This window comes from Chitinimonas lacunae (assembly GCF_042650885.1).
Classification (GTDB): Bacteria; Pseudomonadota; Gammaproteobacteria; order Burkholderiales; family Chitinimonadaceae; genus Chitinimonas_A; species Chitinimonas_A lacunae.
On sequence record NZ_JBHSBU010000001.1, the window covers coordinates 2,296,784 to 2,354,454 of the forward strand.

Below are 57,671 nucleotides of genomic sequence, written 5' to 3' on the forward strand. Positions count from 1 at the left end.
CGCCCTCCACGCTGCCGAGCACTGTCCCGGGTGGCAGTTGCGACAATAGTTCCTCGACCTGTAGGCCATCGGCCTGACGCTGGTCGGTCACCTCAACTGCTTGAATTTCCTGCGTATCCGCATTGATGGCCAGATGCACTTTGCGCCAGCCGCGTCGGTAAGCCGGCCCGTGCTGCTTGACCTTCCATTCACCCTCGCCGTGAATCTTGATGCCGGTGCTGTCCACCAGCAGATGCAGGGGCTCGGCACGGCGTCGCACCGGAATCTGCACTGCCAGGGTGGCCTGCCGCCGGCTGACCGTGCTGAAACACGGCACCGCCCAGTCCAGATTCATCATGCGCACCAGGCTGCACGTGAGCCCGCGGACTTGGCGCAGTCCCTGCTGGAACAGCACCTTCAACGTCAGCATGATTTGAATGGCTTGATCGCTGTAGCGCGTCGGGGCGCCCGCCTGATCTGGACGCTCATTGCTATGCCAGGCAAGGTCCGGCGAAAACCAGATCATGAGATCGCCCCTCGCTTGCAGGCTTCGGTTGTAGGTGGACCAATTCGTCGTGCGGTAGCGGGGCTTGGCTGGCTTCATGCTGCTAGCTTACAACCGGCGTCAACCCTGGAGTCGGGGGGGTTATGCAACAAGGCAAAAAATACAGAACAACCGACCAACAATCGAAAATATAAATAATTGGATTTACAAATCAACATCGCATGGAAATCCTCTATCGCGCAGTCTACAGTGCTCTCTATTGCTCCTGACTAGCCGAGTCTATGGAAGACTTAAAACCCTCTGACCTCAAATCTATCCTTCACTCCAAGCGAGCGAATATTTATTATCTTGAGCAATGTCGGGTTCTGGTCAATGGGGGGCGGGTTGAGTATGTAACAGATGAAGGCAAGAAATCTTTATATTGGAATATCCCCATAGCCAACACGACCACGCTCCTGCTTGGCACCGGCACATCAATTACCCAGGCAGCAATGAGAGAATTGGCCAAAGCAGGCGTATTGGTCGGTTTTGCGGGAGGTGGAGGAACACCTTTATTCAGCGCTAATGAAGTCGATATCGAAGTCGCTTGGTTTTCCCCGCAGAGTGAATACCGCCCGACCGAATACCTGCAACGCTGGGTTCGTTTTTGGTTCGATGACAAACGTCGCCTCGACGCAGCAAAAAAGTTTCAACAGGCTCGACTGCAACGTATCCGACAGCACTGGCTTGATTATCGTCCATTCAAAGAAGCTGGATTTTCCATTTCGCCTCAGGCATTAGATGCTGCGCTCGATGGTTCGCGACAGATTCTACAGAATGCTCCGGATCACGAATTCCTGCTGACTGAAGAAGCCCGCCTGACCAAGAAGCTATTTCAACTTGCAGTCCAGTCAACCGCCTATGGTGACTTTACCCGAGCCAAGCGCGGCACTGGAACCGATCCGGCTAATCGCTTTCTCGATCATGGCAATTATCTGGCTTATGGATTGGGAGCAACCGCGACTTGGGTATTAGGCATTCCGCATGGGTTGGCGGTCCTGCATGGGAAGACCCGGCGAGGGGGCTTGGTATTTGATGTGGCGGACCTGGTCAAGGATGCCTTGATCCTGCCCCAAGCGTTTATCTCAGCCATGCGTGGTGACGATGAACAGGTATTTCGTAGTGCCTGTGTCGATAGCCTCACCCGCACCGAAGCGCTCGACTTCATGATCGACACCCTCAAGACCACTGCCGAACAGGTAGGGGTGGGAACTGTATGAATGTCCTGTTGATCAGTCAGTGCAACAAGAAAGCACTGCTTGAAACTCGACGCATTCTCGATCAGTTCGGGGAACGGGTGGGCGATCGTACCTGGCAGACCCCCATCACCGCCCAGGGTCTGCAAACCCTGCGGCAAATGCTGAAGAAAAATGCCAGACGCAATACTGCGGTGGCCTGCCATTGGATACGCGGTCGCGACCATACCGAACTACTCTGGATTGTCGGCGATGCCTCCCGCTTCAATGCCTACGGTGCCGTGCCCACCAATACCACGGCCCGGGACATTCTTCGTCGTGACGACGAAAACGATTGGCATACCGGAGAAGTCATTCGTTTATTGTCCGGACTCGCCGCGCTATTCCACGACTTCGGCAAGGCCAGTAAGACTTTTCAGCAGAAATTGGCAAAGCAGCAAGCCATTGCCGACCCCTACCGGCATGAATGGGTATCCCTACGCTTGTTTCAGGCTTTTGTCGGCGATGATAGCGACGACCTTCCCTGGCTCAGACGCCTCGCCGCGCTACGAGATCAGCCATTGGCCAATCAGGATTGGCTCAAGAAACTGATCAAGGATGCGCCGGCTGATCCCGCCAGCCCTCAAGCGCCACCAAACCGCCCTTTCAAATCGCTGCCCCCTCTCGCTCGCGCCCTCGGATGGCTGATTCTCAGCCATCACTTTCTGCCTACCCAGTCCTATCAAGCCTGCACGCCCGCTCCCGAGGCGCTGAAAATACTCTGCCGGTCGTTTTCGCCTGCTTGGAACAATGCCAAACCCGATCTCGACGCCAAACTGCGTAATGCTTGCTGGCAATTTCCGCATGGCTTGCCCACCGATAGCCGCCATTGGTGCCGACATGCGGCCAATCTGGCGCAACAGATCCTGAATCACCCCGATCTTTTGCAGCAGGACTGGCTCGACAACCACTATGTCGCCCATCTGTCACGGCTGGCTTTGATGCTGGCCGATCATCATTACTCCAGCGGCCCCACCCTCGCCCGCTACGGCGACCCCGGCTATCCGCTCCATGCCAATACTGATCCGACCACCCGCACCGTCAAGCAAAGACTCGACGAGCATCTGATCGGGGTAGAAGTCACCAGTAAACGCGTCGTTCGCAGTCTGCCGCTGCTGGAACGCCAACTGCCGCGCATCGCACGCCACAAGAAGTTTAAGGAACGCAATACCGATCCCCGCTTCCGTTGGCAGGACAAAGCCTTCGACCTGGCGCGCTCCTTAGAGACTCGCTCGGCGCAGCAGGGCTTTTTCGGCATCAATATGGCTTCTACGGGCTACGGCAAAACCCTGGCCAACGCAAGAATCCTCTACGGTTTGGCCGACGTGCAGCGCGGCGCCCGCTTCTGCATCGCCTTGGGCTTGCGGACCCTCACCTTGCAGACCGGACAAGCCTATCGGGAACGGCTGAAACTCGAGGAAGACGATTTGGCCGTCATGGTGGGCGGCGCCGCAGTAAAGGAATTGTTCGAGCGGGCTCAGACATTTCAGGCAAAAACGACGGAAGAATCCGAAGCCGCACGCGCCGGCTCGGAGTCGATAGAAGCGCTCAGCGACGATAGCTATGTGCACTATGAGGGTAGTCTGCCTGATGGCCCGTTCAAGACCTGGCTGGAAGCCAATCCGCAAATCGAACGCCTGTTATCGGCACCGATTCTGGTCAGCACCATCGACCATCTCATCCCCGCGACCGAAGGCACACGCGGCGGCCGGCAAATCGCGCCGATGCTGCGTCTGTTATCGAGCGATCTGGTTCTCGACGAGCCTGACGATTTCGATCTCGGCGATCTGCCGGCATTGAGTCGCCTAGTGCACTGGGCAGGCCTGCTTGGCAGTCGGGTATTGTTATCGTCGGCGACTCTGCCGCCCGCACTGGTGCAAGGTCTGTTCACGGCTTATCTGGAGGGACGCCGTTGTTTCCAAGTCAACCGGGGCGTCCCGAACCAGCCGGTGGCGATCTGTTGCGCCTGGTTCGACGAACACGGTGCGACCACCAGCGATCATGGCGACGAGCAGACTTTGGCGGCGGCGCATCGGGAATTCGTCGAAAAAAGAGTCAAGAAGCTAAGCCAAAGCGAAGATATTCGACGCGTGGCGCGAATCGAGCGCTTCTCGCTCTCGGCGAGCAAGCCACAGGCGATACGCGCCGAACTGGCCGTTCACCTCCAGCGCATGGCACATGAGCTTCACCGCGACCATGTCAGTACCGATCCCCACAGCGGCAAGCGCGTCAGCTTTGGCCTGATCCGGTTCGCCAATATCGATCCGCTGATCGATATCGGCCAAGCGCTATTGAAACTCGGCGCGGAGACCGGGCATCGAATCCACCTCTGCTGCTATCACTCCCGCCACCTGCTATTGATGCGCTCGGCCATCGAACGCCGACTGGACAGATTGCTGAAGCGCCACGATCCCGAGGCGGTTTTCTCCGATCCGGAAATGCGCCAGTGGCTGGATCAATATCCGGAAAACGACCATCTCTTCATCGTTTTAGGCTCGCCGGTCACAGAGGTCGGGCGTGATCACGACTACGACTGGAGCATCGTAGAGCCCTCGTCGATGCGCTCGATCATCCAGCTGGCGGGACGGATTCGGCGCCATCGCAAGGGCGCTTGCCAGAAACCGAATCTTTATCTGTTGCAGTGGAATATCAAAGCGCTGGAAAAGGCTGAACAGGCTTTCTGTAAACCCGGTTTCGAGAATGCCGACTTTCGACTCGCCAGCCATGACCTCGCCAACCTGCTCAGCGCGGAACAACTCGCGGTCATCGACGCTCGCCCCCGCATCCAAGAACGAGAAACACTCGATCCCGAAGGCAATCTTGCCGATCTGGAACATCGGCGACTGAGCGCTTTGATGCTAGGCGACGAGCGTTACAGGACGGCGCAGGTGCCGTGGTGGTGGACCACCCAAGCCGCCTTATCAGGCGAGCTGCAACGGACGCAGCGCTTCCGCCACGATCCGGAGGGACGCGAACGTTATGTTTATGAACCGGACGTGGATGACGATCGCCTACGTTTCAAATTGCTATGCCCTCAAGCGCCGCCGGTCAGCGTGGATTATCTGAGCCGTCCCCTACCTGTGGAGTTGGGACCGAGAATCGATTTCTGGGGCACGGTGAGCTATATCGATGAACTGCGCCAGCTGGCCATTGAAAAGAACATGAGCCTACAGGCGGCAGCTTTGCGGTTCGGCGTAATCGACTTGCCAAAGCAGCGAGAAGGAAATCAGGGATGGATGTACCACGAAGCGTTGGGGTTTCGGCGTTTCAAAGGGTAAGAAACACCTCGCAATTTGTATTTTCTTCGGAGGAGAAAAACCATGAGCGCAGCCTTGGAGCGCCCTGATGAATCTACCGCGTTAAAGTCTTTGATTCATGGCTTCATCGCGGAAAGCCTACAAGCAAAACTCGATGACTTGTCAGCAGGCAACGATGAAAAAAGACGAAAGCTACTAGACGAGCATCTCCCCTCCAATTGGCTACAGAGTGCCGCTCGACGCTCAAGTCAAATCAAGATTATCCATTTTGGATTGAAATTTACACACGGAGACGCTAAAGGAAGCAGCCTTTATATAGAACAGACTACAGAATTTCCATTGCTACTTGGAACACATAGTCTTGGTGACGACCGCATAGAGGATGTAGATGGCAACGCCGCAGCTCTCGACGTCTACAGGTTTCTCTGCCTTAGTTATGAAGAGAAGAACCTTCTAAAACGTGCCGCAGAGCAAGATCCATCTTTTCTTTTAGCTTTATCGGATGACTTAGAAAAGGCTAAAGATTGGGCAGCATCTTTTGCCTCGCTCACCACGCCTAAAGGGCTTATTTCCCATCAACTTGCCAAACAGATTTATTTTCCCATAGCAGATAGCAGTCATCACTTATTGAGCCCTATGTATCCGGCCTCCTTGGCTCATCATCTGTATCATCGCATTCATAGCGACCGTTTTTCCGAAAAGTCGCAAGAGGCTAGAAAAGCAATGCGTGAAGGGCAAGCCAGCGAACATGGTTTCTGCGAATATCCCAATCTAGCCATTCAGAAATTCGGCGGCTCCAACACACAAAACATCAGCTTATTGAATAGCCAAAGACGGGGAGTAGCCTATTTACTGCCATCACTCCCTCCTACGTGGCAGCTCCAACCCGATCCACCACCCAAGTACGTCAACTCTGTGTTCAGTGGCCGTTTCGGCCGCCGCCGCCGCGTTTATGAACTCACCACAGCGTTGCGAAATTTCCTCGCCCAAACCGACTACAACAACATTGACATCCGCAATACCCGCCGCGACCTAATTGCCCGTATTTGTGACGAAGCCCTGCAATTCGCTACCGAAATCCAGCAGATGAAATCCGGCTGGAGCAGCGAGGAAGATTGCAAGCTCGATCGTGCTGAACAGTTATGGCTCGATCCGGAACGAGCGCTAGCCGATGAGGATTTCGCCAACGACTGGAATCAAGGCGATTGGCGCGACGATATCTGTTCGCGCTTCGGCAAATGGCTTAATCGCGCGATCAGCAGTGAAAAGAAAATTATGGGTGATTCTGAACACCTCGAATGGGCCAGCGAATTGAGCGAAGAAATCAGCCTGCTGCGTGTGGAGCTGGACCATGTTTAAACGTCCTGATGCGCTACTGCGCCTACCCCATCTTTATGTCCAAAATGCAAATGCCATTTCCAGTCCCTTGACCTGGGGTTTTCCGGCACCCTCGGCTTTTACCGGCTTTGTCCATGCTCTTAGTCGCCAGACCGAAAAAGAACTAGGCATCCGATTAGACGGCACAGGTATTGTTAGCCACGGTTTTTCCCCGCAAGCTTCCTCTCCACCGGGCAAAAGAACCCAAGTCTTCCATCTCACCCGAAATCCAATTAAAAAAAATGGCAACACAGCTTCCATTGTCGAAGAAGGTCGCATCCACCTCGACCTGTCTTTGCTGATCGGCGTTTATAGCGCCGAGCCGCTGTTCGAAGATGAAGACGAATTACAGACCCTCGCTCATCAAATCAGCCAAAGGGCGAACGCCATGCGGCTCGCCGGAGGCAGCCTGCTTCCTCATCCTCATCGACGTCCTGACCCACCGGAACTCCACTTCTGGCCTCACAACGCCGACGAAGCTCGACAGAAATCGCGCCAAATCCGCCGTCGTCTATTGCCTGGCTTCGCCCTGGTCGAGCGGCAGGACAAGCTGGAAAGACATCTGACCGACCTGAAAACCGACTCGGTCCTGGAAGCCTTGCTCGACCTGTCACGCCTCAACTACGAGCCACCGACCGATATCAAGGAAGGCGAACCGGCACGCTGGACGGTACGCAGCAAGCCTGGCTGGCTCGTACCCCTACCGCTGGGCTACGGGGCCATTTCACCGCTCTATCCGCCCGGCGAAGTCGAAAACAGCCGTGATCCCGAAACGCCGTTCCGTTTCGTGGAAACCTTGCTCGGGCTCGGTGAATGGATCAGCCCGCACCGTATCGACGATATGGAAAAACTGCTCTGGTACCACGACGCCGACCCTGAAAACGGCCTGTACCGCTGCCGCAACGATTTTGCCGCTTCGCCCTCCACCGCTCAGACAACGATGAACAAGGATTAAGACATGGCCACCGCAGATACCAACAAAACCGCATCCGTCCTGGCTTTCGAGCGCAAACTCGATCCTTCCGACGCTCTCTTCAGCGCGGGCAAATGGGAGTCTCTGTTCAGCCAGGACAAGGAAGGTAAAAACCAGTGGGACCCGAACAAGGCAGCGACCGAATGGCCAGCAGTAACTATCCGGGAAAAATCGATACGGGGGACGATCTCCAACCGTTTGGAATCCAGCCAGCAAAACCCGGCCAAGCTCGATGCCGATATCCAGAAACCCAACCTTCAGCGGGTAGATGTCGCTACGCTTCCCAACGATGCCGATACGCTGAAAGTCCGTTTTACCCTGCGGGTGCTGGGCGGTGCGGGACAACCTTCCGCCTGTAATAACGCGGAATATCGCCAAAAGCTGCAAGCCACCGTCGACGGCTATATCCGCGCTCACGGTTTCAGGGAGCTGGCTCGCCGCTATGCCCACAATCTCGCCAATGCCCGCTTTCTATGGCGCAATCGAGTCGGCGCGGAAATGATTTCCGTCCAGATCCAGCACCGTGAGCAAGGCAAGGATGCCAACTATTGGCTATTCGACGCGACCAGCCTGCCTTGGCAGGATTTCTCCAGTGAAAATCCCCAGTTGCAACAGCTCGCGACCGTAATCGAAGAAGGTTTGGCCGGAAAAAGCTATGTACTGCTCGACATCACGGCTTTCGTCCGCATCGGCGATGGCCAGGAAGTCTTTCCTTCGCAGGAGCTGATTCTCGACAAGGGCGACAGCAAGAAGGGGCAAAAAAGCAAAACGCTTTACAGCGTCGGTGACCATGCGGCCATTCACTCGCAGAAACTCGGCAATGCGCTGCGTACTATCGATACTTGGTATCCCGGTGCTGCCGGGCAAGGCCCCATCGCGGTCGAACCATATGGTTCGGTGACATCCGAAGGCAAGGCCTGGCGCCAACCTAGGGAAAAAGCGGACTTCTATACCCTGCTCGACAATTGGGTACTGAAAGGACAAGCGCCCGATACCGACCAGCAGCATTTCGTGATGGCGACTCTGATTCGTGGCGGCGTGTTCGGCGAGAAGGAATAGCGATGGATCACTATGTAGAGATCCGCCTCCTACGCGATCCGGAAATCCCTGCCACGCAGTTGTTGAACATCTTGTTCGGCAAGCTCCATCTGGCACTGGTGGAGGGAAAGCACGATGACATCGGCGTCAGCTTCCCCGATCTCGCAGAAGAACCGCCTTCGTTGGGGACTCGTCTGCGGCTCCACGGCAGCGTCACCGGTCTAGGAAGACTGCTGGAAGGATCTTGGTTGCGTGGCATGCGGGACTATATCGAGCTGCACAGCCCACAGCCTGTGCCTCAAGGCACCCAGCACCGCTGTGTCAGCCGGGTACAGTCCAAAAGCAGTGTGGACCGCTTGCGCCGTCGCCATATGCGCAGACATGGCGTGTCGGAACAAGAAGCCATCGCGCGGATTCCCGATCAGGCTCGCCGCCTTCTCGATCTGCCTTATATCGTTCTTGACAGCCACAGCACCGACCAGCGTTTCCGCCTGTTTATCGAACACCGGCCCCTACAAGCAACGCCTTGCGCTGGAAAATTTAATAGCTATGGCCTGAGCGGTGAAGCCACAGTACCTTGGTTCTGAATCGGATGCCACAAAAGGAAAAGGTAGCTATTTTTCATTATTAAATGAAAACAGCTACCTTTATCGCAACTATTGTTCTCAAATTTTTCTATTTGCCGAGACGGCCTCTCTCAGTCGCTCCCTCTTCTTAGCAATACAGCATCTCCGATACCAGCTTCTTGCCATCGAATCTCCACCAACTCAAAGGTATCAAGCCGCGCGCTGGCCATAAAAATTTGAGGGGATGTCTGTCGGAGACGTTGCCATCGTGGCGGAAAGCGCACTTGTTGCCCCAAGGCCAAGCTGATCGCCCCCTCGTCTTTGCCGGACACCTGCGACCTCAGTAAAGCAATGTGGATGAGTTCACTGCCGGATAGGCAGCTCAGAAAAACCACATGATTGCGTTGGATATGGCACAGCAAAGCCGCCACTACGGTGCCGGCATGAGTGATCTACCTGAAAGACAAAGGCTCCTGTCCAAGCACAACACAGGAGCCTTCTGTTTAGCATTTATTGCTTTTTCTTATCTATTGCGCTGTAAATCTTGCAAAGATTTTTCCTAAAATTTTCCATTTTAGGAAAACTGGAAGACTCGGACCACGCTCAGGCCCGTGCCATCGCGCTCTGGCGTCTGGCCGGGGTAACGGGCCGCAGTGCCTCGACCCGGGCCAGGGCGCCCAGCAGGTCTGACCAATGGCGGCCAGCATCGATAAAGCGGGCCAGCGGTTCGGGGAACGGATCGGCAGACAGGGCAGCCAGCGTGAAGCGGCCGGCCAGCAGTACTTCATAGCTTTCCGGCTCGCAGCATAGGGTGAAGCCATCGCCGCCCAGCCATTCGTAATTGGCTTCGGCCAGCCAGCGCAAGCCGCGCAAGGCCGCCTCGCCCTGACCGCCATGCGGCAAGGTGCCGACACAGGCCAGCAGCACCAGGCTCTGCTCGTCGTCGCCGCGCTGGAAATGCACCTCCAGGCCACCGTCCACGATCAGCGACGGGCTGCCGTCCTGGTCGATGCCAAGGCCGTGGCTACCCGAACTCAGGGCCAGTTTCAAGATCAGCGATTGCAGGTCGGCGGACACAGTGACGTCACTCCAGAAAAACGGCCCGACCGTCCGTACCGCCCAGCGGACACGGCCTCGGTCGAAGGCAAGGCATAGGCCAGGGAAAACCAGGAAGACCGCCCAGTAGCGAACGGTAGGGATGACGACGCGCCAGGCGCGTTGGGCCAGGCAGGATGATAAAACGAATGGGCAGAAGAATTCATGACATTTAGGTAACGGTACGGTCGTTTAGGTTCCAACTCTTGCCGCTACAAACCCATTTGGCAACATGGGAAATCCCTAGAGCGAACAGGGTGAATTTGTACTATCGCCCAAAAATCCAGATCTGTGGCCATCTCTGGCCATTTCGGCAGCTCCTCACTTACCATAGTTGCTTCCGCCAATTATGGTAGTTGCATTTCCATTTAGCATTATTCTTGCCCACGTCGTTGTGCCGCCGTTGTGGCGAAAACGACCTGTGGCTTCGCGCAACCTGTCTGCTGCTCGTCTTTCCCTGCTTCGACTTCAGAAGCCGTGATTGCCGACTATCATGCAAGAAAGGTCCGGCGCTTCCGGCAGATCAGCCAGGGTCAGTGCGACATAAAAATTCTTTGCCAAATGTTTTAAAAAATCCAACCAAAATCAGACAAGAAATTATGTTTTTGCGCCCAACCTCGGGGATCATCCCTGCTGATGTGACAAGACATGACACAGAAATCGACCTCGAAGCGTCGGCATAGCCTTTATTACAACGAACGGATACTTACTGGAAAAACTGCCGCGCTGCCCCCCATAATGGATAGCTAGGCATCTGTGGCACCCCAGTCACGGTTTGCAAGGGCAGGCTGGCTGGTTTCACGGAGCAGACACGCCCACAACAGCGGTTTTTCAGCGACCTTGACCCACTATGTGTACCCATTTCCGACCTTCTTCGGCTGCGCAGATCCTGGACCGCTTCGGGCTGGCCGTGCCTGCCCAACATTTCAAGACCGATGTCTATCCGGGCTATCTGGCGCCCATCGTGCGGCTCGACGGCGACCGTTCCCGGCAGGAGTGTGTCGGCGCCAATTTCGGGCTGATCCCACCTTGGGCGCGCGATAACACCATCGGTCGCAAGACCTACAACGCTCGCAGCGAAACCGTAGCGGAAAAACCCAGCTATCGGGCTGCCTGGAAACGCCGTCAGTTCTGTCTGGTACCGATGCAGGGCTTTTTTGAACCGAACTACGAAAGCGGTCGCGCCGTTTCCTGGTGTATCGCCCGACGCGATCAGGCCGACTTTGCCGTGGCCGGGATCTGGGAGCGCTGGGTGCAAAGCGGCGGCGAACCGGTATTGTCGTTCTCGCTGCTGACCATCAATGCCGACGGCCATCCGTTGATGGGTCGTTTCCATAAGCCTGGCGACGAAAAGCGTTCGCTGGTGGTGGTGTCGCCCGATCAATACGAGGCTTGGCTCGAATCCGACACCGAAGTGGCCCGCAGCTTCTTCGGGCTCGATGCGCTCAAGGACTTCGACGGTGCCCCTGCTTCGTCGGGTCCCTACACCCCTTCCCTGATCTGAACCGGTGCGGCCGTCAACGGCCGCCGCAGCCCCCGCCGCTCAAGCCAGAGTAGGTACAGGGTCTCCAGTCGCAGCACCAGCCAGCCACCCAGCAGCGCGCTCAGCCCCCAATGCGGCACGTCGTGCCAGCCGATCAGCCAACTTAGCGGCACCGATAGCAAGATCCAGCCAAGTAGTAGCCGACGCAGACGGCGGCCGGGGTGGTGACGGTAGGGCATGGCAGACATCGATCTACTCCTTTGAGTGCGGCTATCGGACCACCCGCACCGGCCTTTGGAGCTGCCCTGGCGTCTCCGTATCGGGCCATGCTGAAGGAAGCAGCCACAGCACCAGCCCGGTCAAGGTCGCCAGACCGAACACGATCACCAGTTGGCTCAGCAGCAGAACCCCACGCCCGCGCGGCAACGGACGAGAAGCCACGGTCCGCACCGTCCGCCGCCGCTGTGGTCGGGGTCTGGCTGACCATTCACCGCGTCCTGGCCGTCGGCACCCCGCCCACACTGCTGGACGGCTGCGGGCCAGACTGTCGGCCCGCGCCATCTGACGTGGATAAGCCGGCCAAGTCGTCCGGCGAACACTGAACCAGTGGCCGGTCGAAGTGAATGATCCATATCGAGGCAAACGCGGCTGAGCAATTTTGCTATCCCCCTGGCAGTGGCAAGAGCTTGATCCGACTGGACCGACCGCCACACGCTATCACGGCAGGACCCAACCTTCTGCCCGCCAGATCGCCTGAAAACCCTTTACGGTCAGACAAAGCAAATCGCAGCTTTAGCGGTATTTCCAAAATAGAAAATAATATGCAAACTTTTTTCAAGACGAATGGCCAGGATTAATTAGAAATGCATATATTTATCCATAAGCAGCGCCAATGCATCCGGAGAATATCGCACCCCAGCGTCACCTGGACAGGTCTCCCACCTGGCTATCCCGGCTTATCGATTCGCTTTCGATCTGTCTTCCAACCATTACCACTGCACTGAGCGGCACCAGGCCATAAGCCCCCTCCATCAGTGTGTCCGGGACCAGCAATCATCAGAAAAGATAGCAAAAGCGCATTACGCCATCTTGCAGTTGGCGCAGTCTGCGGCTCGATGAAATTGAACGCTATTTCTAAGGAGAATCAGAACAATGAGCAGGCTGAAGCCGGCAGACTTCAGCACACGGGATTTATCCAGGGAATCGCTTTACGCCGCCGGCCGGAGCGGCCGACGGCGGATCAGCGTGGCAGCAGAAGCAGATCAGGATCTCACCGCCGCTAGCCGCTCGCTGACGTCAAGCGGCTTGTCAACTTGATCTTCCTTATAGCCCGTCGACGTCACGGTGATCTGCTGGCCGCTCAGGAAGTGGGTAAAACGCAGATTAACGCCATCGGCGCCGATGATTTCGGCGGCATTGGCCGGCGGCACGAATACCCGGACCACGCCGTTTTCGCCATCGACACAGCGGAAGCGACCATGGCCGCTGATCTGGGAAATGGCAAAACGGACCCGGTGGGTAGGTGAGGAGCAGCGTCCCGGCACCTCACGCGCAAAATGGATGCGCTTGAGGCCGGCCTGGAGACGCAAGGTCTTGGCGTATTCGCCTTTGGGGCCGATACAGCGGCCCATATCGGCGCCGGTCGGAATCACGATCAGGCCGACGCCGCCGGCGATATCGACCCGGCAGTCCATCGGCACCATGCGATAGAAAAGTTTTTTCAGAAACAGGGCATCGAGCCGGCTGGCAAGCCAAGGTGCCTGGGTGGTATGCCACGACTCCTTGCCGACCACCGCTAGCGGGCGTGGCCGCAGCAGGGCATAGAAGTTGGCACCGACCTGAAGCACCTGTTCTCGATCGAGCGCGGCCAGATGGCTATACGGCAGGATGGCGGTCTCACCGTCGGCGAACTGTTCCGATTCGAGCACCTTGAGCAGCAGATGATCCTCGTGGCGCGCCAGCACCTCGACCACGGCCAGCGGCCAGCCGGCGCGTTCGGCCTCGCTGTCGAGGTATTCCTCGATCCGGTGGCGCAGCCAGGCCAGCCGGGGCTGCAACAGATCGTTGAGGCGTACTTCGCCGCCGGGCCGTTGCTCAAGGCCGTAGAGGCTGGGTTCGGCATCGGGATCGAAGACGCAGCGGACCCGCCTTCCCTGTTGCAGATAGAGCTTTTCCACGCTGTCCTGAAGCAGTTTGAGTGCAGTGTTCCAGGACAGGGAATAGGCATCGGCAAGCGCCGCCAGCCCGGCCAGAATCTCCGCCGGACGGGCGCCCGCCGCGCCACGCACGGCGTTAACAGAAGTGACCATAGAATCCTCCTTGTGCTTTTTTAGCGCTGGCTTTACGTCGAGCGGCCGGTGCGTCCGCCCGTCCCGACGCCGTGAGCAAACCCCGTCGGCGCTGCTCCGGTTCCCCAGTGTCTACCCATGCTACCGATTTTGACCGGTAGGCCAAGCTGATAAGGCCAACAGGTCAGGCAGCGACGGAAAGCGTTTACGCCGGCTTATCGGGTAGCGCGAAGGCCGGTACGGCTTACGCTGTCTTTCCCTTTATCGTTGGAAAAGCCGTCATGACCAAACTGCTCGAAGCCCTGCCGCCGCCCGCCGTCTATCTCGACTATCTGCGTCAACGCAACACTCTGGCGCTCGGGTCCGACGAGGCGCGGCATGACTGGACCGGCCTGCTCGATAAATACCGCGCTGCCCGCGGTTATCGTTGCCATTGGGGAGTGGTGCAGCAGAGGCAATGGGAAGGAACGCTGCACTGGGATGTGGTCTGGTCGGAAACCACCCGGCTCGGTCTGCGACTGGGCCTGGCGCTCGACGAGATCAGCGAGCTGTGCACCCTGTGCAGCCGCGAGCTATGTCCCGAGGCACACGGACTGGTCGAGCTGGTGGCGACGGTCGAGTGGAGCAATTGCAGCCTGCAAGCGCTGCCAGGCGAAGAGAAGGTGGCCGAGGATTGGCTGCTCGCCCGTTTTCTGCCGGAAGTGGCGCCGACGGTCGAGCGGCTGGTGCGCAATCATCTGTATGAGGAACGCCGGCATGGCCGCCTGAACGAGCGCCGTGGACCACCTTTTTGTGTCTGAGCAAGACGGGATTGTCAGCGAAGCCATGGGCATTCCCTGCGGGTCCGGCTCGGACCCGATAGCGCAAAGGCAATCATCTCGGCTTCACTGAAAAGGACGATTTTCGGCTTATCGGCCAGGCTCAAGTGGCCATCATGGCCCCGTCCGGAGCCCATCCGGGCGGGCCGTGCTTTCGGCCGATCGTGGCAAAAGTAACTGCTAAGATTAAGCGATACCTTTTCCCTGCGTCCGTGATTATGTCCTCTTCGCACTCGCCCTCCATGCGTGAATTCAAGTTCACCCAACAGGACTTCGAACGCATCAAGAAGCTGATCTACGACTACGCAGGTATTGCGCTCAACGACAGCAAGCACGATATGGTCTACGGTCGGCTGGCCAAACGGCTGCGTGCCCATGGCTTTACCACATTCCAGGAATATCTGAGCCTGCTTGAGCGCGGCAATGACACCGAGTGGGAAGCGTTCATCAATTCGCTGACCACCAATCTGACCTCGTTCTTTCGCGAGGCCCATCATTTTCCGGTGCTGTTGGAGCATCTGCGGGCCAATCGCCCGCTGGGCACGCTCAATATCTGGTGCTCGGCCTCATCGACCGGCGAAGAGCCGTATTCGATCGCCATTACCGCCGCCGAAGCCTTCGACAGTACCAGGCCACCGGTGCGCATTATCGCCACCGACCTCGATACCAATGTGCTCAGGACCGCCCAGGACGGCATCTATGGCGCCGATAAGGTCGATAAGCTGACTCCGCTGCAACTGCAACGCCATTTCAACCGGCGCGGCGACGGCCATTACGAGGTCAAGCAGGAGCTCAAAGACCTGATCACCTTCCGCCGTCTCAATCTGATCGACCCGGTGTGGCCGCTGCGAGGGCCGTTCGATGCGATCTTCTGCCGCAATGTGATGATCTACTTCGACCGCCCGACCCAACTGCGCATTCTGGAGCGTTTCGTACCGTTGCTGCGCCCCAATGGCCTGCTATTTGTGGGGCATTCCGAAAATCTCTACCACGCTACCCATCTATTCAAGCTGCGCGGCAAGACCGTCTACGAGATCGAAAAGCGCTGATTAGCCATCAGCAAAAAAACAGCCAGTGGATTGCTCCACTAGCTGTTCTGTTTAAACGGTTTGGCTCGAATTAGGCCAGAATTCGTTTAAGGCTTCTCTTGGTTGGCCTTGATGTTCATCAGTACCGGATAGCGTTCGCGCAAAGCCTTCAGATTGGCCTCGATCTCCTGCTGGGTCAGTACTTGCCGCATCGAATCGGCCAGACCTTGCTTGATGGCCGGGTCGAGCGGCTGATTGGCGGTCTTGCTGACCTTGTAGAGGATAAAGCCGCTGCCGCTCGGGTTGGCCAGGCCGGTATAGCCCGGAGCCTCTTTCAGCGGCACGGCGAAGACCGCATCGACTGCCTTCTCGGCCAGACCAGCCGGGTTGAGGCGGCTGACCGGACGGGCAGCCTGCCATTGCAGATTCAGCGTCTCGCCTTTGCGCAGGGCTTCGAGTTGCTTCTTGCCTTCGGCCAGCACCAGTTCCTGGGCTTTTTGCGCCTTGAGCTTGGCGGTGATATCGGCACGCACCGTATCGAGCGCTTGCTGCTGAGCCGGCTCGTAGGCGGCAGCGCGAGCGACCAGTACAAAGCCCGGACGAACCTCGATGGCTTCGCTGTTCTGTTGTTTCTTGGTGACTTCTTCGCTGAAGATCGCTTCGAGCAGTTGCGGGTCATCAAGCATCGGGTCGCCGCTGCCGCCATCGCGCCGCACCCATTCGGTCTGGCGCACGGTCAGCTTGAACTGGTCAGCCAGCGGCTTGATGCTGGTGGGCTGCTGGTAGGCCAACTCGGCGAACTTGTCCTTGGTGTCATTCCAGGACTGGGTGATGGCCTGCTGTTGCAGTTGGTTGACGATCTGCGGCTTCAGGTCTTCGAAAGTCTTCTGCTGGACATCTTCGAGCCGGATGATGTGATAGCCGAACTGGGTCTCGACCACTGCACTGGTTTCGCCCTTGTTGAGCTTGAACAGCGCGTCCTCGAAAGGTTTGACGAAGCCGCCGTTGCGACCCACGGCAGGCAGCAGACCACCTTGGACGGCCGAGCCCGGGTCTTGCGAATGCTGTTTGGCCAACTCGGCGAACTTGGCCGGGTCCTTTTGCAGTTCGGCCAGCAACTGCTCGGCCTTCTGCTTGGCCGCGGCCTTGTCGGCAGCCGAAGCCTGCGGCTCGACCTTGATCAGGATATGGCGGGCGGTGCGCTGTTCCTGGTTGTCGGCCAAGGTGGCGCGATTGTCCTCGAAATACTTGCGGGCCTTGGCATCGTCGATGGTAATGGCCTTGGCCAGTTCTTCGCGCGACAGCACCACGTATTCGAGCTTGATCCGCTCAGGCTGCTTGAAACTCGCCGCGTTGGCGGCGTAGAACTTCTTGATTTCGTCTTCTTCGACCTTGACCTGAGCCAGGAAGGGTTCGACTTCGATGGCAACCATGGCGACTTCGCGCTGATCGGCCATCCGCTCCAGCAGGCGCTCCATCGCCAGCTTGGAGACGAAGTTGCCTTCGGCCGAACCGGCCACCACACTGCGGATGCGGAGCTGGTCACGCAGTTCGCGTTCGAACTGGTCGACCGTCTTGCCCTGCTGGGACAACACCTGTTTGTACAGTGCAGGATCGAATTTGCCGTCTTTTTTGAAAGCGTCGATGGTCAGGATGGTCTGGCGCAACTGGATGTCGACGGCACGCAGATTGAGGCGGTCAGCCTCGTTGAGCAGCAGTTGCTTCTGCACCAGTTCTTCGATCACCTGGGGCTTGACCGAATCGGGCACATTGCGTTGCCCGATGGCCAAGGCCAAGTCGCGTTCGGTGATCTTTTTGCCGCCTACTTCAGCAAGCAGGCCCTGTTCAGACGGCCCGTTGTTGGCAAACATCTCACTGCCGGTAAACACGATGCCCAGGCCGGCCAGGCCCAGGGCGACCACCACCACGCTGCGGTTCTTGCTGACGAAATCGAACATCGGGCTCCTCGGACAGGGCTCAGGACAAAATAAAAAAGGGTGAACTAAGTTCACCCTTTTGTTTGGCGGAGCGGACGGGGCTCGAACCCGCGACCCCCGGCGTGACAGGCCGGTATTCTAACCAACTGAACTACCGCTCCAGAAATCTGCTGCGTGCTGGTGGGTGGTGACGGGATCGAACCGCCGACATTCTGCTTGTAAGGCAGACGCTCTACCAACTGAGCTAACCACCCCCACCGCTATTACTTAGGCCCAAACTGTCTTAAGGGCAACGAAGCTAGCTATTGTACGGCATCTTTCAGAGATTTGCCAGCACGAAATTTCGGTTGCTTGGCGGCCTTGATCATGATGGCTTCGCCGGTACGCGGATTGTGGCCACTGCGCTCTTCGCGCTGGCCCACATAGAAAGTACCAAAGCCGACCAGGGTCACGGTGTCGCCGGCTTGCAGCGCGTTGGTGACGGCAGCGATGGTGGCGTCCAGCGCTTTGCCAGCAGCAGCCTTGGAAATCTCGGCCTGCGCGGCAATTTCATCAATCAGTTCCGACTTGTTCATTACGTCCCCTTTCGAGTTGGTGGGATAAGTCAACGGGAGGTCAATCGCACGAGCTTTATAGCAAGCGCATTTTTCCCGTGTCAAGCGCAAAGCCGCGCCCGTACTGGATTTCCGGGCGATCGGCCAATATGACATATTAGTGTTTGGTCGGTGCAGGCGCTACTACAGGTGCGGGATTAGGTGCCGGTTCCGGTACAGTTTCACCATTGGCAGGAGCCTGAGGGATTGGCTGTCGCTCCAGGGCCAGGGTCAGTACCTGATCGATCCATTTCACCGGATGAATCTCCAGCTTTTGCTTGATGTTGTCGGGAATTTCCACCAGATCCTTGGTATTCCCTTCCGGAATCAGTACCTGTTTGATACCACCACGGTGGGCCGCCAGCAGCTTTTCCTTCAGGCCGCCGATAGGCAGCACTTCACCGCGCAGCGTGATTTCACCGGTCATTGCCACATCGGCACGCACCGGGATACCGGTCAGGATGGATACCATGGCGGTGGAAATCGCGATACCGGCCGACGGGCCATCCTTGGGCGTAGCGCCTTCGGGAAGGTGGATATGGATATCGTGCTTCTGGTAGAAATCCTGCTCGATACCCAGCGCTTCGGCCCGGCTGCGGACCACCGAGAGTGCGGCTTGGATCGACTCCTGCATCACATCGCCGAGCTTACCGGTGGTAATCATCTTGCCCTTGCCCGGCAATACTACCGCTTCGATGGTCAGCAATTCGCCGCCGACTTCGGTCCAGGCCAGACCAGTCACTTGACCGACCTGGTTGTTTTCCTCAGCCAGACCGTAGGTGTATTTGCGAACACCCAGGTATTTATCGAGATTCTTGGCGCTCACCGTTACCCGCTTCTCGCTGGGCTTGAGCAATAGCGACTTCACCACCTTGCGGCAGATCTTGGCGATTTCCCGGTCCAGACTACGCACCCCAGCTTCGCGGGTGTAGTAGCGCACGATATCGCGCAGCGCCGATTCCTGGATGGCGACCTCGTTCTCCTTGAGGCCATTGGCCTTCATCTGCTTCGGCACCAGGTACTTCTCGGCGATATTGATCTTCTCGTCTTCGGTGTAACCGGACAGGCGGATCACCTCCATCCGGTCAAGCAGCGGCGCCGGAATGTTGAGGGTGTTGGCCGTGGCCACGAACATCACGTCGGACAGATCGTATTCGACTTCCAAATAGTGATCGACAAAACTGCTGTTCTGCTCCGGATCAAGCACTTCGAGCAGCGCCGAGCTGGGGTCGCCGCGGAAGTCCATCCCCATCTTGTCGACTTCGTCGAGCAGGAACAGCGGGTTCTTGACACCGACCTTATTCATGGATTGCAGGATCTTGCCCGGCATCGAGCCGATATAGGTGCGACGGTGGCCACGAATCTCAGCCTCGTCGCGCACACCGCCCAGGGCCATACGCACGAATTTGCGGTTGGTGGCACGGGCCAGCGACTGCCCCAGCGAGGTCTTACCGACACCGGGCGGGCCGACCAGACACAGGATCGGAGCCTTGAGGCGGTCCACCCGCTGCTGCACGGCAAGATATTCGAGAATACGTTCCTTGACCCGCTCCAGCCCGTAATGCTCGACATCGAGCACCTTTTCGGCCTCGGGCAGATCCTTGCTGATCTTGGTCCGCTTTTTCCACGGCAGACCGATCAGCGTATCGATATAGTTACGCACCACGGTAGCTTCGGCCGACATCGGCGACATCAGCTTGAGCTTCTTCAGTTCGGCCTCGACCTTGACCTTGGCTTCCTTGGACAAACCAGCAGCCTTGATGCGCTTTTCCAGCTCGTCAAAGTCCTGCGACTCGTCGAGTTCGCCCAGCTCCTTCTGAATCGCCTTGACCTGCTCGTTGAGGTAGTACTCGCGCTGGCTCTTTTCCATCTGCCGCTTGACCCGGCCACGGATGCGCTTTTCCACCTGCAAGATGTCGATCTCGGCCTCGAGCTGCTTGAGCAGGTGTTCCAGCCGGTCGCGCACCGGGAACATCTCAAGAATGTCCTGTTTCTGCTCGAGCTTGAGCGGCAGATGAGCTGCTACCGTGTCGGCCAGCCGGCCGGCACGCTCGATTCCCCCAAGCGAGGTCAGCACCTCGGGCGGAATCTTCTTATTGAGTTTGACGAACTGGTCGAACTGCGACAGCAAGGCCCGTCGCATCGCCTCGGTTTCGGTGTCCTCGGCGGCGTCGAGCGGGATGGGCTGGGCCGACACAGAGAAATAAGCATCGGTTTCGACGATCTGCTTGACCAGGGCGCGCTGGCTGCCTTCAACCAGCACCTTGACCGTACCGTCGGGCAGCTTAAGCAATTGCAGGATGGTGGCGACGGTACCGACGTCGTACATATCGGCCGGACCCGGGTCATCCTTGGCGGCGTTCTTCTGCGCCAACAGCAGGATCTGCTTGCCGGCCTCCATGGCGACTTCGAGTGCGCGGATCGACTTGGGTCGGCCGACGAACAGCGGAATCACCATATAGGGGAACACCACCACATCCCGCAACGGCAATAGCGGCAGATCAATCGGCTCGGCAGGGAGTTCGGTGTGCTGAGACATAGAAATTGTCCAATTGGCAAGGGGTTTGCAATGGAGACAAGATGGGGCGGCCAGACAGCATTTCAACGTCGGACCGCAGTAGGATTCGATTCATCATTAACGAATCGCCGGCTGCCCGCAACCGCAGCCGGGAAAAAAAACCGCCCCTCAGGGCGGTTTTTGGCGGTGAGCGATGCGACTAGGCAATCTGGGCCTGTGGCGTATCGTCCCGGTAGATAAGGATGGGCATACCGCCGTTCTCGATCAGATTCTCGTCGATCACCACCTTGACCACCCCACGTTGCGACGGCAGCTCGTACATGGTGTCGAGCAGCGCAGCTTCGAGGATAGAACGCAGGCCCCGGGCACCGGTCTTGCGCTTGAGTGCCTTGTTGGCGATCGCCGTCAGGGCCTCGGGGCGAATCTCCAGTTCGGCACCTTCGAGCTGGAACAGCTTCTGGTACTGCTTGACCAGGGCGTTCTTCGGCTCGGTCAGGATCGTCACCAGCGCAGTCTCGTCGAGTTCGTCGAGCGTGGCGACCACCGGCAGACGGCCGACAAATTCGGGGATCAGGCCGAACTTGATCAGGTCTTCCGGTTCGGATTCGCGCAGCAGTTTACCCACGGCGCGGCCATCGTCCTTGCTATGCACGCTGGCGCCGAAGCCGATGCCGCCCTTCTGCGAACGCTGCCGGATGATGGTCGCCAGACCATCAAAGGCGCCGCCGCAGATAAACAGGATATTGGTGGTATCGACCTGGAGGAATTCCTGGTTCGGATGCTTGCGGCCACCCTGCGGCGGAATCGACGCCACCGTTCCCTCGACCAGCTTGAGCAGAGCTTGCTGCACGCCCTCGCCCGATACATCACGGGTAATCGAAGGGTTGTCGGATTTGCGCGAGATCTTGTCGATCTCATCGATATAGACAATGCCACGCTGGGCCTTTTCGATATCGTAGTCGCACTTTTGCAGCAGCTTGGCGATGATGTTTTCCACATCTTCGCCGACATAGCCGGCTTCGGTCAGCGTGGTCGCGTCGGCAATCACGAACGGTACATCGAGCAGCCGGGCCAGCGTCTGCGCCAGCAGGGTCTTGCCCGAACCGGTCGGACCGATCAGCAGGATATTGGACTTGGCCAGTTCGACATCACCGCTTTGCGCAGCGGGATTGGCCAAGCGCTTGTAATGGTTGTAGACCGCGACCGCCAGGGCCTTTTTGGCCTTGTCCTGTCCGATCACATACTGGTCGAGTTCATCGCGCAGTTCGGTGGGAGTCGGCAGTTTCTGGCTGGCACCGGGCTTGGCAGCCGGCGTCGCGGTGCCGGTCTCCTCGCGGATGATGTCGTTGCACAGCTCGATACATTCGTCGCAGATAAATACCTGCGGACCAGCGATCAGCTTGCGCACCTCATGCTGGCTTTTGCCGCAAAAGGAACAGTAGAGCAGTTTTTCGTTGGATTTGTCGGACATGTGAGCCTCGTCGCGACGGAGATGCCGGATAGCTTGAACCCAAGCCCGGCGTCAATCAACCCCCGGCGCGGATCCGGACTGATAAAGAAATGCGGGCCGGACAAGCCGGCCCACGCAATCGTATATTTATTCAGGCTGACGCGATACCAGTACCTGATCGATCAGACCATAGTCCTTGGCCGCCTCGGCACTCATGAAATTATCGCGGTCGGTGTCACGCTCGATGGTTTCGACCGGCTGACCAGTATGTTTGGCCAGCAGTTCGTTCATCAGGCGCTTGGTCTTGATCAGCTCTTTGGCGTGGATTTCGATATCCGACGCCTGACCCGACAAACCGCCAAGTAGCGGCTGGTGGATCATGATGCGCGAATTGGGCAGCGAGAACCGCTTGCCGGCCTTGCCGCCGGCGAGCAGGAAGGCACCCATACTGGCGGCCATGCCGATACACAGTGTCGAGACATCGGGCTTGATGAAATTCATCGTGTCGTAGATCGACATGCCCGCCGAAATCGAACCGCCAGGCGAGTTGATATAGAGGAAGATATCCTTGTCGGGGTTTTCCGACTCCAGGAACAGCATCTGGGCAACGACCAGATTCGCGGTAGTGTCGTTCACGGGCCCCACGAGGAATACCACCCGCTCCTTGAGCAGACGGGAATAAATATCGTAGGCACGCTCACCACGGCCGCTCTGCTCGATGACCATCGGCACGTAACCCAGACCTTGCGGCTCGGGACGTTCGTTGATCCAATCCGATCGCTGCCAGTTGCTCATGTTTACCTCACAGTCACGCCTGTTTAGGCGTTACCCATCAACTCGTCGAAGCTCAGCGTTTTCTCGACCGTCTTGGCCTTGGAGAAGACGAATTCGACCACGTTGTCTTCGATAGCCAGTGCTTCGGGGCCATCGAGACGATCCTGGCTGGCATAGTACCACTTCACCACTTCGGCCGGATGTTCGTAGGCTTCGGCGAATTCCTCGACGATGCGCTTGATCTGTTCCGGCTTGGCTTGCAGCTCATTGCTGCGGACCACTTCGGCCAGAATCAGGCCCAGGCTGACGCGGCGCTTGGCTTGTTCTTCAAAGACCTGCGGCGGCACCGGCAGCTTGCTGGTGTCGAAACCACGCGACTTCATCTCTTCCTTGGCCTGCTCGACCAGACGGCCGATTTCCAGGCTGACCAGGGCGCGCGGCAGTTCGAGCGGGTTGGCGGCGACCAGGGCACTCATCACGCTTTCCTTGGCACGGGCCGACAGACGGCGCTTCACTTCACGCTCGACGTTCTTGCGGATCTCATCGCGCATCTTGGCGACGTCACCGTCTTCGACACCCAGGGTACGGGCGAAGTCGGCATCGACTTCGGGCAGCACCGGAGCGGCGACATTCTTGACGGTCACTTCGAAGCTGGCGGTCTTGCCAGCCACGTCGGCGCCTTGGTAGTCGGCCGGAAAGTTCAGGTCGAAGGTCTTGCTTTCGCCTTCCTTCATGCCGAGGACAGCGCTGTCGAACTCCGGCAGCATCTGGCCTTCGCCGGCCATGAAGGCGAAGTTGTCGGCACTACCACCAGCAAACGGCGTACCGTCGATGGTGCCCTTGAAGTCGACGATCACGCGATCGCCCTTTTGCACTTCACGCTCGACGCGCTCGAAGCGGGTACGTTGCTTACGCAGGATTTCGATGGTCTTGTCGACCTCGGCTTCGCCGACGGTCAGCAGAGGACGCTCGACTTCGATACTGGACAGATCGCTCAGCACCACTTCGGGATAGACTTCGAAATGGGCGCTGACCTTGAAGGCGTCGCCTTCGATCGGCTGAGCTTGGAATTGCGGATAGCCAGCAACACGCAGTTGCTGCTCTTTGACGGCATTGCTAAAAGCAGCCTCGACTTTTTCGCCGAGGACTTCTTCACGGACTTGGAAGCCGTAATTCTGCGCCACGATCTTGAGCGGCGCCTTGCCGGGACGGAAGCCCTGAATACGCGCGGTACGCGCCACGCGCTTCAGCCGGTCTTCCACGGCGGCGTCGATTTCGCCCATCGGGATCGCGAGGTCGAGCCGGCGCTCCAGTTGTCCCAACGTTTCCAGTTGTGCTTGCATGTTGAATCGATCCTATAGAACGCGTGTGATGGTTGGAACCTGCACGCGCCGAAACCTCTTCTTAGACGGCCGGCGGCTGCTAAATTCTGGTGCGAGAGGGGGGACTCGAACCCCCACACCTTGCGGCGCTGGAACCTAAATCCAGTGCGTCTACCAATTTCGCCACTCTCGCTCACCCCAAAAGACCGGTACCGGGCTAGCCGGCGACCGCCCACAGCGGGTGGAGAATAGGAAAGTATAAGGCAGCTCGCCAGAAAAAAACAAACCCCATCATGCAGCGTCAGCATTCCTTCCGTCATGCTTGCCGGTCCAGCGTGGCTTTGTGTCATACTGCCGGCGATTTTCGACCCCCAAGACACCGTGTCCACGCTTAGAGTTTTTCTCGCCGAGAATGCCTTGCTGCCGGCCCCGAACACGGTGGTCGAATGGCGCCTGTTCGATGCCAATCGTGGCGCCCATGGCCGCGACGCTCTGTCCGCTCTGCCGCGCGCCTCCCGTATCGAATTGTTCATTCCTGCCAGTTGCATATTGCTGAGCCGGGTCACGCTACCGCCTGGCGGACGCCGCCAAGCGCGCAAGCTGCTGACCCATGCGCTCGACAACCAACTGCTTGGCGATGGCGAAGACCAGCATCTGGCCTGGAGTGCCGACGGTGATACCTATCAGGTCGCCGTGATCGAGCGCGCGCTGCTCGACGCGATAGTCGAAGCAGGCCGCCAGGCCGGCGTGACCTTCCATGCGATCTACAGCGTGGCGGATCTACTGCCTGATGCCTACGACACCCTGTCCTGGTTCGGCCACGGCTGGGCCTCGCGCCAGGGTTGCGACAGCGTCTGGCTCGATGCCGCCAACCCGGCCGAGCCGCCAGCCTTTATTCCTACCCTGTCGGCCTTGACCCTGCGGCTCGATGGCCGGCTCGATCTCGATACCCGTTATTGGCAAGACCGGCTGCAACGCCCGGTCGAGCGGGTCGATTGCGATCCATTGACCCAGCCATTGCGTCCCGACGCCGTCAATCTGCTGCAGGGCGAATTCGCCCGTGGGGCCGAACTCGATCTCGACTGGAGCCGACTGCGCCCCACTGCCCTGCTCGCCGGTGTCGCAGCCCTGCTCTGGCTCGGCAGCTGGTTTGGCGGGTGGATGGCCATGCGCAACGAGGCACAGGCCCTGCGCCACGATATGAATAGCGCGTTCAGCACCGCCTTTCCCGGCACGCCCATCGTCGATGCCAAGCTCCAGCTCGCCGCCAAGCTCAAGGAACGCAAACCCGACCAGCCCAGCACCATCGACGATAACTTCGCCAAGCTGGAACGACTGGCACCACGCCTACCTGGTGCAGGTGGCGCCAAACTGCTCGGCTTTGAGCTCGATGGCGACACGTTGGTCGTGCACTACCAGACCAAGCCAGAGAATCTGCCGGCCCTGACCCAGGCGCTGTCAGCCGGTGCCCGGGTCGAAAACAGTCGCAGCAATCCGCCCGATCGGGTCCAGCTCACCCTGAAGCCCCTCTAGACCGCGCATGCCCGCCTTGCCTTCTCCCCTCGTCCAATTCTGGCAGCAGCGCCAACCGCGTGAACGCCTGGTGCTCGGCAGCGGTGCTGTGCTGCTGGCGGTGGTCCTGCTCTATGTGCTGCTGTTCGAGCCGGTGGCGCAGGAACGTCAGCAGCTCAGCACCAACCTTCCCTCACTGCGGCTCGACGCCGCCCGCTTCAAGCGCGATCTGCAACAGCTCAACGGCCAGCCGGCCGCCAACAGCGGCGGATTGGCCGCGCTGATCGCCAATAGCGGCTTCGCGCCCGAAGCGTTGCGTCTGGCACCGGCCGGCGATAAGCGCTACACCCTCAACGCCAAGTCGGTCGATTGGCCTGCGCTGCTGCGTCTGCTCGATCAGGCCCGGCGTCAGGGCGTCAAGATCGACAAACTCAGCGTCAAAACAGTCGAGGGCGGACTGGTCGATGCCCAAGCGGAGTTGAGCCGATGAAACGACTCGGATGGGGTTGGTGGCTGCTGCTCGCGCTATTGCTGCCCCTGTGCGCCGTGGCGCAATTGCCGAGCACCCTGCTTGGCTGGATGCTGGAAAACCGCAGCCAGGGACTAGTCAAGCTCGCCGCCGCCGATGGCACGCTCTGGCATGGCAGCGGCCAGCTCGCCATCGGTGATCAGGCACTGCTCGAGCGGCTGCGTTGGCAATGGCAACCGCGTGAACTGCTGCAAGGCCGCTTTACCTATCGGCTCGAAGCCGACCAAGGCGGCGCCATGCTGCGGCTGGGCTGGAAAAGGCTGGAGCTGCAACAGCTAGAACTCGGTTTCGCCGCCGCTCCGCTCGTGGGCCTGGATCGGCGTCTGCAACCCTTCCAACTCGGTGGCCGGATTCGGCTGGCCTCGCCCGGCCTCACCGTCAGCCCGAGCCAGATCGACGGCGGCCTGACCGTTGACTGGCAACAGGCCAGTTCTCCCTTGGTCCCGACCTTGCCGCAGCTGGGCGACTATCGTGCCGTCCTGTCCCCGCAAGGCGACAGCTGGCAATTCCAGGTGCAGACCCTGAACGGCCAGCTCCAGCTCGACGGTGGTGGCAACTGGTCGCCCAAGACCGGTCTCCATGGCGAAATCGGCGTACGTGCCGCCCCGGGCGCCGAAAATCTGGTCGGCCCGCTGCTGGCCCAGATCGGCCCAGGCGCCCCGACCGAGCGGCGCCGCCTCAAACTCAACGTCCGCTAAGTCCAGAACCCAAGACTCCCACTCCACCCGAACAGCAGTCCGCTCGGAGTCGGAGTCGGAGTCGGAGTCGGAGTCGGAGTCGGAGTCGGAGTCGGAGTCGGAGTCGGAGTCGGAGTCGGAGTCGGAGTCGGAGGACAGCGTGGCGGATTTTTGTGCATCCTGGCCTCGAAAATCTGCAAAATACAAATATTCTGAAAACCAATCGTGATAATCCATAGCCATTAGAGAAATATTAGAAATAATAGAGAAAATAACCCATCTCTTCCCTCTCTCAGCCTCCTCCTCGCGTTTTCCTCTCTTCCACCACGGCCAATCCCCAACACCTTAGCCGGGCTGGGTTAGAATCGTCGTTTTGACCGACTCGACACGAGCCATCATGACCGTAAGAACCCGTTTTGCCCCGTCTCCGACCGGGCTGCTCCATATCGGGGGCGTGCGCACCGCCCTGTTCTCCTGGGCTTATGCCCGTAAACACGCTGGCGTGTTCGTGCTGCGTATCGAGGACACCGACCTGGAACGCTCGACGCCGGAATCGGTGCAAGTGATTCTGGACGGCATGGAATGGGTCGGGCTGGCGCACGACGAAGGTCCGTTCTATCAGATGCAGCGGATGGACCGTTATAAGGAAGTCCTGGAGCAGATGCTGGCAGCGGGCACCGCCTATTACTGCTACTGCTCCAAGGAAGAACTCGAAGCCATGCGGGCCGAAGCCGAGGCGCGCGGTGAAAAGCCGCGCTATGACCGGCGCTGGCGGCCCGAAGCCGGCAAGACCTTGCCTCCACCGCCGGCCGGGGTCGAGCCGGTGATCCGTTTCCGCAACCCGCTCGATGGCGTGGTGGCCTGGAACGATCAGGTCAAGGGCCGGATCGAAATCGCCAATACCGAACTCGACGACCTGATCATCGCCCGCCCGGGCGGTGTACCCACCTACAACTTCTGCGTGGTGGTGGACGACTGGGATATGGGCATCACCCATGTGATCCGCGGTGACGACCATGTCAACAATACCCCGCGCCAGATCAATATCCTGGCGGCCCTGGGCGCGCCGCTGCCGCTGTATGCCCATCTGCCGATGATCCTCAATGCCGACGGCAGCAAGATGAGCAAGCGCAAGGACCGGGTATCGGTGGTCGACTACCAGCGCCAGGGCATTCTGCCCGAAGCGCTGCTCAATTATCTGGCCCGGCTCGGCTGGGGTCATGGCGACGATGAATTCTTCACCATGGCCCAGTTTGTCGAATGGTTCGACCTGGCCAACGTCAGCCCCAGCCCTTCGCGCTTTGACCGCGAGAAGATGCTGTGGATCAACCAGCAGCATATGAAGGTGGCCGACAACCAGCGGCTGGCCGAGCTGACCGCGCCTTTCCTGGTGGAAGTGGGTATCGATCCGACCCAGGGTCCGGCCCTGGCCGAGGTGGTGGGCTTACTGAAGGAGCGCGTCACCAATCTGGTCGATCTGGCCCAGCAGGCGCACTACTTCTATCGCCACGAGCCGGCCTCGGCCGAACTCGCCGCCCAGCATCTGGGCGATGAGGCGCGGGCGCGGCTCGGTCGGTTCCGCACGGCCCTCTCGGCCTTGCCGGCGTGGGACGGCACGAGCCTGAGCGCCGAGATCAAGCGCTTCGTTGCCGAAGAAGGCATCAAGATGCCGCTGCTGGGTATGCCCTTGCGGGCTGCCGTGTGCGGTACCACCCAGACGCCTTCGGTCGATCTGGTGCTGGCACAGCTTGGACGTGAGGAAGTCCTCCAGCGTCTGGGCAAGCTGGCTGGCTAATGCATTTCCAGACCAGTCGGCGTCAGCGCGTCCGGGCAGGCAGGTAACGCTCAGCCGGGCGGTGACTCCGCTGTAAATTTGCTCGGCTTGCAGGCTGCCTCGCGCCGATCTCGCCAAAACAAACGGCCACCTTGCTGGTGGCCGTTTTCATTTTGAACGGAGCGCCGACATACCTTGGCACTTCTGGTGTTTTTGTTAATTTTTGTTATTTACCTGCAATCCATATTGCAATGGTTTTGCAGGATTTTTTCTTTTTCTTCTTGATCAGCGGCTGGCGCGCTGACGCAGCCATTTGGTGGCGATCCACTTGTCACCGCGGATCACCGGCGCGCCGCCATGGAGACTTAGCGGGTCGAGCGTGCCGCTATCGTCCGAATATTCGAAATAGACGCCGTGGCCCCGCCGTGGCGCCACCGACAGACCGAGGTCGGGAAAGATGGTCTCGCCGCCGGCCTCGACATCGTTGAGATACATCACCAGCGTACCGATGCGCTGACCACGTTCCTCAAGATGGGGCTTACTGCCGGGAATATTCGGATCGAAATAGTCGAAATGCGGCCGGTATTCGCCGCCCACATTGTAATGCAGGATCTGCAAACCTTCACCGCACTCGATCGGATGTTGCAGCAGTGCGGCAAGCCGGCGGTCGATCCGCTCGATCAGCTCGTTTTCGTTCAATAGAAAGAACGTCCCCTCGCTGGTACGGGCCTCGTGCTCGACCGACTTGCCGGTGGCGTTGTCCACCGTGGTCGAGCGCTCGACCTTGTTGCGCGACAGATTGATGATCTGCTCGCACTCCTGCTCCGACAGGATATTGCCAAACAGGATCACCCGCGGACGTTCCAGCCGGAACAACACCTGAACCGGACGATCGAGTCCGGGCACGGTATTGCCGTCCAGAGGGAAACGATGCGGCACCATCGGCTCGGTGGGCGGCTTTTGCGCCGCCGCACCGCGCGGTTCAAGCGCCACCACCGATACTGCGGCCCGGGCAAAATTGGCCTCGAACTCGTTTTGCAGCATCACATCGACCAGTTGCTGCTGGCTGCAACCGCGTTCGAGACCATCACGGATCCAATCGCGCCAAGCCGAGGACAATGCGGTGACAGACATGCTGAACCTCTCGCTAAACGAAAAATACCATCAGCATAACTTAAGCTGGTACGGCTGCTCAAGCCAGGATCTGGTTAAGGTAACTTTGCACCTGCTGACGGCTGAGCTGGTCGTGTTGCAGGGTGAAGCCACGGTAGGCGTCGCCCCGGAAGCGGCGGTCGATTTCCAGCAATACATGGGTGCAGTGGAGTTCAGGCAGGAAGGTCACTTCAACTTCGCTGATCCGGCCGCCGTGATAGGGACGGAATTCGAACTCCTGATAGCAGCCGCTGGTGGAGCGACGGCCCTGTACGGTGCAATAGCCTTTCTCGACATCGGCGGTATGCAGCGCCATTCCCATCTGGGCCATCGAATCGAGCACCAGCGCCATGGCGGGCGTCGGCTCGACGCGCAGATAGTCGCGGTCGGAGCTGTCGATCGCGGCGTCGATCTCAAGCTGGGTATCGATCCAGACCCGCGCTTTGTTATTGGGGCAGTTGACGGCTGTCACCGGGGTCTCCAGCGGCAGCAGGTTTTCAAACGGGACGATGCGCTCTTCACCGGGCCGCAGGGTAAAACGGTCATGGAGCTTCCAGCGGGCCAGGATATGCGAGCGGTCGGGATTGTGCACATCGCCTTCGTCATCCTCGACCGCGCTCAGCAGGCGCAGCTCCAGACCTTCGATATCCTGCTCGGCCGAGCCGCCCCGGATCACGATACGGGCACGGAAAGGCTGACCCGGCACCAGGGTAGGCGACAGGACTTGGGTATCGACCTCGGCGCCACCAATGCCGACGGCGGCAAACAGTTTCTTGAACATGGGATCTCCGCAACGATGCCGACTTGGCAAAAATTTGCGGCTATTCTGCGGCGGCGCCCGCGACTCGGCAAGCGCAGCACGATGGCTGACCGATCAGAAGAAATGAACGACGGCAGCAAACGGATGGACAGCGGAAGATCCACAAGAAAGAGCAACCAACGGCCTCGGAAGATTACGACAGGCTTTCATCAGAAAAAATGCTTTTCTGATTTAAAACGGCCATGTACTTTGCAACCGTTTTGCAGGAAATTTGATAAAAACGCAGAACCAGATAGTTCTGCGCCAATAAGCTGCTACTGTCCCGGCCGCCGCCATAGATAGCGGATCACAAAGCCCGGAAAGGCCGCCACCGCAAACAGGGCCAGGGTGGTGGCGTAGAACGGCCATTTCTGCACATGGACCGGCCCGAAACGCGATTCGAGCCAGCGGCCCAGCAGCCCCATCACGATATAGAGCAGCAGGAATTCAAGCAGACGCCAGCCAAACGCCTTGCGTCCCGACGCCGGCCGCAGCACGAACAGCACCCGCTCGACCATAAACGGCAAATTGGCGGCCAAGGCCGCCAATCCGAGGTAGGCATACAAAGCCGCCGTCACAGCAGCCCCAGCGAGATCTGTACCGACTTGTGGCACAGGGTCAGCAGGCTGTCGGGCATCAGACCCAGCACCAGCAGCGCCAGACAATTGACCGACAGCAGCAGCACCATATCGGGCTTGGCCACCAGTGGTGCGCTGTCCTGCGGCTCATCCATGAACATCAGCTTGACGACGCGCAGGTAGTAGAAGGCACCGATCAGCGAGAACACCACCGCGATCACCGCCAGCGCCACCAGATCGATGGCCACCACGGCCTTGAGCACCGCCAGCTTGGAGAAGAAACCCACGAATACGGGCAGACCGGCCATCGAGAACATCACCATCAGCATCATCAGGGCAAACCAGGGATTGCGCTTGGCCAGACCCTTGAAGTCGGCCAGACGATCAGCCTCGAAGCCTTGGCGGGCCAGCAGCATGATCAGACCGAAGCCTGCAGCGGCCATCAGCATATAGGCGATCGCGTAGAACATCGACGCGGCATAGCCCTCGATGGTGCCGGCCAGAATGCCCAGCAGCAGGAAGCCCATATGCGAGATGGTCGAGTAGGCGAACATCCGCTTCAGATTGGTCTGGGCAATCGCCACCACATTGCCGATGGCGATCGACAGCACAGCGAGCACCACCAGCATGCCGCGCCATTCATCGGCCACCCCGGGCAGCGCCTGGGCCAGCAGACGCATCACAAAGGCGAAGGCGGCGAGCTTGGGGGCCGAGCTGATCAGTTGCGTCACCAGCGTGGGCGAGCCTTGGTAGACGTCGGGTACCCACATATGGAACGGCACATTGCCGAGCTTGAAACCCAGACCGGTCACGACAAACACCAGGCCGAAGGTGATCAGGGTCTTGTTGGCGGCACCGCTGGCGATCTTCTGGGCCACCAGATGGATGTCGAGGCTGCCGGTCGCGCCGTAGAGCATCGACAGACCGTACAGCAACATGCCCGAAGCCAGCGCACCCAGCACGAAATACTTCATGGCGGCTTCGGTCGCCGTGACCGAGTCGCGTTGCAGCGCCACCAGGGCATACAGCGACAGCGACAGCAGTTCCAGACCGACATAGAGCGTCAGGAAGTTGGTCGCCGAGGCCATGATCATCATGCCCAGCAGCGAGAACAGGCTCAGGGTAAACAGCTCGCCGCGGAAGATGGCGCGGTCGGCGGCGTAAGTCCGGCCATAGACCAGCACCAGGGCGGTACCGACCGTCATGCCGATCTTGAGGACCTGCGACATCGGGTCGGCCACGAACATGCCCATAAAGGCCGCAGCCGGCGCCCAGCTGAAGCCGGTGAACAGCATCCCGGCACAGCCGGCCAGCGCCAGCAGCGACAGAACATAGGTGGTGTCGCGGCGCTCGTCCGGGATAAACAGGTCGATCAGCATGATCGCCGAGACGGCACACAGCAGCCAGATTTCCGGCAGGGCCGCCATCAGGTTCAAATCAGCCAAAGTCATTCTCGTTTTGTCCTTGTCGCTATTGCGGCAGTGCGCCCGGCAGCTTGCTCTTCGCCACATGCGAGATCAGCGAATCGACGCTGGTATGCAGTTTGGCGGTAAAGGCTTCCGGATACAGACCCATGCCCAGCACGCACAGCGCCAGCACTGCCAGCACCGCGAACTCGCGCAGGTTCAGATCCTTGAGTTCGGCCACATGGGAATTGGCCACTTCGCCGAAGATCACCCGTTTGTACATCCACAGGGTGTAGGCCGCGCCGAAGATCAGGGTCGAGGCCGCTGCAAAGGCATACCAGAAGTTCACCTTGACTGCACCCACGATCACCATGAATTCGCCCACGAAGCCCGAGGTGGCCGGCAGACCCGAATTCGCCATCGAGAACAGCAGGAAGAACGCGGCGAACTTGGGCATGGTGTTGACCACGCCACCGTAATCGGCGATCTGGCGCGAATGGACCCGGTCGTACATCACCCCGATACAGAAGAACATCGCGGCCGACACGAAACCGTGCGAGATCATCTGGATCAGCGCGCCTTCGAGACCATAGGTGGTGGGCATGCCGCCGGCGAACATGAACATGCCGAGCGTGACGAAGCCCATATGCGAGATCGAAGAATAGGCGACCAGCTTCTTCATATCTTTCTGCACCAGCGCCACCAGGCCGATATACACCACGGCCACCAGCGACAGGGCAACGATGATCCAGCCCCATTCACGCGCCGCATCGGGGGCGATCGGCAGGGCAAAACGCAGGAAACCGTAGGCGCCGAGCTTCAGGGTGATCGCCGCCAGCACCATCGAGCCGCCGGTCGGGGCTTCGACGTGGGCGTCGGGCAGCCAGGTATGGACCGGGAACATCGGCACCTTGACCGCGAAGGCGAAGAAGAAGGCGATCAGCAGGTAGCCTTGTACCGACAGCGGCAGCACCAGACGGTGATAGGTCGCGATATCGAAGCTCTGGCCGGCCTGGAAGTACAGATAGATAAAGCCGACCAGCAGCAACAGCGAGCCAAGCAGCGTGTAGAGGAACAGTTTGATCGCTGCATAGACGCGGTTCGGGCCACCCCAGATACCGACGATCAGATACAGCGGAATCAGCATTGCCTCGAAGAACACATAGAACAGCACGGCATCGAGCGCGGCGAAGGCACCGTTGATCAGACCGGACATGATCAGGAACGAGGCCATGTATTGCGCCACCCGCTCCTTGATGACTTCCCAGCCCGCCGCCACCACCAGTACCGTGGTAAAGGCATTGAGCATGACGAAGAACATCGACAGCCCATCCACCCCGAGGTGGTAGTTGATATTGAAGGCGGCGATCCACGGCTTCATTTCCACGAACTGCGGTCCGCCGTGCAAAGGCGCGAAGCCGGTGTACAGCGGGATCGTTACCAGGAAGCCCAGCAGGCTGCCAGCCAGTGCCAGCATCCGCGCCAGACCGGCATTGCGGTCCCCGCCGGTCGCCAGTACCAGCAACCCGGCCGCGATCGGCACCCAGATTGCCAGACTCAACAGATGATCGAACATATCCACCCTTAAGCGAGAATTTGACGAATCGTGTGATCAGGCCGTCACTGCGCGGCCGCCAGACCCAGTGCACGAAGCAGCGGGGCGAGATGACCGTTCATCCAGGCCAGCAGCAACATCACGCCGACGATCATGGCGAATGCGTAGTGGTAGATGAAGCCGGTCTGGAGGCGACGTACTGCGCCGGCCACAGCGCCGACCAGCTTGGCTGCGCCATTGACCACCAGACCATCGATCAGCACGGTATCGCCGGCCTTCCAGAACACCTTGCCCAGTTTGCGGCCGAAGGCCGAGAAACCCTGGATATACAGGTGATCCATGTAATATTTGTTTTCCAGCAGGGTGTGCAGCGGCTGTAGCTTCTTCTGGATTGCAGCCGGGATATCCGGACGCTTCAGATAGAAGAACCAGGCCAGAACCACACCGGCGAGCGCCAGCCAGAACGGCGCGGTGCTGAGAGCGTGCAGGGCCATGGCACCAGGGCCGTGGAATTCGCTCTTCAGTTCGCTCATCACGACGTGTTGGCTGGTATCGATCACGCCGTCGAAGAAGCCGCCGTACAGCATCGGCTCGATCGCGAAGAAACCGATCAGTGCCGACGGGAAGGCCAGCAGCACCAGCGGCAGGGTAACGACCCATGGCGACTCGTGCGGCTTCTCGCCCGGGGCAAGACCGTGGTGATGGTCGTCACCGTGTTCATCATCGTGGTGATGATGAGCCTTGCCGAAACGCTCTTCACCGTGGAACACCAGGAAGTACATCCGGAACGAGTAGAAGGCGGTGATGAACACACCCAATACCACAGCGAAGTAGGCGAAACCGGCACCCGGCAGATGCGAGGCATGCACCGCTTCGATAATCGAATCCTTGGAATAGAAGCCCGACAGGAACGGCGTGCCGATCAGCGCCAGCGAACCGATCAGCGAAGTGATCCAGGTCCAGAACATGTATTTGCGCAGACCGCCCATATTGCGCATGTCCTGATCGTGGTGCATGCCCATGATCACCGAACCGGCGCCCAGGAACAGCAGGGCCTTGAAGAAGGCGTGGGTCATCAGGTGGAACACGGCGATCGGATAGGCCGACACGCCCAGCGCCACGGTCATGTAACCGAGCTGCGACAGGGTGGAATAGGCCACCACCCGCTTGATGTCGTTCTGGATGATGCCGAGGAAACCCATGAACAGCGCCGTGATCGCACCGATCACCAGCACGAAGTTGAGCGCGGTATCGCTGAGTTCAAACAGCGGTGACATGCGCGACACCATGAAGATGCCGGCCGTCACCATGGTGGCGGCGTGGATCAGCGCCGAGATCGGGGTCGGGCCTTCCATCGAGTCGGGCAGCCAGACGTGCAGCGGGAACTGGGCGGACTTACCCATGGCACCGATAAACAGCAGAATGCAGGTGACGGTCAGCAGCGACCATTGCACGCCCGGGAACAGGCTGATGGTCTTGGCTTGCCACAGGGCAATCGCTTCGCTGCCCTTGAGTTGCTGGAACACTTCGACGTAGTCGAAGGTGCCGAAATGGGCCAGGATCAGGCCGATGCCGAGCAGAAAGCCGAAGTCACCGACGCGGTTGACCAGAAAGGCCTTGAGGTTGGCGAAGATTGCGGTCGGACGCTTATACCAGAAACCGATCAGCAGATAGGAAACCAGACCCACCGCTTCCCAGCCGAAGAACAGTTGCACGAAGTTGTTGCTCATCACCAGCATCAACATCGAGAAGGTAAACAGCGAGATATAGCTGAAGAAACGCTGATAGCCCGGATCGTCGTGCATATAGCCGATGGTGTAGATATGCACCATCAGACTGACGAAGGTGACCACCACCATCATCATCGCGGTCAGCTTATCGATCATAAAGCCGACCGAAATGTCGATGCCGTCGATGGTCATCCAGGTGTAGACGTTGCCGTAGTAGGACTGGCCACCGTTCAGCAGGTCGTACAGCGTATAGAACGAGCCCGCGCAGGCGGCCGCCACCCCAAGAATGGTCAGCCAGTGCGCACCGGCGCGGCCGATGGCACGGCCGAACAAGCCGGCGGCGATGGCACCGAACAGCGGAAAGAGCGGTATCAGCAGATAGAGCGTCGGTTTATCCATAATTGCGAGCGCGGGCGGGTTCTTTTAATTCGGTAGACCGGTCAGCCCTTCAGGCTGCCCAGATCCTCAACGTTGATCGAGCGCAAGTTGCGGAACAACACCACCAGGATCGCCAGGCCGATCGCCGATTCGGCGGCCGCCACGGTCAGGATGAAGAACACGAAGATCTGGCCGTGCACGTCACCCAGGAACTTGGAAAAGGCGATGAAGTTGATATTGACCGCCAGCAGCATCAGCTCGATGGCCATCAGCAGCACGATCACGTTCTTGCGGTTCATAAAGATGCCGAACACCGAGATCGCAAACAGGATCGCGGCCAGCACCAGGTAATGGGTCAACGTCACGTTGGCTTCCTCGCGGTCTGGTTCTCGGTTTAGGCAGCCGGCTTGTCGCCAGTCTCATCGGCAGCCGGGGCTTCGACCTCGGCCTGCATCTTGACGATGCGCACCCGGTCGGCACGCTTGACCTTGATCTGGGCGGCCGGGTCGACATACTTGGTGTTCTTGCGCTTACGCAGGGTCAGCGAGATTGCGGCGATAATCGCCACCACCAGCAACACGGCAGCCAGTTCGAACGGCAGCAGATACTGGGTGTAGATCGGTACGCCGAGCTGTTTGATATTGCTGACGCCTTCAGGCAGCGGCGGCACCTGGACAAAATCGGCCAGGCCGTTGTTGCGGGCAGCCAGCACCACCACCATCTCGGCCGCCATGATCACCGCCACCACCCCGGCGAACGGGGCGTAGCGCCAGAAGCCGGCGCGCAGTTCCTCGAAGTTGATATCGAGCATCATCACCACGAACAGGAACAGCACCATCACCGCCCCGACATAGACCAGCACCAGCGAGATCGCCAGAAACTCGGCCTCCATCAGCATCCACAGCACGGCCGCGGTGAAGAACGACAACACCAGACTCAGGGCGGCGTGCACGGGATTCTTCGTGGTCACGACGCCCATCGCCGACACAAGCAGGATGGCGGCGAAGATATAGAACACGACGGTAGTCAGCATGAATGGCCCGCGTTCGGTTTACCGGTTTTGATTAGGAATGACCCGCCAAGCTCAGCGGTACTTGGCATCGGCTTCTCTGGCCTTGGCAATCTCGGCTTCGTACTTGTCGCCGATCGCCAACAGCATCGGCTTGGTGTAGTACAGATCGCCGCGCTTTTCGCCGTGGTATTCGTAGATATGGGTCTCGACGATCGCATCGACCGGACAGGCCTCTTCGCAGAAACCGCAGAAGATGCATTTGGTCAGGTCGATGTCGTAGCGCGTGGTACGACGCGTACCGTCGTCGCGCAGATCCGACTCGATCGTGATGGCCATCGCCGGACAGACCGCCTCGCACAGCTTGCAGGCAATGCAGCGCTCTTCGCCGTTGGCGTAGCGCCGCTGCGCATGCAGGCCACGGAAGCGCGGACTGTAAGGCGTCTTCTCTTCAGGGAACTGCACCGTGATCTTGCGCTGGAAGAAATGGCGGCCGGTAAGGGCCAGGCCCTTGACCAGTTCGACCAGCAGGAAGGTCTTGAAGAAATTCTGAATCTTTTCCATGTTCCGACTTTCCTTCCGCTTACCAAAGCGAGTAAGGGGTCTGCATCCAGGCCGCCACCACTACAATCCACACCAGCGTCACCGGGATGAACACCTTCCAACCCAGGCGCATCAGCTGGTCATAGCGATAACGCGGGAAGGTGGCGCGGAACCACAGGAAGCAGAACAGAATAAAAGCGGTCTTGAGCGCGAGCCACAGGAAGCTCGGTGCACCCAGCAGCGGCACCGAGGCCGGCAGCGGCGACAACCAGCCACCCAGGAACATCAGCGAGGTCATGATCGAGATCAGGATCATGTTCGCGTATTCGCCTAGGAAGAACAGTGCGAACGACATGCCCGAATATTCGATCATATGACCGGCCACAATCTCGGATTCGCCTTCGGTCACGTCAAACGGGGCACGGTTGGTTTCGGCCACACCAGAGATCAGATAGACCAGGAACAGCGGGAACAGTGGCAGCCAGTTCCACGACAGCACCGAGCCCGCAGCGATACCACGACCCTGGGCATTGACGATATCGGTCAGGTTAAGGCTGCCTGACACCATCAGCACGCCGACCAGGGCGAAACCCATGGCCAGCTCGTAGGAGATGACCTGGGCAGCGGCACGCATGGCGCCAAGGAAGGCGTATTTGGAGTTGGACGCCCAGCCGGCCACGATAATGCCGTACACCCCCAGCGAAGTGATGGCCATCACATAGAGCAGGCCCGCATTGACGTCAGCCAGTACCAGACCTGGCGAGAACGGAATCACCGCCCAGGCCGCCAGCGACGAAGCCAGCACCATCACCGGGGCAAAGAAGAACAGGCCCTTGGACGCTGCCGAAGGAGCAATGATTTCCTTGAGCAGCAGCTTGATACCGTCGGCGATCGGTTGCAGCAGACCGAAGGGACCGACCCGGTTCGGGCCGATACGGATCTGCATATAGCCGATCACCTTGCGCTCAGCCAGCGTCAGATAGGCCACACAGCCGAAGATGGGCGCCACGATCAGCACGATCTTGAGCAGGGACCACAGCACCACGCCCAATACCGGGCCGAACAGGGAGAGGAAACCGTTATGCAGCGCGTCGATCATCTCTTCTAGTCTCCTTTAGGCGCGCGTGGCTTCGATGGCATCGAACTGGCCACCCAGGGCGGCAGTCGCCGGATGGGCAGCAGGCACCCGCACCACATCAGCCGGCAGGCCCGGATCGATCTCGACCGGCAATACCACACGGCCTTCGCCTTGTTGCAGGCTGAGCGAAGCGCCGGCCTCGACCCCGAGCCGCGCGGCCGTCGCTGGCGCCAGCGCCACCACCGGCGGGCGGGCATCGCGGGTCTGTTGCAGCGGGGCAGAACGGCGCACCAGGGCATCGGCCTGATAAGGAGCCACTTCGCCCAGGCGAATCAGACCGCTGGACGGCGACTTGAGGCTCAGGCTGATATCGGCCACGGCATTGTCGAGCCGGCCGGTCAGCGCGGCTTCGCCTTGCGGCAAGGCAGCGGCACGGACCATCTCAGCGCTGTCGAAGTCAAAGCCGGCCAGACCCAGCATATTGCCGAGCACACGCAGCACCTTCCAGCCCGGACGGGCATCGCCCAACGGCTTGACCACGCCATTGAAGCTCTGCAACCGGCCTTCCATATTCACAAAGCTGCCCGCCGTCTCGGAGAACGGGGTGATCGGCAGCAGCACATCGGCGTAGTCGAGCGCGGCATGCTTGAATGCCGACAGCGCAACCACCATTTCGGCCGACTTGACGGCGGACAGGGCGCGTTGCGGGTTGTAGCTGTCGAGCTCGACCTCAGTATTGAACAGCACATAGGCCTTGCGCGTCTTGGCAAAGGCACTGCCGGAAGCCTTAAGGCCCAGTGCCTGGGCACCGACCGTATTGGCGGCTTCGCTCATCCAGCCAAAGCGCACACCAGCGACCTGTTGCAGCAGATTGCCCAGCAGAGCCAGCTCGGCTGCACGCGGGTGGTGCGCAGCCAGATTGCCGAACAGCAGGCTGGCATGGCTGCCTTCCGTGGCAGCGGCCTCGACCAGCAGCTTGGCAATCGCGGTAGCGGCAGCATCGGCTTCGGCTGCGGCCACTTCGGCCGGTACGGTGACACCCTTGAGTTCTGCGGCAGCCTTGACCACGGCGGCCAGCGTCTCGACCAGCTGGTCAGGGCGCACGATCAGTTTCTGTTCGATCCGGGTCAGCAGTTCGTCGTCCATCGGGTTGATGACGGCGAGCTTCATTCCGCGCTTGATGGCCTGACGCAGGCGTTGCGCCAGCAGCGGCTGTTCCTTGCGCAGGGTCGAACCGAGCACCAGCACGGCCTTGGACTTCAGCAGATCAAGCACCGACTGGCCGAGCCAGGCAGCGCCGCGCTGAGCAGCGGCCAGTCTGTCGTCGGCATAGCGGCTGCCGAATTCGATGCTGTCCACATTGAGGCCGGTAGCGAGCTTCTTGAGCAGATGCAGCTCTTCGACGGTCGAATGCGGCGTTGCCAGTGCGGCGACTGCATCGGGACCATGCTCACGGATAATCGACTTGAGACCATTTCCCACATACTCGAGCGCGGTCTGCCAGTCGGTTTCGATCCACTGGCCGCCTTGCTTGAGCATGGGCTTGGTCAGACGTTCGGCGCTGTTGAGCGCTTCGTAGGAGAAACGGTCGCGGTCGGCCAGCCAGCATTCGTTGATGGCTTCGTTTTCCAACGGCAACACCCGCATCACACGGCTGCCCTTGACCTGGACCACCAGATTGCTGCCCAGACCGTCATGCGGGCTCACGCTCTTGCGACGCGACAGCTCCCAGCTACGAGCGGCGTAGCGGAACGGCTTCGACGTCAGCGCGCCGACCGGGCACAAATCGATCACGTTGCCGGAAATTTCCGAATCCACCGTCATGCCGATAAACGACATGATCTCGGAATGCTCGCCACGACCGGCCATGCCGATTTCTTGCAGACCGGCGATTTCTTCGGTGAAGCGGACACAACGGGTGCAATGAATGCAGCGCGTCATATCGGTGGCGATCAGCGGGCCGAGATTTTTGTTGCTGACCACCCGCTTTTCTTCCTGGTAGCGCGAGCTGCTGCCGCCATAGCCGACGGCCAAGTCCTGCAATTGGCACTCGCCACCCTGATCGCAGATCGGGCAGTCGAGCGGATGGTTGATCAGCAGGAATTCCATCACTCCCTTCTGCGCTTTGACCGCCATATCGGAGTGGGTGTAGACCTTCATGCCGTCGGTGACAGGCGTCGCGCAAGCCGGCAGCGGCTTGGGCGCCTTTTCCACCTGTACCAGACACATCCGGCAGTTGGCCGCGATCGACAGCTTCTTGTGATAGCAGAAGTGCGGGATATAGGTACCGATCGAATGCGCGGCGTCAATCACCGTGCAGCCATCAGGTACCGTCAGTTTCTTACCGTCGATTTCGATTTCAAGCATGATCGGGCAGCCGAACCGTTGTGCTGGGACCGTGCCGGCTTAGAAGCCGGGCACGAGACATTTCTTGTGGTCGATGTGATACAGGAACTCGTCACGGAAGTGACGGAGCATGCCCTGTACCGGCATCACCGCGGCATCGCCAAGCGCACAGATGGTGCGGCCTGCGATGTTCTTGCCGACGGAGTCGAGCAGATCGAGGTCTTCTACACGGCCTTGGCCGTTCTCGATCCGGTCGATCACGCGATAGAGCCAACCGGTGCCTTCGCGACACGGCGTGCACTGACCGCACGACTCCTCGTAATAGAAGTAGGACAGGCGGCGCAGGGCTTTGACCATGCAGACCGTCTCATCCATCACGATCACGGCGCCGGAACCAAGCATCGAGCCGGCTTTGGCGATCGAGTCGTAATCCATGGTGCAGTCCATCATCACGGCTGCCGGCAGTACCGGCGCCGACGAGCCGCCCGGAATCACGCCCTTGAGCTTCTTGCCACCGCGCATGCCGCCCGCCATTTCCAGCAGGGCCGAGAACGGCGTGCCCAGCGGGATCTCATAGTTGCCCGGGCGATTGACATGGCCCGACACCGAGAACAGCTTGGTGCCGCCATTGTTGGGCTTGCCGAGTTCCAGGAACTTCTGCCCGCCCTCGCGGATGATGTAAGGCACCGAGGCGAACGTCTCGGTATTGTTGATCGTGGTGGGCTTGCCATAGAGGCCGAACGAGGCGGGGAACGGCGGCTTGAAGCGCGGCTGTCCCTTCTTGCCTTCGAGCGATTCGAGCAGCGCGGTCTCCTCGCCGCAGATATAGGCACCGTAGCCGTGGTGGGCATACAGTTCGAAGGAGAAATCGCTGCCGAGGATGTTCTGGCCCAGGAAACCAGCCTGGCGGGCTTGTTCAAGCGCCTCTTCGAAGATCAGATAGTCTTCGAAGATCTCGCCGTGGATATAGTTGTATCCGACCTTGATCCCCATGGCGTAGCCGGCGATGATCATGCCTTCGATCAGCGCATGGGGGTTGTAGCGGATGATGTCCTTGTCTTTGAAAGTACCCGGCTCGCCCTCGTCGGTATTGCAGACCAAGTATTTGTCGCCCGGGAACTGACGCGGCATGAAGCTCCACTTCAAACCGGTCGGGAAGCCGGCGCCACCGCGGCCGCGCAGCGCCGAGGTCTTCACTTCGGCGATCACGGCATCCTGGGTGATCTTCTCGTCGAGGATCTTGCGCAGGGCGGCATAGCCGCCGCGCTGGACATAGGCGTCCAGCTTCCAGCAGTCAGCGTCGTCGAGATCGACACCGTCGAAAATGATGCCTTTGACGTAAACGGTCATGACTTACCCGCGCTTATTGCAATTCGGCCAGCTTGCGGTCGATCGCATCCGGCGTCATGTGGTTGCACATGGTATGGTTGTTGACGAGCATCACCGGTGCGTAGCCACACGCCCCCATGCACTCGCCCTCGACCAGCGTATATTTGCCGTCGGCAGTGGTCTCGCCATAGCCGATCCCGAGCTTCTTCTTCAGATATTCGCCCGCATCGGCCCCGCCCGACAGTGCGCACGGCAGATTGGTACAGACCGTCAGCTTGTGCCGACCGACCGGCTTTCTGTCGTACATGTTGTAAAAGGTGGCCACTTCATGGGCAGCCATCGGCGCAATGCCCAGATAGTCGGCGACGAACTTGATCAGGTCGGTCGACAGCCAGCGGTGTTCGACCTGGGCGATACGCAGTGCCGACATCACGGCCGAGCGCTTTTGCTCCGGCGGATATTTGGCGACCTCGCGATCGATTTGGGCCAGCGATTCGGGGGAGAGCATCAGCGGTCAACCTCACCAAAAACGATGTCCTGGGTACCGATGATCGCCACCACGTCGGAGATCATATGGCCACGCGACATCTCGTCCAGCGCCGACAGGTGAACATAGCCCGGGGCGCGAATCTTCAGACGGTAGGGCTTGTTGGCACCATCGGAGACCAGATAGATGCCGAATTCGCCCTTGGGATGCTCGACGCCGGCATAGGCCTCGCCTTCGGGCACATGCATCCCTTCGGTGAAGAGCTTGAAGTGGTGAATCAGCTCTTCCATATTGGTCTTCATATCGACCCGCGACGGCGGCGCCACCTTGTGGTTGTCGGTGATCACCGGACCGGGATTTTTGCGCAGCCAGTCAACGCACTGTTTGATGATGCGGTTGGACTGGCGCATTTCCTCGACACGAACCAGATAGCGGTCGTAGCAGTCACCGTTGACGCCGACCGGCACATCGAAGTCCATCCGGTCGTAGACTTCATAGGGCTGCTTCTTGCGCAGATCCCAGGCGATGCCCGAGCCACGGATCATCGGGCCAGTAAAGCCAAGCTGGATCGCCCGCTCGGGGCTGACCACGCCGATGCCGACGGTACGCTGCTTCCAGATACGGTTATCGGTCAGCAGGTTTTCGTACTCGTCCACATAGGTGGGGAAGCGGCGGGTGAAGTCCTCGATAAAGTCGAGCAGCGAACCTTGGCGGTTTTCGTTGAGGCGGCGGATATCAGCCTCGTTGCGGACCTTGGAAGCCTTGTACTGCGGCATGCTGTCGGGCAGGTCGCGATAGACACCGCCAGGCCGGTAGTAGGCCGCGTGCAGGCGGGCACCCGAGACCGCTTCATAGCAGTCCATCAGGTCTTCACGCTCACGGAAGCAGTACAGGAACATGGTCATCGCACCGCAGTCGAGCGCGTGTGCGCCCAGCCACAGCAGATGGTTGAGCACCCGGGTGATCTCGTCGAACATCACGCGGATATATTGGGCACGCTCGGGCACTTCGATCTGCAACAGCTTTTCGATCGCCATCACATAGGCGTGCTCGTTGCACATCATCGAGACGTAGTCGAGACGGTCCATGTAAGGAACCGACTGCAAGAAGGTCTTATGTTCGGCCAGTTTCTCGGTGGCACGATGGAGCAGGCCGATATGCGGGTCGGCGCGCTGCACCACTTCGCCGTCGAGTTCAAGCACCAGGCGCAGCACACCGTGCGCGGCCGGGTGCTGCGGACCGAAGTTCAGGGTGTAGTTCTTGATCTCAGCCACCGTAGTTCTCCTCGCGGATAATGCGCGGAACGATCTCACGCGGCTCAATGGTGACGGGTTGGTAGATAACGCGACCTTGGACCGGGTCGTAGCGCATCTCGACGTGGCCCGACAGCGGGAAATCTTTGCGGAACGGGTGGCCGACGAAACCGTAATCGGTCAAGATACGGCGCAGGTCGGGATGGCCGGTGAACACGATGCCATACAGATCGAAGGCTTCGCGCTCGAACCAGTTGACCCCTGGCCACACCTCGAGCATCGACGGCATGGTAGGCAGTTCGTCATCGGGACAGAACACCCGTACCCGCAGACGCACGTTATGCTCGACCGACAGCAGATGGTAGACCACGGCGAAACGGGCACCATCCCAGGCACCCTCCTTGTAGGCGCTGTAGTCCATACCGCACAGGTCGATACAGGAGCGGAACTGGAACTGTGGCGCATCGCACAGCAGACGGGCCACCTCGTTCCACTCGGATTGCTTGACCACCAGAGTCAATTCGCCGAGTGCATTCTTCAAGGAAACGGCCTTGTCACCCAAGGCCGTTGTCAGCGCCTGCTGTAGCGCGTCGATTTTTTTCGCCATGATGGATAGAGTCGTCGTTGGCGTAAGAGGTATCAGTCCAGGATCAGCGCGCAATCGTATTGGTGCGCTTGATCTTGTTCTGCAGCTGGATCAGGCCGTACAGCAACGCCTCGGCAGTCGGGGGGCAACCCGGCACATAGACGTCCACAGGCACAATGCGGTCGCAACCGCGCACCACGGAATAGGAATAATGATAGTATCCGCCACCGTTGGCGCACGAACCCATCGACAACACCCACCGTGGCTCGGGCATCTGGTCATACACCTTGCGCAGGGCCGGAGCCATCTTATTGCACAGGGTGCCGGCGACGATCATCAAATCGCTCTGGCGCGGACTAGGACGGAACACGATACCGAAGCGGTCGAGGTCATAGCGGGAAGCGCCCGCATGCATCATCTCGACAGCGCAGCAGGCCAGACCAAAGGTCATGGGCCACAGCGAGCCGGTACGGGTCCAGTTGATGACGGTGTCGACGCTGGTGGTGAGAAAGCCTTTCTCCACCACCCCTTGCGACACCGGATTTTCGGCTACTCCCATTCCAGCGCCCCTTTCATCCACTCGTACACGAATCCGACCACCAGAATTCCCAGGAACACCATCATGGCGACGAAGCCGGGGAAGGCCACTTCCTTGATCACCGCCGCCCAGGGCAGCAGGAAGGCCACTTCGAGATCGAACAGGATAAACAGGATGGCGACGAGGTAGTAACGCACGTCGAACTGCATGCGCGCATCTTCGAACGCCTCGAAACCGCACTCGTAGGGAGACAGTTTTTCCGGATCGGGCTTGTTGGTTCCAAGAACAAGGCTGACAGCCTTACCCAACGCCATAGGGGCGACACCAACCAGCAACCCAACCAGCATGAAGAGCAAGACTGGGAAGTAGTTCTCGAGCATGAAAGCTCCCCGGTACGGTTGTTACAAGCGAATGAAGGGCATGACTGCCCCTCATTTTGGACCACCTGCATAATATTGCGGCGGATATTTGAATTTGGTGCCGACAGTGAGACTCGAACTCACACGGCTCTCGCCACTACCCCCTCAAGATAGCGTGTCTACCAATTTCACCATGTCGGCAGAGCACCAAATTTGACCGGTAAACTTAGTTGGGTATTACACCCTGTTTACCGTTTTGCGCCGGTTGATTTTCCGGTGCTTTTTGATTCTGATGCGGTACAGAGGACATAACACCAGCATCAGTTTTTACTTCGACTCCCGCGTCGATTTTCACCAGCGCGAAAAGCGTACAGAAAAAGATTGTAGCACAAACAGCCGTAGTTCTACTCAAAAAATTCGCAGAACCGCTTGCTCCAAACAGACTTCCGGCAGAACCGCTGCCGAAAGCAGCACCCATATCGGCGCCTTTACCGTGTTGCAGCAAGACCAGCACTATCACAGCCAGTGCGGACAGTATGTTTGCAATCTGAATCAGACCTTTAAATACTTCCATGTCCGCCACTCAAGCCGCCGCGCGGCAAATATCTGCAAATTCCTGCGCATCGAGCGATGCACCACCTACCAACACCCCATCCACAGCGGGAAGGGTCAGAATAGCTGATGCGTTGCCCGCCTTCACGCTACCACCGTAGAGCACCGAGAACGACGCTCCCAGATGGCGCTTGATCAATTCGTGCATCGAGGCGATCTGATCGAGCGATGCGGCCCTGCCGGTACCAATCGCCCAGATCGGCTCATAAGCCACACAGAACCGTTCGGGAGAGGCGCCGCGTGCCATCAAGGCACGTAACGGAGCCAACTGCGATTCTATTGCCGCTTCGGCACGACCACCATCGCGTTCTGCCAGTGTTTCACCGACACACACAACGGCGAATAACCCCACTTCTAACAGACGGGCAAGCTTGGCCGCCACAGCCGCGTCGCTTTCCGCGAAATATCGGCGGCGTTCTGAGTGACCGATGATCACTTCGGCGCAGCCGATATCTTTAAGCATTCTTGCCGACACTTCGCCGGTATAGGCACCGTCACCGTACTCACTGACGTTTTGCGCTCCGACGCGTATCGCACTCTTTTTCAGCTTGGCGACTGCTTGCCCCAGATAGGGATAGGGCACACAGACCGACACCGAAGCATCGAAAGACTGGTTTTGCAGAGCATCGAGAACCTCATCGATCGCAGCGGCGGAACCGTTCATTTTCCAGTTGCCGACCACATGTTTGCGAGCCATTCAGTTGCCCCGTCTGCTGCAAAGGAGGCGAATTCTAAGGGGTCTTTGTGCTTTCGTCAAACCTGATCGAGATAAAAATCGTCCTAGCGGGCAGTTGGAGGATTTGTAATATTTGTGTAATGCCAAATTCGTAGTATCCGCCGCCGTGGCGAGAAGCCATTGCCGCAGCGCGGGCGCCGCTTCCCTGATCAAGCTGCCCGATTCATTAGATACCGCAAATCTCTGGAGAATACGCAATGCATCTGCCCCTGGGCCGCACAGTAGCCGTCGTTCTGGGTCTGGCGACCTCGGTCGCCCACGCTGCCGATATCACCGGCGCCGGCGCCACCTTCCCCTACCCGCTGTATGCCAAGTGGGCCGAAGCGTACAAGACCAAGACCGGTGTCGGTCTCAACTACCAGTCGATCGGCTCGGGCGGCGGTATCAAGCAGATCCAGGCCAAGACCGTCGATTTCGGCGCCTCCGATATGCCGCTCAAGTTGGAAGAACTCAACAAGAGCGGCCTGATGCAATTTCCTACCGTGATCGGCGGCGTGGTGCCGGTCTATAACCTGCCTGGTATCGGTGCCGGTCAATTGAAGCTCAGCCCGCAACTGCTGGCCGATATCTATCTGGGCAAGATCAAGCGCTGGAACGACGCCCCGATCGCCGCCCTCAACAAGGGGCTGCCGCTGCCGGCCCTGCCGATCAATGTGATCCGGCGCGCCGATGGCTCCGGCACCTCGTTCATCTTCACCAACTACCTGTCCAAGGTCAGCCCCGAGTGGAAGCAGAAGGTCGGCGAAGGCACGGCCGTGGCCTGGCCTGCCGGGATCGGCGGTAAGGGCAACGAAGGCGTGTCGGCCTATATCCAGCGCATCAAGGGCACCATCGGCTACGTCGAATATGCTTACGCCAAGCAGAACAAGCTGAGCCACGCCATGCTACAGAACAAGGAAGGCGTTTTCGTACAGCCGACCGAGGAAAGCTTCAAGGCGGCCGCCGCCAATGCCGACTGGAAAAACTCGCCAGGTTTCTATCAGATCCTGACCGACCAGCCCGGCAAGGCCGCCTGGCCCCTGGCTGGCGCCACCTTTATCCTGCTGCATAAGAAACAGGACAAGCCGCAAGCCGGCGGCGAAGTGCTCAAGTTCTTCGACTGGGCCTACGGTGCCGACGGCGACAAGACCGCACTCGATCTCGACTACATTCCGCTGCCCGATGAAGTGGTCGGCCAGATCAAGGGGACATGGAAACAAGTCACCGATGCTAGCGGTGCGGCAATTCTCAAGTAAAATCCCGACCCCTGCCGGACAGCGGCAGTGGCATCGACGGCAGGCAAGCCCCAACACGGCTGCCTGCCGCTTTGTCGTTAAATAACCGAGTTATCGCGAGACGGATCATGTCAGACCAAGCCCGCCTACCCAACCATCGCCTCGCCGACACGCTATTCCTGTATCTGACCCGGGGCGCGGCCGCGCTGGTGCTGCTTTTGCTGGCAGCGATCATCGGTTCGCTGATCGTCGGCAGTTGGCCCAGCATTGCCAAATACGGTCCCAGCTTTCTGTGGAACCCGACCTGGAACCCCGTCACCGAGGAATTCGGCGCTTGGCGACCTATTCTCGGGACCCTGCTGACCTCGGCGATTGCCTTGTCGATCGGTGTCCCGGTCAGCTTCGGTATTGCCCTGTTCCTGACTGAACTGGCCCCTACCTGGCTGCGCCGCCCGCTGGGTATCGCGGTCGAGCTGCTGGCCGGCATCCCTTCGATCATCTATGGGATGTTCGGCTTTTTCGTGGTGGCCCCGCTGCTGAGCGAACATGTTCAGCTCTGGTTGACCGAAAAGACTGCCGGCATCCCGCTGCTGGGTGCCTTGTTCGACGGCCCGCCGTTTGGCATCGGCATCTTCACCGCCGGCCTGATCCTTGCCGTGATGATCATTCCGTTCATTGCCTCGGTGATGCGTGACGTGTTCGAAGTGGTGCCCGCCATGCTCAAAGAATCGGCCTACGGCCTTGGCGCCACCACCTGGGAAGTCGTGCGTTATGTGGTGCTGCCCTACACCAAGACCGGGGTGATCGGCGGCATCATGCTAGGCCTTGGCCGCGCACTTGGTGAAACCATGGCGGTCACTTTCGTGATCGGCAATTCCTACGATGAAGTCGGCTCGCTGTTCCATCCGGGCAACAGTATTGCCTCGAGCCTGGCCAACGAATTCAATGAAGCCCATTCCGAGATGCATCTGGCGGCGCTGATCGAGCTGGGGCTGATCCTGTTCGTCATCACCTTTATCGTGCTGACCCTGTCGAAACTGCTGCTGCTGCGCCTGCAAAAGAGCGAAGGCACGCATTCCTGATCCGGATAAAGAGCGAATATCCATGAATTCCGCCCTGTATACCCGTCGCCGGCTGGTCAACTACTTCAACCTCGGCATGTCGATGTTTGCCATGCTGTTTGGTCTGTTCTGGCTAGGCTGGATTCTTTACACCCTGCTCCAGAACGGCTTTTCTGCGGTCAATCTGGCCGTCTTTACCCAGACCACTCCAGCTCCCGGCAGTGCCGGCGGTCTGGCCAATGCCATCATTGGCAGTCTGGCGATGGCCTTGATCGGCACCTTGATCGGCACGCCGATCGGCATCCTGGCCGGCACCTATCTGGCCGAATTCGGCCAGCGCGGCTGGCTGGCGCCCACGACCCGCTTTATCAACGACATCCTGCTGTCGGCGCCGTCGATCGTGATCGGTCTGTTTGTTTACACACTGTACGTCAAACAGGTGAAGCACTACTCGGGCTGGGCCGGTTCGCTGGCGCTGGCGCTGATCGTGATCCCGGTGGTGCTGCGCACGACCGAGAATATGCTGCGGCTGGTGCCCAACAGCATGCGCGAAGCCGCAGCGGCGCTCGGCGCGCCGCGTTGGAAGATGATCGTGTCGGTGACGCTGCGCGCCTCGCGTGCCGGCATCCTGACCGGCATCCTGCTCGCGGTGGCGCGTATTTCCGGCGAGACCGCTCCTTTGCTGTTCACGGCGTTCAATAACCAGTTCTGGAGCGTCAATATGAACGAGCCGATCGCCAACCTGCCCTATGTGATCTTCCAATTCGCCATGAGCCCGTACGAAGACTGGAAGCAGCTCGCCTGGGCCGGCGCCCTGATCATCACCTTGAGCGTGCTCGGCCTGAATGTGCTGGCGCGGGTGCTGCTCAAGCAGGAAAAGACTCACTGATACCGACAGAACCGAACATTCGAGAAAGCATGAATATGGAAAGCCAAGCCACGCCGGCCAAACTGTCGGTACGCAACCTGAACTTCTACTACGGCAACTTCCACGCCCTGAAGCAGATCAACCTCGATATTACCGATCGCAAGGTCACCGCTTTTATCGGCCCGTCGGGCTGCGGTAAATCGACGCTGCTGCGCACCTTCAACCGCATGTACGACCTCTACCCCAAGCTGCGCGCCGAGGGCGAGATTCTGTTCAATGGCCGCAATATCCTCGACAAGGGTGTGGACCTCAATATGCTGCGGGCCAAGGTCGGCATGGTGTTCCAGAAGCCGACGCCGTTCCCGATGTCGATCTACGACAATATCGCCTTCGGGGTGAAGCTGTATGAGCGGCTGAGCCGCAGCGAGATGGACGACCGGGTCGAATGGTCGCTACAGAAGGCGGCGCTGTGGAACGAGGTCAAGAATAAGCTCAAGCAGTCCGGTCTTGGCCTCTCGGGCGGTCAGCAGCAGCGGCTGTGTATCGCCCGGGCGGTAGCGGTCAAGCCTGAAGTGCTGCTGCTCGACGAGCCGACTTCGGCGCTCGATCCGATCTCGACGGCGCATATCGAGGAGCTGATCCACGAGCTGAAGAAGGACTACACCATCGCCATCGTGACCCACAATATGCAACAGGCGGCACGGGTATCGGACTACACGGCCTATATGTACCTGGGCGAGCTGGTCGAAGTCGGGGCTACCGATGATATCTTCACCAAGCCCACCCGTAAGGAAACCGAAGATTACATCACCGGTAAATTCGGCTGAGACGCACTGGAGAAATCGAGAAAAACGGCGCCTAAGCGCCGTTTTTTATTTTTTACATCAAACTTGGTCCATAGTTGCAGACGTTTTGCACAATTTTTACTTTCTTCTCTCCCCTCTCCTTCTGTCCCAAAACAGGGTCGCGCCCCTCACAGGCGGCCACAGCTCAACTGCCGCCCTGCTCACTTTCCAACCCATTCGCCTTCAAAGAGGCGTCGAAGTAAACCAAGACCCTGAATGGATCAGACCAACGCTCATAAGTCACCATCGTCTCCAGTACAAGCCTGGGTAAGTCACGCTGCTTGGAAGCTGAGGCAGTCCAGGCTCGGACACCATGTGGAAGAGAAATGGGTAGCGTGAGAGAAAGAAATTGAAGGGAATAAAAAAGCGACGCTGTGGCGTCGCTTCTTGGGATAAGGCAAAGGAATCATGGATGCAGAAATATTTATTTCTGATTATTTGCCTCTCCCTATCTTGCATTTGTTTTTCAGATAATTTTATTCAGCTTCAGGCAGCCGCTTCTTCGACCACCGCTGCGAGCTTGCCGGCCCAGGCTTCGGTCAGTTCGGCGTCGCGGCCTTCGACCATGACGCGCAGCACCGGCTCGGTGCCCGACGCACGGAGCAGGACACGGCCGCGGCCGGCCAGCTCGACTTCGGCTTCGACCAAGGCTGCCTGGATGGCCAGATTGTCGCGATGGTCGAAACCTTTGCGCACTCGAACATTGCGCAGCACTTGCGGGTAGACCTTCAGATCGGCGCAGAAATCGGCCAGACCCTTGCCCGACAGGCGCACGGCCGACAGCACTTGCAGTGCCGATACCAGACCGTCGCCAGTGGAATGGCGATCAAGGCACAGCAGATGGCCCGAGCTTTCCCCGCCGATCAGCCAGCCGCGTTCCTTGAGGATTTCCAGCACATAGCGGTCGCCCACCTTGGCGCGGGTAAACGGAATCTGGCGCCGTTCGAGTGCATGTTCGAGGCCAAGATTGGACATCAGCGTGCCGACCACGCCGCCGCCCAGGGTGCCCTGGTCGCGCCGGAAGCAGGCAATCACATACAAGAGGCGGTCGCCGTCGTACAGCTCGCCGGTCTGGTCCACCATCACCAGCCGGTCGCCGTCGCCATCAAGCGCAATGCCGAAATCGGCCTTCTCGGCCAATACGCGCTGGCGCAGGGCTTCAGGGGCAGTCGCGCCGCAGTCGTCGTTGATATTGATACCGTTGGGATGGTTGGCCATCGCCACCACATCGGCCCCCAATTCGTGGAATACATGGGGAGCAACCTGATAGGCAGCGCCATGGGCGCAATCGACCACGATCTTGAGGCCGCGCAGATCGAGTTCGCTCGGGAAGGTGCTTTTGCAGAATTCGATATAGCGGCCGGCGGCATCGTTGACCCGTTTGGCGCGCCCCAGCGAAGCCGACGCGACGCAGGCGAGCGGGCGGTCGAGTTCGCGTTCGATTTCCAGTTCGACCGCATCGTCGAGTTTGACCCCGCCTGAGCCGAAAAACTTGATGCCGTTATCTTCGAAGGGATTGTGCGAGGCCGAGATCACCACCCCGGCCGACAGACGCAGTGCCCGGGTCAGGTAAGCGACGCCCGGGGTCGGCAGCGGCCCGGACAGGTAGACATCGACCCCGGCGGCCGACAGACCGGCCTGGAGCGCCGATTCGAGCATATAGCCCGAGACGCGGGTGTCCTTGCCGATCAGCACGGCGGCATGGGTGCCATCGTGGCGGGCGGCCGCCAGTACCTTGCCTGCGGCAAAACCCAGCCGCATGGCAAAGTCGGGAGTGATCGGGGCTTCGCCGACCCGACCGCGCACGCCGTCGGTTCCGAAATACTTTCTGCTCATTGCAATTCCCGCAAAGTGGGCGACGCTGACACTGTCGCCGTCGTTGTTCTAGGTAGCCGGCAGCCCAGGGCGCCGGCCCGCTCTCTTGTTATAAACCGGCCAATACTGCCAATGCATCGCGGGTATCGCGCACCGCATGGACCCGCACAATCGCCGCACCACGCTGCACGGCCAGCAACGCGGCGGCCACGCTTGCCGCGTCGCGCTGCTCGGGCGATCGACCGCCGCACAACTGCCCCAGCATCGATTTGCGCGACACCCCCACCAGCAAGGGGCTGTCGAGCGTCTGCAACGTCTGCAACTGACGGAACAGCATCACATTATGGGTAAAGTCCTTGCCGAAACCGAAGCCGGGATCGAGCACGATACGCTCAGGTGCGATCCCCGCAGCCACTGCTGCCGCACGCCGTTCGGCCAGATAGCCGCTCACCTCGGCCACCACATCCTGATAGACCGGCGCCGCCTGCATGGTGCGCGGCTCGCCGCGCTTATGCATCAGACAGACCGCCGCTTCACTGGCAGCCAGCGTCTCCAGGGCTCCTGGCGCTTCGAGCGCGGCAATGTCGTTGACCATATCGACGCCCAGTTCGAGCGCGGCGCGCATCACCTCGGGCTTGCGGGTGTCGATCGACAGCGGCACCTTCCAGCCGGCCAATTCGCGCAGCACAGGCAATACCCGGCGCAATTCCTCCTCGACCGGCACTTCGGCAGCGCCAGGCCGGGTCGACTCGCCGCCGACATCGAGCAGATCGGCGCCTTCTTCGAGCAGACGGCGGGCATGGGCCAGCGCGGCATCGGGCCAGTCGTGGCGGCCGCCGTCGGAGAAGGAATCGGGAGTGACATTGACGATGCCCATCAGCAAGGGACGGGACAGATCGAGGCTGAAGCGGCCGCAGCGCAAGGAAGGCGTCACGAAAGCGGGTCCGTCAAAGTAAGACAGCGGCCCGGGCCGCTGTCGTGGTTGATGGGAAGGCTACCGATTATAGCTCTTGCGCCGGAGTGGTCGTGACGGTCGGCGCGGTGCCATTGCTGTTGTCGCTACTGCTCGGCGGGGTCTGCCCGGCAGCAGGCTTGGGCGGACGCGGCGGACGGCCGGCCATGATGTCCTGTAACTGCTCGGCGTCGAGGGTTTCCCATTCCATCAGGGCATTGGTCATCACCTCGACCTTGTCGCGCTGCTCGTCAAGCAGCTTCTTGGCCATTGCATACTGCTCGTCGATGATGCGGCGGATTTCGCCATCGACCTGTTGCAGCGTCGCTTCGGACACGTTCTGGTGAGTCGTGACCGAGCGGCCGAGGAATACCTCGCCGTCGTTCTCGCCATACACCATCGGGCCCATCTTTTCCGACATACCGTAGCGGGTCACCATATCGCGGGCGATCTGGGTCGCACGCTGGAAGTCGTTGCTGGCCCCGGTCGAGATGCGGTGGACGAACAGCTCTTCGGCAATCCGGCCGCCGAACAGAATGGCAATCTCGTGCAGCATCTGGTCCTTGTAGCCGCTGATGCGATCACGCTCGGGCAACTGCCAGGTGACGCCAAGCGCACGGCCGCGCGGCACGATGGTGACTTTATGGACCGGATCGGTACCCGGCAGCGTCATGGCGACTACGGCATGGCCCGATTCGTGATAAGCCGTTGCCCGCTTCTCTTCCTCGGTCATCACCATCGAGCGACGCTCGGGGCCCATATAGATCTTGTCTTTGGCCTGCTCGAAGTCCTGCATATCGACCAGACGCTTGTTGGCGCGCGCGGCAAACAAGGCCGCTTCATTGACCAGGTTGGCCAGATCGGCGCCCGAGAAGCCCGGCGTACCGCGTGCCAGCACCGACGCCACCACATCGTTGGCGATCGGCACCTTGCGCATATGGACATTGAGGATCTGCTCGCGGCCGCGCACATCGGGCAGCGGCACCACCACCTGGCGGTCGAAGCGGCCCGGCCGCAGCAGGGCCGGGTCGAGCACGTCGGGACGGTTGGTGGCAGCGATCACGATTACGCCGGCGTTGCCTTCGAAGCCGTCCATCTCGACCAGCATCTGGTTGAGTGTCTGCTCGCGCTCGTCATTGCCGCCGCCGAGACCGGCGCCGCGCTGGCGACCGACAGCATCGATTTCATCGATAAAGATGATGCAGGGGGCGTTCTTCTTGGCGTTCTCGAACATATCGCGCACGCGGGCGGCGCCGACGCCGACGAACATTTCGACGAAGTCCGAACCGGAGATCGAGAAGAACGGCACCTTGGCTTCGCCAGCAATCGCCTTGGCCAGCAGGGTCTTACCGGTACCGGGCGAGCCGACCATCAGCACGCCGCGCGGGATACGGCCGCCAAGTTTCTGGAATTTGGACGGGTCGCGCAGGAAGTCGACAATCTCCTGCACTTCCTCCTTGGCCTCGTCACAGCCGGCCACATCGGCGAAGGTGATCGAGTTGTTGTTCTCGTCGAGCATCCGGGCGCGTGACTTACCGAACGAGAACGCTCCGCCCTTGCCGCCGCCTTGCATCTGGCGCATAAAGAAGATCCAGACGCCGATAATCAGCAGAACCGGCAGCAAATTTATGAAAATATTCATAAACCAGCTGGGTTCATCCTCGACTTTGGCCGAGAATTTCACTTTGTGCTTGATCAGGGTATCGGTCAGGCGGAAGTCGAACGGGGCGTAGGTCGCGAACTGGGTGCCGTCGGTACGCTGGCCGTGGATCAGTTGACCACGGATCACGTTGCCCTCGATTTCGACACTGCTGATGCGACCTTCCTCGACGTCGCTCATGAATTGGGAGTAAGGCACCTGGCGCTGCTGTTCCTGGCGCTTGGTGAACTGGTTGAACACGGTCACTAACACCAGACCGATGATCACCCAGATGGCGATATTCTTGCCCAGATTGTTCACGGCATTGCTCCTTGGTGCCGGCGTTTGTCGATCGGTCGCCGCCGACGGCGACCCATTGCCTTGATTTTAAAAGCTGCGGACGGGGGTGTCAGCCTAGGACGTTTACCGATGCCCTATTTCTTGCCCTTGCCTAGCAGATAGATCTCGTTACTGCGGTCGCGCGAGGCGGCCGGTTTGCGGGTCAGGACGCTGGCAAATTCGCTGCGCATCTGCTGGATAAATTCCGTATAGCCACTGCCTTGGAAAGTCTTGACCAGAAAATGCCCCCCGGGTTTCAGGTAGTCACGACAAAAATCGAGCGCGAGTTCGCAAAGATGGAAACTGCGCGCCTGATCGATTACCGCCATGCCGCTGATATTGGGGGCGATATCGCAGATCGCAAGATCGACCAGACGCCCTTGCAGCAATTCGGTAAAACGGGTCAGCGTCTCTTCCTCGCGGAAATCGCCCTGGACGAATTCGACCCCAGGCAGCGGGTCCATTTCCAGGATGTCGAGGGCAAACACCCGACCCTGCTGCCCCACCAGTCGTTTCGCCACCTGGGACCAACTGCCCGGTGCCGCGCCCAGATCGGCCACCCAGTAGCCGGGCTTGAGCAGCTTGTCCTTTTCATTGATCTCGAGCAGCTTGTAGGCGGCACGCGAACGATAGCCGTCCTTCTGAGCCTGATGGACGTAGTGGTCGTTGACGTGCTCTTGCAGCCACGCCTTGCTGGTTTTGGTACGCGACATAAAAGACGGCCTTACTGGCCCCGCCGACGCGGCGGAGACGATTTTACGCTATAATTCAACGCTTTTTGCGGAGTGAAATGCTATGGAACTGACCCGAGATCAACGGCTCTTTCTGCGAGCCCAAGCGCACGGCCTCAAACCCGTGGTGATGATCGGCAACAACGGTTTGACCGATGCGGTGATTCGGGAAATCGCCATCAACCTCGACGCCCACGAACTGATCAAGGTCCGCGTTCTGGGCGACGACCGTGCCCTGCGCGAACAGTGGCTGGCCGAAATCTGCGACCATCTGGACTGCGCGCCGGTGCAGCATATCGGCAAGCTGCTGGTGCTGTATCGCCAGGCCGAAACCCCGCGTATCCAACTGCCCAAGCCCACCAAGAAAACCGCCTCGGTAGCCAAGAAGCCTGCCACCAAGACAGCCTGAACGATCAAAAGCCGGCACAAGGCCGGCTGATCCAGGACACTGCCCTGCTCGGGCCGCCCTGGCTGGGACGCCCTCAATTGTCCCTGAATTCGACTTCGGTATCCACGACAAAACGTGTCGAAGACGGTTCGAACTTCCATTTCGACAAGGCGGCAATCACCGCCCGGTCGAACACCCGGCGTGGCCGGGCTTCCAGAATATCGACCTGCACCACTGCCCCGTTCTCATCTACCGTCATCCGCGCCTTGATATTGCCGCTGGTCACCCCTTCACGCGCTGCTTCGCGCGGAAAGTCGGGTTGTTGGCGGAACACGGGCTTCAGATTGGGCTGCTTAGGTGGCGGCAAGCTTACTTCGGGCGTCCGCGCCACCATCGGCTGTGCGCTGGCCAACTGTACCGGTTTTTCGACCGACGCAACTGGCTGGACCACCGGAGCTGCCAGTACCGGTGCAGGATTCGCTGTCGGGCCGCTAGCCGGCTGGACAACCGGCTGCACCGCGACCGGCGCTGGCGCCACTGCTACCACCGGTTTGGCGGACACGGGGGCAGCGGGCTTC

General features: G+C 59.5%; 53 protein-coding genes and 4 tRNA genes (2 of these 57 running past the window's edge). 18 read left to right on the plus strand and 39 right to left on the minus strand.

All coding sequences use genetic code 11. The features are described 5' to 3' along the window. Positions 1-583: the 5' portion of an IS5 family transposase gene (locus tag ACFOW7_RS09475; protein WP_378163485.1), read on the minus strand. 371 nt of this gene lie to the left of the window's left edge; the window shows 583 of its 954 coding nt (coding positions 1-583); it begins with the start codon at positions 581-583; the stop codon falls past the left edge of the window. A 182-nt stretch (positions 584-765) separates the two neighbouring features. Here ACFOW7_RS09475 and cas1f point away from each other — a divergent pair, with 182 nt between their 5' ends. Genes cas1f through cas6f form a run of 6 tightly spaced genes read left to right on the plus strand, consistent with a single transcriptional unit; the run spans position 766 to position 8,990 of the window. After that, positions 766-1,743: a type I-F CRISPR-associated endonuclease Cas1f gene (cas1f, locus tag ACFOW7_RS09480; RefSeq protein WP_378163487.1), complete on the plus strand. Its 978-nt coding sequence runs from the start codon at positions 766-768 to the stop codon at positions 1,741-1,743. After that, positions 1,740-5,036, plus strand: a complete 3,297-nt coding sequence (cas3f, locus tag ACFOW7_RS09485; RefSeq protein WP_378163489.1) for a type I-F CRISPR-associated helicase Cas3f — start codon at positions 1,740-1,742, stop codon at positions 5,034-5,036. Before cas1f ends, cas3f begins: the two co-directional genes overlap by 4 nt. A gap of 42 nt (positions 5,037-5,078) precedes the next feature. Further along, positions 5,079-6,374: a type I-F CRISPR-associated protein Csy1 gene (gene csy1 / locus ACFOW7_RS09490; protein WP_378163491.1), complete on the plus strand. Its 1,296-nt coding sequence runs from the start codon at positions 5,079-5,081 to the stop codon at positions 6,372-6,374. Further along, positions 6,367-7,347: a type I-F CRISPR-associated protein Csy2 gene (gene csy2 / locus ACFOW7_RS09495; protein ID WP_378163493.1), complete on the plus strand. Its 981-nt coding sequence runs from the start codon at positions 6,367-6,369 to the stop codon at positions 7,345-7,347. Before csy1 ends, csy2 begins: the two co-directional genes overlap by 8 nt. 3 nt (positions 7,348-7,350) lie before the next feature. Beyond that, entirely contained in the window at positions 7,351-8,424 is a 1,074-nt protein-coding gene (csy3, locus tag ACFOW7_RS09500; protein ID WP_378163495.1) for a type I-F CRISPR-associated protein Csy3, read from the plus strand. Positions 8,425-8,426: 2 nt separating this feature from the next. Next, entirely contained in the window at positions 8,427-8,990 is a 564-nt protein-coding gene (cas6f, locus tag ACFOW7_RS09505) for a type I-F CRISPR-associated endoribonuclease Cas6/Csy4 (RefSeq protein ID WP_378163497.1), read from the plus strand. 582 nt (positions 8,991-9,572) lie between these two features. Here the strand turns inward: cas6f and ACFOW7_RS09510 are convergent. Next, the gene (locus tag ACFOW7_RS09510) at positions 9,573-10,046 is read right to left on the minus strand and encodes a type III secretion system chaperone (protein WP_378163499.1); all 474 of its coding nucleotides are present in this window, start codon (positions 10,044-10,046) and stop codon (positions 9,573-9,575) included. A gap of 868 nt (positions 10,047-10,914) precedes the next feature. Here ACFOW7_RS09510 and ACFOW7_RS09515 point away from each other — a divergent pair. Next, the gene (locus tag ACFOW7_RS09515) at positions 10,915-11,568 is read left to right on the plus strand and encodes an SOS response-associated peptidase (RefSeq protein ID WP_378163501.1); all 654 of its coding nucleotides are present in this window, start codon (positions 10,915-10,917) and stop codon (positions 11,566-11,568) included. Here ACFOW7_RS09515 and ACFOW7_RS09520 read toward each other — a convergent pair. The 3 genes from ACFOW7_RS09520 to ACFOW7_RS09530 form a co-directional block, all read right to left on the minus strand. Further along, positions 11,547-11,795, minus strand: coding sequence for a hypothetical protein (locus ACFOW7_RS09520; RefSeq protein ID WP_378163503.1), 249 nt, complete (start codon positions 11,793-11,795; stop codon positions 11,547-11,549). The two genes, ACFOW7_RS09515 and ACFOW7_RS09520, sit on opposite strands and share 22 nt — an antisense overlap. A 22-nt stretch (positions 11,796-11,817) precedes the next feature. Beyond that, complete coding sequence (locus ACFOW7_RS09525) at positions 11,818-11,988, minus strand: hypothetical protein (RefSeq protein ID WP_378163505.1); 171 nt, start codon at positions 11,986-11,988, stop codon at positions 11,818-11,820. Positions 11,989-12,809: 821 nt separating this feature from the next. Continuing rightward, entirely contained in the window at positions 12,810-13,856 is a 1,047-nt protein-coding gene (locus ACFOW7_RS09530; RefSeq protein ID WP_378163507.1) for a hypothetical protein, read from the minus strand. Between the two features lie 260 nt (positions 13,857-14,116). Here ACFOW7_RS09530 and ACFOW7_RS09535 point away from each other — a divergent pair, with 260 nt between their 5' ends. Both ACFOW7_RS09535 and ACFOW7_RS09540 read left to right on the plus strand, forming a co-directional pair. Next, positions 14,117-14,635: a hypothetical protein gene (locus tag ACFOW7_RS09535; RefSeq protein WP_378163509.1), complete on the plus strand. Its 519-nt coding sequence runs from the start codon at positions 14,117-14,119 to the stop codon at positions 14,633-14,635. Between the two features lie 260 nt (positions 14,636-14,895). Continuing rightward, the gene (locus ACFOW7_RS09540; RefSeq protein ID WP_378163511.1) at positions 14,896-15,702 is read left to right on the plus strand and encodes a CheR family methyltransferase; all 807 of its coding nucleotides are present in this window, start codon (positions 14,896-14,898) and stop codon (positions 15,700-15,702) included. A gap of 86 nt (positions 15,703-15,788) precedes the next feature. Here ACFOW7_RS09540 and ACFOW7_RS09545 read toward each other — a convergent pair whose 3' ends face one another. The 9 genes from ACFOW7_RS09545 to ACFOW7_RS09585 all read right to left on the minus strand — a co-directional run bounded on the left by ACFOW7_RS09545 (position 15,789) and on the right by ACFOW7_RS09585 (position 24,468). After that, positions 15,789-17,639: a peptidylprolyl isomerase gene (locus ACFOW7_RS09545; protein WP_378163514.1), complete on the minus strand. Its 1,851-nt coding sequence runs from the start codon at positions 17,637-17,639 to the stop codon at positions 15,789-15,791. Between the two features lie 63 nt (positions 17,640-17,702). Continuing rightward, positions 17,703-17,779, minus strand: a tRNA-Asp gene (locus ACFOW7_RS09550). Positions 17,780-17,796: 17 nt separating this feature from the next. After that, positions 17,797-17,872 (minus strand) — tRNA-Val (locus ACFOW7_RS09555). A gap of 48 nt (positions 17,873-17,920) precedes the next feature. Further along, positions 17,921-18,328, minus strand: coding sequence for an HU family DNA-binding protein (locus tag ACFOW7_RS09560; RefSeq protein ID WP_378163517.1), 408 nt, complete (start codon positions 18,326-18,328; stop codon positions 17,921-17,923). A 1-nt stretch (position 18,329) separates the two neighbouring features. Beyond that, positions 18,330-20,750 carry an endopeptidase La gene (gene lon, locus ACFOW7_RS09565; RefSeq protein ID WP_378163519.1) on the minus strand — a complete coding sequence of 807 codons (2,421 nt, stop codon included), beginning with the start codon at positions 20,748-20,750 and terminating at the stop codon, positions 18,330-18,332. Positions 20,751-20,928: 178 nt separating this feature from the next. Further along, positions 20,929-22,200 (minus strand): ATP-dependent Clp protease ATP-binding subunit ClpX, encoded by a 1,272-nt coding sequence (gene clpX / locus ACFOW7_RS09570; RefSeq protein ID WP_378163521.1) that lies wholly within the window; start codon positions 22,198-22,200, stop codon positions 20,929-20,931. A gap of 126 nt (positions 22,201-22,326) precedes the next feature. Next, positions 22,327-22,974 carry an ATP-dependent Clp endopeptidase proteolytic subunit ClpP gene (gene clpP, locus ACFOW7_RS09575; RefSeq protein ID WP_378163523.1) on the minus strand — a complete coding sequence of 216 codons (648 nt, stop codon included), beginning with the start codon at positions 22,972-22,974 and terminating at the stop codon, positions 22,327-22,329. A 23-nt stretch (positions 22,975-22,997) separates the two neighbouring features. Continuing rightward, positions 22,998-24,296: a trigger factor gene (gene tig, locus ACFOW7_RS09580; protein WP_378163526.1), complete on the minus strand. Its 1,299-nt coding sequence runs from the start codon at positions 24,294-24,296 to the stop codon at positions 22,998-23,000. Positions 24,297-24,383: 87 nt separating this feature from the next. Next, positions 24,384-24,468 (minus strand) — tRNA-Leu (locus ACFOW7_RS09585). A gap of 188 nt (positions 24,469-24,656) precedes the next feature. Here ACFOW7_RS09585 and gspL point away from each other — a divergent pair. The 4 genes from gspL (at position 24,657) to gltX (ending at position 28,788) form a co-directional block, all read left to right on the plus strand. Then, entirely contained in the window at positions 24,657-25,808 is a 1,152-nt protein-coding gene (gene gspL, locus ACFOW7_RS09590; protein WP_378163528.1) for a type II secretion system protein GspL, read from the plus strand. Between the two features lie 16 nt (positions 25,809-25,824). Next, a complete protein-coding gene (gene gspM, locus ACFOW7_RS09595) occupies positions 25,825-26,277 on the plus strand; it encodes a type II secretion system protein GspM (protein WP_378163530.1) in 453 nt (150 codons plus the stop codon). Beyond that, entirely contained in the window at positions 26,274-27,014 is a 741-nt protein-coding gene (gspN, locus tag ACFOW7_RS09600; RefSeq protein WP_378163532.1) for a type II secretion system protein N, read from the plus strand. Before gspM ends, gspN begins: the two co-directional genes overlap by 4 nt. Positions 27,015-27,390: 376 nt before the next feature. Next, complete coding sequence (gene gltX, locus ACFOW7_RS09605; RefSeq protein WP_378163534.1) at positions 27,391-28,788, plus strand: glutamate--tRNA ligase; 1,398 nt, start codon at positions 27,391-27,393, stop codon at positions 28,786-28,788. A gap of 264 nt (positions 28,789-29,052) precedes the next feature. Here gltX and ACFOW7_RS09610 read toward each other — a convergent pair whose 3' ends face one another. The 20 genes from ACFOW7_RS09610 to tpiA all read right to left on the minus strand — a co-directional run bounded on the left by ACFOW7_RS09610 (position 29,053) and on the right by tpiA (position 47,202). Next, positions 29,053-29,901: a 2OG-Fe(II) oxygenase gene (locus ACFOW7_RS09610; protein WP_378163537.1), complete on the minus strand. Its 849-nt coding sequence runs from the start codon at positions 29,899-29,901 to the stop codon at positions 29,053-29,055. A gap of 58 nt (positions 29,902-29,959) precedes the next feature. Further along, positions 29,960-30,700, minus strand: coding sequence for a sporulation protein (locus tag ACFOW7_RS09615; protein WP_378163539.1), 741 nt, complete (start codon positions 30,698-30,700; stop codon positions 29,960-29,962). A gap of 293 nt (positions 30,701-30,993) precedes the next feature. Continuing rightward, on the minus strand, positions 30,994-31,332 hold the full coding sequence (locus ACFOW7_RS09620; RefSeq protein ID WP_378163542.1) for a DUF2818 family protein: 339 nt from the start codon (positions 31,330-31,332) through the stop codon (positions 30,994-30,996). After that, entirely contained in the window at positions 31,293-32,747 is a 1,455-nt protein-coding gene (gene nuoN, locus ACFOW7_RS09625) for an NADH-quinone oxidoreductase subunit NuoN (protein WP_378163544.1), read from the minus strand. The genes ACFOW7_RS09620 and nuoN overlap by 40 nt, the downstream gene beginning before the upstream one ends. Positions 32,748-32,766: 19 nt before the next feature. After that, positions 32,767-34,278 (minus strand): NADH-quinone oxidoreductase subunit M, encoded by a 1,512-nt coding sequence (locus ACFOW7_RS09630; RefSeq protein ID WP_378163546.1) that lies wholly within the window; start codon positions 34,276-34,278, stop codon positions 32,767-32,769. Between the two features lie 44 nt (positions 34,279-34,322). Then, the gene (gene nuoL, locus ACFOW7_RS09635) at positions 34,323-36,386 is read right to left on the minus strand and encodes an NADH-quinone oxidoreductase subunit L (protein WP_378163548.1); all 2,064 of its coding nucleotides are present in this window, start codon (positions 36,384-36,386) and stop codon (positions 34,323-34,325) included. A gap of 41 nt (positions 36,387-36,427) precedes the next feature. Beyond that, positions 36,428-36,730 (minus strand): NADH-quinone oxidoreductase subunit NuoK, encoded by a 303-nt coding sequence (nuoK, locus tag ACFOW7_RS09640; protein ID WP_378163550.1) that lies wholly within the window; start codon positions 36,728-36,730, stop codon positions 36,428-36,430. A 29-nt stretch (positions 36,731-36,759) separates the two neighbouring features. Continuing rightward, complete coding sequence (locus ACFOW7_RS09645; protein WP_378163552.1) at positions 36,760-37,398, minus strand: NADH-quinone oxidoreductase subunit J; 639 nt, start codon at positions 37,396-37,398, stop codon at positions 36,760-36,762. A gap of 51 nt (positions 37,399-37,449) precedes the next feature. Beyond that, positions 37,450-37,929 (minus strand): NADH-quinone oxidoreductase subunit NuoI, encoded by a 480-nt coding sequence (gene nuoI / locus ACFOW7_RS09650; protein WP_449252242.1) that lies wholly within the window; start codon positions 37,927-37,929, stop codon positions 37,450-37,452. A 28-nt stretch (positions 37,930-37,957) separates the two neighbouring features. Further along, complete coding sequence (gene nuoH, locus ACFOW7_RS09655; RefSeq protein WP_378163556.1) at positions 37,958-39,016, minus strand: NADH-quinone oxidoreductase subunit NuoH; 1,059 nt, start codon at positions 39,014-39,016, stop codon at positions 37,958-37,960. Positions 39,017-39,031: 15 nt separating this feature from the next. Beyond that, positions 39,032-41,362, minus strand: coding sequence for an NADH-quinone oxidoreductase subunit NuoG (gene nuoG, locus ACFOW7_RS09660; RefSeq protein WP_378163558.1), 2,331 nt, complete (start codon positions 41,360-41,362; stop codon positions 39,032-39,034). Between the two features lie 39 nt (positions 41,363-41,401). After that, complete coding sequence (gene nuoF, locus ACFOW7_RS09665; protein WP_378163560.1) at positions 41,402-42,691, minus strand: NADH-quinone oxidoreductase subunit NuoF; 1,290 nt, start codon at positions 42,689-42,691, stop codon at positions 41,402-41,404. 13 nt (positions 42,692-42,704) lie between these two features. Then, positions 42,705-43,178, minus strand: coding sequence for an NADH-quinone oxidoreductase subunit NuoE (nuoE, locus tag ACFOW7_RS09670; RefSeq protein ID WP_378163562.1), 474 nt, complete (start codon positions 43,176-43,178; stop codon positions 42,705-42,707). After that, positions 43,178-44,431, minus strand: coding sequence for an NADH-quinone oxidoreductase subunit D (locus ACFOW7_RS09675; RefSeq protein WP_378163564.1), 1,254 nt, complete (start codon positions 44,429-44,431; stop codon positions 43,178-43,180). The genes nuoE and ACFOW7_RS09675 overlap by 1 nt, the downstream gene beginning before the upstream one ends. After that, positions 44,424-45,017 (minus strand): NADH-quinone oxidoreductase subunit C, encoded by a 594-nt coding sequence (locus ACFOW7_RS09680; protein ID WP_378163566.1) that lies wholly within the window; start codon positions 45,015-45,017, stop codon positions 44,424-44,426. The genes ACFOW7_RS09675 and ACFOW7_RS09680 overlap by 8 nt, the downstream gene beginning before the upstream one ends. Positions 45,018-45,060: 43 nt before the next feature. Further along, positions 45,061-45,555, minus strand: a complete 495-nt coding sequence (locus ACFOW7_RS09685; RefSeq protein ID WP_378163568.1) for a NuoB/complex I 20 kDa subunit family protein — start codon at positions 45,553-45,555, stop codon at positions 45,061-45,063. Then, positions 45,546-45,914 (minus strand): NADH-quinone oxidoreductase subunit A, encoded by a 369-nt coding sequence (locus ACFOW7_RS09690; RefSeq protein ID WP_378163570.1) that lies wholly within the window; start codon positions 45,912-45,914, stop codon positions 45,546-45,548. Before ACFOW7_RS09690 ends, ACFOW7_RS09685 begins: the two co-directional genes overlap by 10 nt. A gap of 95 nt (positions 45,915-46,009) precedes the next feature. Then, a tRNA-Leu gene (locus tag ACFOW7_RS09695) sits at positions 46,010-46,094 on the minus strand. Positions 46,095-46,119: 25 nt separating this feature from the next. After that, positions 46,120-46,467, minus strand: a complete 348-nt coding sequence (gene secG / locus ACFOW7_RS09700) for a preprotein translocase subunit SecG (protein WP_378163573.1) — start codon at positions 46,465-46,467, stop codon at positions 46,120-46,122. A 9-nt stretch (positions 46,468-46,476) separates the two neighbouring features. Then, positions 46,477-47,202, minus strand: a complete 726-nt coding sequence (gene tpiA / locus ACFOW7_RS09705) for a triose-phosphate isomerase (RefSeq protein WP_378163575.1) — start codon at positions 47,200-47,202, stop codon at positions 46,477-46,479. Between the two features lie 236 nt (positions 47,203-47,438). Between tpiA and pstS the strand changes: the two genes are divergently transcribed. The 4 genes from pstS to pstB all read left to right on the plus strand — a co-directional run bounded on the left by pstS (position 47,439) and on the right by pstB (position 51,211). Then, positions 47,439-48,476, plus strand: coding sequence for a phosphate ABC transporter substrate-binding protein PstS (pstS, locus tag ACFOW7_RS09710; protein WP_378163577.1), 1,038 nt, complete (start codon positions 47,439-47,441; stop codon positions 48,474-48,476). A gap of 107 nt (positions 48,477-48,583) precedes the next feature. After that, the gene (gene pstC, locus ACFOW7_RS09715) at positions 48,584-49,537 is read left to right on the plus strand and encodes a phosphate ABC transporter permease subunit PstC (protein WP_378163579.1); all 954 of its coding nucleotides are present in this window, start codon (positions 48,584-48,586) and stop codon (positions 49,535-49,537) included. A gap of 22 nt (positions 49,538-49,559) precedes the next feature. Continuing rightward, a complete protein-coding gene (gene pstA / locus ACFOW7_RS09720; protein WP_378163581.1) occupies positions 49,560-50,405 on the plus strand; it encodes a phosphate ABC transporter permease PstA in 846 nt (281 codons plus the stop codon). 35 nt (positions 50,406-50,440) lie between these two features. Further along, a complete protein-coding gene (pstB, locus tag ACFOW7_RS09725) occupies positions 50,441-51,211 on the plus strand; it encodes a phosphate ABC transporter ATP-binding protein PstB (RefSeq protein WP_378163583.1) in 771 nt (256 codons plus the stop codon). 504 nt (positions 51,212-51,715) lie between these two features. Here the strand turns inward: pstB and glmM are convergent. From glmM to ACFOW7_RS09745, 4 genes are all read right to left on the minus strand, one after another. Beyond that, positions 51,716-53,065, minus strand: coding sequence for a phosphoglucosamine mutase (glmM, locus tag ACFOW7_RS09730; RefSeq protein WP_378163585.1), 1,350 nt, complete (start codon positions 53,063-53,065; stop codon positions 51,716-51,718). 88 nt (positions 53,066-53,153) lie between these two features. Next, the gene (folP, locus tag ACFOW7_RS09735) at positions 53,154-53,921 is read right to left on the minus strand and encodes a dihydropteroate synthase (RefSeq protein ID WP_378167999.1); all 768 of its coding nucleotides are present in this window, start codon (positions 53,919-53,921) and stop codon (positions 53,154-53,156) included. Positions 53,922-54,045: 124 nt separating this feature from the next. Beyond that, positions 54,046-55,956 carry an ATP-dependent zinc metalloprotease FtsH gene (gene ftsH, locus ACFOW7_RS09740; RefSeq protein ID WP_378163587.1) on the minus strand — a complete coding sequence of 637 codons (1,911 nt, stop codon included), beginning with the start codon at positions 55,954-55,956 and terminating at the stop codon, positions 54,046-54,048. A gap of 113 nt (positions 55,957-56,069) precedes the next feature. Next, positions 56,070-56,687: an RlmE family RNA methyltransferase gene (locus tag ACFOW7_RS09745; protein WP_378163589.1), complete on the minus strand. Its 618-nt coding sequence runs from the start codon at positions 56,685-56,687 to the stop codon at positions 56,070-56,072. An 82-nt stretch (positions 56,688-56,769) separates the two neighbouring features. On the opposite strand from ACFOW7_RS09745, the gene ACFOW7_RS09750 reads away from it, so the two are divergent. Continuing rightward, on the plus strand, positions 56,770-57,114 hold the full coding sequence (locus ACFOW7_RS09750; RefSeq protein ID WP_378163591.1) for a YhbY family RNA-binding protein: 345 nt from the start codon (positions 56,770-56,772) through the stop codon (positions 57,112-57,114). 73 nt (positions 57,115-57,187) lie between these two features. Here ACFOW7_RS09750 and ACFOW7_RS09755 read toward each other — a convergent pair whose 3' ends face one another. Then, a protein-coding gene (locus ACFOW7_RS09755; RefSeq protein ID WP_378163593.1) for a TonB family protein crosses the window boundary here: on the minus strand, positions 57,188-57,671 show its end. Its footprint extends 551 nt past the window's final position; 484 of the gene's 1,035 nt are visible here — the last part of the coding sequence; the start codon falls outside the window, past its right edge; the stop codon is at positions 57,188-57,190.

Excerpts from the sequence above, each read along its gene's own strand:
- cas1f (WP_378163487.1), top strand. The coding sequence starts at position 766 with ATGGAAGACTTAAAACCCTCTGACCTCAAATCTATCCTTCACTCCAAG.
- cas3f (WP_378163489.1), top strand. The coding sequence starts at position 1,740 with ATGAATGTCCTGTTGATCAGTCAGTGCAACAAGAAAGCACTGCTTGAA.
- csy1 (WP_378163491.1), top strand. The coding sequence starts at position 5,079 with ATGAGCGCAGCCTTGGAGCGCCCTGATGAATCTACCGCGTTAAAGTCT.
- csy2 (WP_378163493.1), top strand. The coding sequence starts at position 6,367 with ATGTTTAAACGTCCTGATGCGCTACTGCGCCTACCCCATCTTTATGTC.
- csy3 (WP_378163495.1), top strand. The coding sequence starts at position 7,351 with ATGGCCACCGCAGATACCAACAAAACCGCATCCGTCCTGGCTTTCGAG.
- cas6f (WP_378163497.1), top strand. The coding sequence starts at position 8,427 with ATGGATCACTATGTAGAGATCCGCCTCCTACGCGATCCGGAAATCCCT.
- ACFOW7_RS09515 (WP_378163501.1), top strand. The coding sequence starts at position 10,915 with ATGTGTACCCATTTCCGACCTTCTTCGGCTGCGCAGATCCTGGACCGC.
- ACFOW7_RS09520 (WP_378163503.1), bottom strand. The coding sequence starts at position 11,795 with ATGTCTGCCATGCCCTACCGTCACCACCCCGGCCGCCGTCTGCGTCGG.
- ACFOW7_RS09530 (WP_378163507.1), bottom strand. The coding sequence starts at position 13,856 with ATGGTCACTTCTGTTAACGCCGTGCGTGGCGCGGCGGGCGCCCGTCCG.
- ACFOW7_RS09535 (WP_378163509.1), top strand. The coding sequence starts at position 14,117 with ATGACCAAACTGCTCGAAGCCCTGCCGCCGCCCGCCGTCTATCTCGAC.
- ACFOW7_RS09540 (WP_378163511.1), top strand. The coding sequence starts at position 14,896 with ATGCGTGAATTCAAGTTCACCCAACAGGACTTCGAACGCATCAAGAAG.
- ACFOW7_RS09545 (WP_378163514.1), bottom strand. The coding sequence starts at position 17,639 with ATGTTCGATTTCGTCAGCAAGAACCGCAGCGTGGTGGTGGTCGCCCTG.
- ACFOW7_RS09560 (WP_378163517.1), bottom strand. The coding sequence starts at position 18,328 with ATGTCATATTGGCCGATCGCCCGGAAATCCAGTACGGGCGCGGCTTTG.
- lon (WP_378163519.1), bottom strand. The coding sequence starts at position 20,750 with ATGTCTCAGCACACCGAACTCCCTGCCGAGCCGATTGATCTGCCGCTA.
- clpX (WP_378163521.1), bottom strand. The coding sequence starts at position 22,200 with ATGTCCGACAAATCCAACGAAAAACTGCTCTACTGTTCCTTTTGCGGC.
- clpP (WP_378163523.1), bottom strand. The coding sequence starts at position 22,974 with ATGAGCAACTGGCAGCGATCGGATTGGATCAACGAACGTCCCGAGCCG.
- tig (WP_378163526.1), bottom strand. The coding sequence starts at position 24,296 with ATGCAAGCACAACTGGAAACGTTGGGACAACTGGAGCGCCGGCTCGAC.
- gspN (WP_378163532.1), top strand. The coding sequence starts at position 26,274 with ATGAAACGACTCGGATGGGGTTGGTGGCTGCTGCTCGCGCTATTGCTG.
- gltX (WP_378163534.1), top strand. The coding sequence starts at position 27,391 with ATGACCGTAAGAACCCGTTTTGCCCCGTCTCCGACCGGGCTGCTCCAT.
- ACFOW7_RS09610 (WP_378163537.1), bottom strand. The coding sequence starts at position 29,901 with ATGTCTGTCACCGCATTGTCCTCGGCTTGGCGCGATTGGATCCGTGAT.
- ACFOW7_RS09615 (WP_378163539.1), bottom strand. The coding sequence starts at position 30,700 with ATGTTCAAGAAACTGTTTGCCGCCGTCGGCATTGGTGGCGCCGAGGTC.
- nuoN (WP_378163544.1), bottom strand. The coding sequence starts at position 32,747 with ATGACTTTGGCTGATTTGAACCTGATGGCGGCCCTGCCGGAAATCTGG.
- ACFOW7_RS09630 (WP_378163546.1), bottom strand. The coding sequence starts at position 34,278 with ATGTTCGATCATCTGTTGAGTCTGGCAATCTGGGTGCCGATCGCGGCC.
- nuoL (WP_378163548.1), bottom strand. The coding sequence starts at position 36,386 with ATGGATAAACCGACGCTCTATCTGCTGATACCGCTCTTTCCGCTGTTC.
- ACFOW7_RS09645 (WP_378163552.1), bottom strand. The coding sequence starts at position 37,398 with ATGCTGACTACCGTCGTGTTCTATATCTTCGCCGCCATCCTGCTTGTG.
- nuoH (WP_378163556.1), bottom strand. The coding sequence starts at position 39,016 with ATGATCGACGCGCTGCATAACGGTTTCCTCTCCCTGTTCGGCCCGGTA.
- nuoG (WP_378163558.1), bottom strand. The coding sequence starts at position 41,362 with ATGCTTGAAATCGAAATCGACGGTAAGAAACTGACGGTACCTGATGGC.
- nuoF (WP_378163560.1), bottom strand. The coding sequence starts at position 42,691 with ATGACCGTTTACGTCAAAGGCATCATTTTCGACGGTGTCGATCTCGAC.
- nuoE (WP_378163562.1), bottom strand. The coding sequence starts at position 43,178 with ATGCTCTCCCCCGAATCGCTGGCCCAAATCGATCGCGAGGTCGCCAAA.
- ACFOW7_RS09680 (WP_378163566.1), bottom strand. The coding sequence starts at position 45,017 with ATGGCGAAAAAAATCGACGCGCTACAGCAGGCGCTGACAACGGCCTTG.
- ACFOW7_RS09685 (WP_378163568.1), bottom strand. The coding sequence starts at position 45,555 with ATGGGAGTAGCCGAAAATCCGGTGTCGCAAGGGGTGGTGGAGAAAGGC.
- ACFOW7_RS09690 (WP_378163570.1), bottom strand. The coding sequence starts at position 45,914 with ATGCTCGAGAACTACTTCCCAGTCTTGCTCTTCATGCTGGTTGGGTTG.
- secG (WP_378163573.1), bottom strand. The coding sequence starts at position 46,467 with ATGGAAGTATTTAAAGGTCTGATTCAGATTGCAAACATACTGTCCGCA.
- tpiA (WP_378163575.1), bottom strand. The coding sequence starts at position 47,202 with ATGGCTCGCAAACATGTGGTCGGCAACTGGAAAATGAACGGTTCCGCC.
- pstS (WP_378163577.1), top strand. The coding sequence starts at position 47,439 with ATGCATCTGCCCCTGGGCCGCACAGTAGCCGTCGTTCTGGGTCTGGCG.
- pstC (WP_378163579.1), top strand. The coding sequence starts at position 48,584 with ATGTCAGACCAAGCCCGCCTACCCAACCATCGCCTCGCCGACACGCTA.
- pstA (WP_378163581.1), top strand. The coding sequence starts at position 49,560 with ATGAATTCCGCCCTGTATACCCGTCGCCGGCTGGTCAACTACTTCAAC.
- pstB (WP_378163583.1), top strand. The coding sequence starts at position 50,441 with ATGGAAAGCCAAGCCACGCCGGCCAAACTGTCGGTACGCAACCTGAAC.
- glmM (WP_378163585.1), bottom strand. The coding sequence starts at position 53,065 with ATGAGCAGAAAGTATTTCGGAACCGACGGCGTGCGCGGTCGGGTCGGC.
- folP (WP_378167999.1), bottom strand. The coding sequence starts at position 53,921 with ATGGGCATCGTCAATGTCACTCCCGATTCCTTCTCCGACGGCGGCCGC.
- ACFOW7_RS09745 (WP_378163589.1), bottom strand. The coding sequence starts at position 56,687 with ATGTCGCGTACCAAAACCAGCAAGGCGTGGCTGCAAGAGCACGTCAAC.
- ACFOW7_RS09750 (WP_378163591.1), top strand. The coding sequence starts at position 56,770 with ATGGAACTGACCCGAGATCAACGGCTCTTTCTGCGAGCCCAAGCGCAC.